The sequence below is a fragment of the Micromonospora sp. NPDC006766 genome, assembly GCF_040636055.1.
GTDB lineage: Bacteria > Actinomycetota > Actinomycetes > Mycobacteriales > Micromonosporaceae > Micromonospora.
In genome coordinates this window covers 107612-164948 of the sequence record NZ_JBEYIX010000005.1, presented here as the reverse complement: position 1 = coordinate 164948, position 57337 = coordinate 107612, and the positions used below count along the sequence as shown (strand labels likewise).

50 protein-coding genes and 2 pseudogenes (2 of these 52 cut by a window edge) are annotated in these 57337 nt (G+C 71.3%); 26 read left to right on the top strand and 26 right to left on the bottom strand.

What is annotated here, in order from left to right:
- The 3 genes from ABZ671_RS09100 to ABZ671_RS09090 form a co-directional block, all read left to right on the top strand.
- Positions 1-57 carry the 3' portion of a DUF433 domain-containing protein gene (locus ABZ671_RS09100; RefSeq protein WP_357853705.1) on the top strand. It extends 606 nt beyond the left edge of the window, so the window shows 57 of its 663 coding nt (coding positions 607-663); its start codon lies beyond the left edge, outside the window; it ends in the stop codon at positions 55-57.
- Positions 54-350, top strand: coding sequence for a hypothetical protein (locus tag ABZ671_RS09095; protein WP_357853702.1), 297 nt, complete (start codon positions 54-56; stop codon positions 348-350). The genes ABZ671_RS09100 and ABZ671_RS09095 overlap by 4 nt, the downstream gene beginning before the upstream one ends.
- A gap of 243 nt (positions 351-593) precedes the next feature.
- On the top strand, positions 594-773 hold the full coding sequence (locus ABZ671_RS09090; protein WP_357853699.1) for a hypothetical protein: 180 nt from the start codon (positions 594-596) through the stop codon (positions 771-773).
- Here ABZ671_RS09090 and ABZ671_RS09085 read toward each other — a convergent pair.
- The 5 genes from ABZ671_RS09085 to ABZ671_RS09065 all read right to left on the bottom strand — a co-directional run bounded on the left by ABZ671_RS09085 (position 742) and on the right by ABZ671_RS09065 (position 7074).
- Complete coding sequence (locus tag ABZ671_RS09085) at positions 742-2226, bottom strand: M48 family metallopeptidase (protein WP_357853696.1); 1485 nt, start codon at positions 2224-2226, stop codon at positions 742-744. The genes ABZ671_RS09090 and ABZ671_RS09085 overlap by 32 nt on opposite strands.
- A 78-nt stretch (positions 2227-2304) precedes the next feature.
- On the bottom strand, positions 2305-4194 hold the full coding sequence (glgB, locus tag ABZ671_RS09080) for a 1,4-alpha-glucan branching protein GlgB (RefSeq protein ID WP_357853693.1): 1890 nt from the start codon (positions 4192-4194) through the stop codon (positions 2305-2307).
- Positions 4182-6203, bottom strand: a complete 2022-nt coding sequence (locus ABZ671_RS09075) for a maltotransferase domain-containing protein (protein ID WP_357853690.1) — start codon at positions 6201-6203, stop codon at positions 4182-4184. The genes glgB and ABZ671_RS09075 overlap by 13 nt, the downstream gene beginning before the upstream one ends.
- Before the next feature lie 9 nt (positions 6204-6212).
- The gene (locus tag ABZ671_RS09070) at positions 6213-6497 is read right to left on the bottom strand and encodes a winged helix-turn-helix domain-containing protein (protein WP_357853687.1); all 285 of its coding nucleotides are present in this window, start codon (positions 6495-6497) and stop codon (positions 6213-6215) included.
- A gap of 364 nt (positions 6498-6861) precedes the next feature.
- Positions 6862-7074 carry a winged helix-turn-helix domain-containing protein gene (locus ABZ671_RS09065; protein WP_357853684.1) on the bottom strand — a complete coding sequence of 71 codons (213 nt, stop codon included), beginning with the start codon at positions 7072-7074 and terminating at the stop codon, positions 6862-6864.
- Between the two features lie 187 nt (positions 7075-7261).
- Here ABZ671_RS09065 and ABZ671_RS09060 point away from each other — a divergent pair, with 187 nt between their 5' ends.
- Positions 7262-7459, top strand: coding sequence for a hypothetical protein (locus ABZ671_RS09060; protein WP_357853681.1), 198 nt, complete (start codon positions 7262-7264; stop codon positions 7457-7459).
- Positions 7460-7475: 16 nt separating this feature from the next.
- Positions 7476-8630 carry a helix-turn-helix domain-containing protein gene (locus ABZ671_RS09055; RefSeq protein ID WP_357853678.1) on the top strand — a complete coding sequence of 385 codons (1155 nt, stop codon included), beginning with the start codon at positions 7476-7478 and terminating at the stop codon, positions 8628-8630.
- A gap of 59 nt (positions 8631-8689) precedes the next feature.
- Here ABZ671_RS09055 and glgA read toward each other — a convergent pair whose 3' ends face one another.
- Entirely contained in the window at positions 8690-9889 is a 1200-nt protein-coding gene (gene glgA, locus ABZ671_RS09050) for a glycogen synthase (protein WP_357853676.1), read from the bottom strand.
- A 71-nt stretch (positions 9890-9960) separates the two neighbouring features.
- On the opposite strand from glgA, the gene glgC reads away from it, so the two are divergent.
- Positions 9961-11193 (top strand): glucose-1-phosphate adenylyltransferase, encoded by a 1233-nt coding sequence (gene glgC, locus ABZ671_RS09045; RefSeq protein ID WP_357853673.1) that lies wholly within the window; start codon positions 9961-9963, stop codon positions 11191-11193.
- Positions 11194-11221: 28 nt separating this feature from the next.
- Positions 11222-12865 carry a phosphoglucomutase (alpha-D-glucose-1,6-bisphosphate-dependent) gene (gene pgm, locus ABZ671_RS09040; RefSeq protein WP_357853670.1) on the top strand — a complete coding sequence of 548 codons (1644 nt, stop codon included), beginning with the start codon at positions 11222-11224 and terminating at the stop codon, positions 12863-12865.
- Positions 12866-12871: 6 nt separating this feature from the next.
- Here the strand turns inward: pgm and ABZ671_RS09035 are convergent.
- Positions 12872-13493, bottom strand: a pseudogene (locus ABZ671_RS09035) (hypothetical protein).
- 571 nt (positions 13494-14064) lie between these two features.
- Here ABZ671_RS09035 and ABZ671_RS09030 point away from each other — a divergent pair.
- From ABZ671_RS09030 to wecB, 11 genes are all read left to right on the top strand, one after another.
- On the top strand, positions 14065-15384 hold the full coding sequence (locus ABZ671_RS09030) for a hypothetical protein (RefSeq protein ID WP_357853667.1): 1320 nt from the start codon (positions 14065-14067) through the stop codon (positions 15382-15384).
- Positions 15385-15542: 158 nt separating this feature from the next.
- Positions 15543-16622 carry a methionine adenosyltransferase gene (gene metK / locus ABZ671_RS09025; protein WP_357853664.1) on the top strand — a complete coding sequence of 360 codons (1080 nt, stop codon included), beginning with the start codon at positions 15543-15545 and terminating at the stop codon, positions 16620-16622.
- Between the two features lie 91 nt (positions 16623-16713).
- The gene (locus tag ABZ671_RS09020; RefSeq protein ID WP_357853661.1) at positions 16714-17841 is read left to right on the top strand and encodes a glycosyltransferase; all 1128 of its coding nucleotides are present in this window, start codon (positions 16714-16716) and stop codon (positions 17839-17841) included.
- A gap of 32 nt (positions 17842-17873) precedes the next feature.
- Positions 17874-19025 carry a glycosyltransferase family 4 protein gene (locus ABZ671_RS09015; protein ID WP_357853658.1) on the top strand — a complete coding sequence of 384 codons (1152 nt, stop codon included), beginning with the start codon at positions 17874-17876 and terminating at the stop codon, positions 19023-19025.
- Positions 19026-19030: 5 nt separating this feature from the next.
- Positions 19031-19741: a class I SAM-dependent methyltransferase gene (locus ABZ671_RS09010; protein WP_357853655.1), complete on the top strand. Its 711-nt coding sequence runs from the start codon at positions 19031-19033 to the stop codon at positions 19739-19741.
- A gap of 29 nt (positions 19742-19770) precedes the next feature.
- A complete protein-coding gene (locus ABZ671_RS09005; RefSeq protein ID WP_357853652.1) occupies positions 19771-20841 on the top strand; it encodes a hypothetical protein in 1071 nt (356 codons plus the stop codon).
- Positions 20838-22118: an oligosaccharide flippase family protein gene (locus ABZ671_RS09000; protein ID WP_357853648.1), complete on the top strand. Its 1281-nt coding sequence runs from the start codon at positions 20838-20840 to the stop codon at positions 22116-22118. Before ABZ671_RS09005 ends, ABZ671_RS09000 begins: the two co-directional genes overlap by 4 nt.
- A gap of 157 nt (positions 22119-22275) precedes the next feature.
- Entirely contained in the window at positions 22276-23316 is a 1041-nt protein-coding gene (locus tag ABZ671_RS08995) for a polysaccharide biosynthesis protein (protein ID WP_357853645.1), read from the top strand.
- Positions 23310-24437, top strand: a complete 1128-nt coding sequence (locus ABZ671_RS08990) for a capsular biosynthesis protein (RefSeq protein ID WP_357853642.1) — start codon at positions 23310-23312, stop codon at positions 24435-24437. The genes ABZ671_RS08995 and ABZ671_RS08990 overlap by 7 nt, the downstream gene beginning before the upstream one ends.
- Positions 24434-25672 carry a glycosyltransferase family 4 protein gene (locus tag ABZ671_RS08985; RefSeq protein ID WP_357853639.1) on the top strand — a complete coding sequence of 413 codons (1239 nt, stop codon included), beginning with the start codon at positions 24434-24436 and terminating at the stop codon, positions 25670-25672. Before ABZ671_RS08990 ends, ABZ671_RS08985 begins: the two co-directional genes overlap by 4 nt.
- Entirely contained in the window at positions 25669-26793 is a 1125-nt protein-coding gene (gene wecB / locus ABZ671_RS08980; RefSeq protein ID WP_357853636.1) for a UDP-N-acetylglucosamine 2-epimerase (non-hydrolyzing), read from the top strand. Before ABZ671_RS08985 ends, wecB begins: the two co-directional genes overlap by 4 nt.
- A gap of 24 nt (positions 26794-26817) precedes the next feature.
- Here the strand turns inward: wecB and ABZ671_RS08975 are convergent, their stop codons facing one another.
- The 3 genes from ABZ671_RS08975 to ABZ671_RS08965 all read right to left on the bottom strand — a co-directional run bounded on the left by ABZ671_RS08975 (position 26818) and on the right by ABZ671_RS08965 (position 30878).
- The gene (locus tag ABZ671_RS08975; RefSeq protein WP_357853633.1) at positions 26818-27966 is read right to left on the bottom strand and encodes an aminotransferase class I/II-fold pyridoxal phosphate-dependent enzyme; all 1149 of its coding nucleotides are present in this window, start codon (positions 27964-27966) and stop codon (positions 26818-26820) included.
- The gene (locus ABZ671_RS08970) at positions 27963-28670 is read right to left on the bottom strand and encodes a sugar transferase (RefSeq protein ID WP_357853833.1); all 708 of its coding nucleotides are present in this window, start codon (positions 28668-28670) and stop codon (positions 27963-27965) included. Before ABZ671_RS08970 ends, ABZ671_RS08975 begins: the two co-directional genes overlap by 4 nt.
- 78 nt (positions 28671-28748) lie before the next feature.
- Positions 28749-30878, bottom strand: coding sequence for an acyltransferase family protein (locus ABZ671_RS08965; RefSeq protein ID WP_357853630.1), 2130 nt, complete (start codon positions 30876-30878; stop codon positions 28749-28751).
- 284 nt (positions 30879-31162) lie between these two features.
- Here ABZ671_RS08965 and ABZ671_RS08960 point away from each other — a divergent pair, with 284 nt between their 5' ends.
- Entirely contained in the window at positions 31163-32425 is a 1263-nt protein-coding gene (locus ABZ671_RS08960) for a nucleotide sugar dehydrogenase (protein ID WP_357853627.1), read from the top strand.
- A gap of 47 nt (positions 32426-32472) precedes the next feature.
- Here the strand turns inward: ABZ671_RS08960 and ABZ671_RS08955 are convergent, their stop codons facing one another.
- Positions 32473-32907, bottom strand: coding sequence for a hypothetical protein (locus tag ABZ671_RS08955; protein WP_357853624.1), 435 nt, complete (start codon positions 32905-32907; stop codon positions 32473-32475).
- 143 nt (positions 32908-33050) lie between these two features.
- Positions 33051-35447 (bottom strand): Tex family protein, encoded by a 2397-nt coding sequence (locus ABZ671_RS08950; protein WP_357853621.1) that lies wholly within the window; start codon positions 35445-35447, stop codon positions 33051-33053.
- 102 nt (positions 35448-35549) lie between these two features.
- Between ABZ671_RS08950 and dgt the strand changes: the two genes are divergently transcribed.
- Positions 35550-37061, top strand: coding sequence for a dGTP triphosphohydrolase (gene dgt, locus ABZ671_RS08945; RefSeq protein WP_357853618.1), 1512 nt, complete (start codon positions 35550-35552; stop codon positions 37059-37061).
- 51 nt (positions 37062-37112) lie between these two features.
- On the opposite strand, the gene ABZ671_RS08940 is transcribed toward dgt, so the two are convergent.
- The 6 genes from ABZ671_RS08940 to ABZ671_RS08915 form a co-directional block, all read right to left on the bottom strand.
- The gene (locus ABZ671_RS08940) at positions 37113-37757 is read right to left on the bottom strand and encodes a NeuD/PglB/VioB family sugar acetyltransferase (protein ID WP_357853616.1); all 645 of its coding nucleotides are present in this window, start codon (positions 37755-37757) and stop codon (positions 37113-37115) included.
- Complete coding sequence (locus tag ABZ671_RS08935; RefSeq protein WP_357853613.1) at positions 37754-38392, bottom strand: sugar transferase; 639 nt, start codon at positions 38390-38392, stop codon at positions 37754-37756. The genes ABZ671_RS08940 and ABZ671_RS08935 overlap by 4 nt, the downstream gene beginning before the upstream one ends.
- A gap of 166 nt (positions 38393-38558) precedes the next feature.
- On the bottom strand, positions 38559-39701 hold the full coding sequence (locus tag ABZ671_RS08930) for an MBL fold metallo-hydrolase (RefSeq protein ID WP_357853610.1): 1143 nt from the start codon (positions 39699-39701) through the stop codon (positions 38559-38561).
- A 563-nt stretch (positions 39702-40264) separates the two neighbouring features.
- The gene (locus tag ABZ671_RS08925; RefSeq protein ID WP_357853607.1) at positions 40265-41026 is read right to left on the bottom strand and encodes a succinate dehydrogenase/fumarate reductase iron-sulfur subunit; all 762 of its coding nucleotides are present in this window, start codon (positions 41024-41026) and stop codon (positions 40265-40267) included.
- The gene (locus ABZ671_RS08920; RefSeq protein WP_357853604.1) at positions 41023-42957 is read right to left on the bottom strand and encodes a fumarate reductase/succinate dehydrogenase flavoprotein subunit; all 1935 of its coding nucleotides are present in this window, start codon (positions 42955-42957) and stop codon (positions 41023-41025) included. The genes ABZ671_RS08925 and ABZ671_RS08920 overlap by 4 nt, the downstream gene beginning before the upstream one ends.
- 1 nt (position 42958) lies before the next feature.
- Positions 42959-43690, bottom strand: a complete 732-nt coding sequence (locus ABZ671_RS08915) for a succinate dehydrogenase cytochrome b subunit (protein WP_357853601.1) — start codon at positions 43688-43690, stop codon at positions 42959-42961.
- A gap of 29 nt (positions 43691-43719) precedes the next feature.
- Between ABZ671_RS08915 and ABZ671_RS08910 the strand changes: the two genes are divergently transcribed.
- Entirely contained in the window at positions 43720-44658 is a 939-nt protein-coding gene (locus ABZ671_RS08910) for a LysR family transcriptional regulator (RefSeq protein ID WP_357853598.1), read from the top strand.
- Here ABZ671_RS08910 and hrpA read toward each other — a convergent pair whose 3' ends face one another.
- Positions 44659-48654, bottom strand: coding sequence for an ATP-dependent RNA helicase HrpA (gene hrpA / locus ABZ671_RS08905; protein ID WP_357853595.1), 3996 nt, complete (start codon positions 48652-48654; stop codon positions 44659-44661).
- Between the two features lie 105 nt (positions 48655-48759).
- Here hrpA and ABZ671_RS08900 point away from each other — a divergent pair, with 105 nt between their 5' ends.
- Complete coding sequence (locus tag ABZ671_RS08900) at positions 48760-49227, top strand: cytidine deaminase (protein ID WP_357853592.1); 468 nt, start codon at positions 48760-48762, stop codon at positions 49225-49227.
- Here the strand turns inward: ABZ671_RS08900 and ABZ671_RS08895 are convergent, their stop codons facing one another.
- Positions 49228-49587 (bottom strand): YciI family protein, encoded by a 360-nt coding sequence (locus tag ABZ671_RS08895; RefSeq protein ID WP_357853589.1) that lies wholly within the window; start codon positions 49585-49587, stop codon positions 49228-49230.
- Between the two features lie 64 nt (positions 49588-49651).
- Positions 49652-49738: pseudogene (locus ABZ671_RS08890) on the bottom strand (MerR family DNA-binding transcriptional regulator); the annotation flags it as partial.
- Between the two features lie 87 nt (positions 49739-49825).
- On the opposite strand from ABZ671_RS08890, the gene ABZ671_RS08885 reads away from it, so the two are divergent.
- The 4 genes from ABZ671_RS08885 to ABZ671_RS08870 are packed head-to-tail and all read left to right on the top strand — an operon-like array spanning position 49826 to position 53773.
- Positions 49826-50872, top strand: coding sequence for an iron ABC transporter permease (locus tag ABZ671_RS08885; RefSeq protein ID WP_357853586.1), 1047 nt, complete (start codon positions 49826-49828; stop codon positions 50870-50872).
- Positions 50869-51915: an iron ABC transporter permease gene (locus ABZ671_RS08880; RefSeq protein ID WP_357853583.1), complete on the top strand. Its 1047-nt coding sequence runs from the start codon at positions 50869-50871 to the stop codon at positions 51913-51915. The genes ABZ671_RS08885 and ABZ671_RS08880 overlap by 4 nt, the downstream gene beginning before the upstream one ends.
- A 5-nt stretch (positions 51916-51920) precedes the next feature.
- Entirely contained in the window at positions 51921-52793 is an 873-nt protein-coding gene (locus tag ABZ671_RS08875; RefSeq protein WP_357853830.1) for an ABC transporter ATP-binding protein, read from the top strand.
- Positions 52794-52828: 35 nt separating this feature from the next.
- Positions 52829-53773 (top strand): iron-siderophore ABC transporter substrate-binding protein, encoded by a 945-nt coding sequence (locus ABZ671_RS08870; protein WP_357853580.1) that lies wholly within the window; start codon positions 52829-52831, stop codon positions 53771-53773.
- A gap of 116 nt (positions 53774-53889) precedes the next feature.
- Here the strand turns inward: ABZ671_RS08870 and ABZ671_RS08865 are convergent, their stop codons facing one another.
- The 5 genes from ABZ671_RS08865 to ABZ671_RS08845 all read right to left on the bottom strand — a co-directional run.
- On the bottom strand, positions 53890-54783 hold the full coding sequence (locus ABZ671_RS08865; RefSeq protein WP_357853577.1) for a hypothetical protein: 894 nt from the start codon (positions 54781-54783) through the stop codon (positions 53890-53892).
- Between the two features lie 178 nt (positions 54784-54961).
- Positions 54962-55615, bottom strand: coding sequence for a hypothetical protein (locus tag ABZ671_RS08860; RefSeq protein ID WP_357853574.1), 654 nt, complete (start codon positions 55613-55615; stop codon positions 54962-54964).
- 119 nt (positions 55616-55734) lie between these two features.
- A complete protein-coding gene (locus ABZ671_RS08855) occupies positions 55735-56085 on the bottom strand; it encodes a hypothetical protein (protein WP_357853571.1) in 351 nt (116 codons plus the stop codon).
- The gene (locus ABZ671_RS08850) at positions 55994-56746 is read right to left on the bottom strand and encodes a CehA/McbA family metallohydrolase (RefSeq protein WP_357853569.1); all 753 of its coding nucleotides are present in this window, start codon (positions 56744-56746) and stop codon (positions 55994-55996) included. Before ABZ671_RS08850 ends, ABZ671_RS08855 begins: the two co-directional genes overlap by 92 nt.
- 44 nt (positions 56747-56790) lie before the next feature.
- On the bottom strand, positions 56791-57337 hold the end of the coding sequence (locus tag ABZ671_RS08845; protein WP_357853565.1) for a DUF3516 domain-containing protein. The gene runs 1958 nt beyond the window's last position; only the last 547 of its 2505 coding nucleotides appear in the window; the start codon falls outside the window, past its right edge — the gene reads right to left on this strand; it ends in the stop codon at positions 56791-56793.

Here is a 57337-nt window from a genome sequence, read left to right as displayed (position 1 = left end):
GTCGATTGGGCACTCGCCTACGAGTTCTCTGTCCGCGCCACCACTCGCGCCGCGTGAGCCGGGTAAAGCCCGCCGATGTCCGGTTCTACTTCGACGCGGACATTCGGGGTCTCGGAATCCTCCTGTCTGGCATCCGACCCGATGTCACCTATCCGGGTGACCCCGGAGGTGAGATCCACAAGCGTTTCCGCCCACCCTGCGTTGTCAAGGATGTCTCCACTCCGGACGATGTTTGGATTCCGCAGGTCACGAAGGAAAGCTGGCTGATCGTCACCCGCGATCGGCACATTCGCTCCCGGCCGCGCGAGCTTGCCCAGTACGCGCCTACGGGGCCCGGATGGTCGCTCTGACGGCGGCTGAGGCCACCAGCACGTTCCATCAGCTCGAGGTAGTGATGTGCCGTTGGCGGGACATACTCCGGTGTCTGGACCAGACGGGCCCGTTCATCTACACCGCGACCCGCTCCACGTTCGAGCGCATTCCAATCTGAGGCCGAGACAGCAGGGTTGTAATGTATGCGGCCCGGAAGAGGCCGCGCTCCTCGCACCACTCCTGGACTGCCTCGATGAACTCGAACATGAAGAAGTTGGGTCATGAACGAAATCCGGCGGTGGCGAAAGTCCGGCCATCTGGAGCGGGCGGTGGAGACGGCTGGCGGCCAGGAGGCCTTCGACGCCGCCGTGGGGAAGATGCTCGACGAGGCGCGGGCCTGGCTCATCCCGCTCGGCGGTCTGCGGATGATCAGGCGGTGGGGGCGGCGGCCTCGGTGGTAGCCGTCCGGATCCCGAGAGCGGCGAGTCGGTCCCGGGCGGCCGGCATGGTCGCGGGATCGGCAGCCAGGTCCACGAGGTCTCCCAGCGGCAGCGGTTCGCCCGCAGTGGTGAGCAGCTCCGGCGATTCGGACCAGGAGTGTCGCCATGCGGCGGCACCCGAGTCGACCGCCGCCACCTCCACCGCGCCCTCGAAAGCTGCCGTCAACACCTGGAGGGCATTCTCGCCGTCGGCGTCGGACGCCAGCGCGTGGGCGAGGTCGGCGTACCGATCGGCGGCGAAGAGGTCCAGCAGCAGGTCGAGATCGGCATCGGATCGTCCGGCTAGCCGCGCCGCCGCCTGGTACAGCGAACAGGCCAACTCCCGGGCGGACTCGTACGCGAGGGCCGGTGTGAGCTGGTCCCAGGGCAACAGCCGGGTGTCGGGCCGCTCGAAGAGGCTCGCCTGAAGTTGCCCACTCGTTGCGTCGAGGTCGGGGACCAGCACCCTGGCAGGGCGGCCGTCCAGGGTGACGGGCACGTCCGGCACGAAGCGGAGCATGAAGATCCGCTCTCCGATCGGCGGGTGGGAACTCCACCAGGCCGGCTCGGCCGAGACCACCTCGACGCTGCGCTCCTGGATCTCCTTCCGGCACTCGGCCAGATACGCGTCGAACCCGCCGAACAGGTCCTCCGGCAGGTGCCCGCGCTCGTACGCCGGGTTGACGTGGTGCACCAGGTACTCGTTCCAGCCGGTAGCGACCATCCGCATCTCGTGCAGCCCGCTGACCATCGCGTCGCGGCCGGCAACGGCCACCGCGTAGCGGTCCGCCTGCTGCTCCATCTGCCAGCTCACGGGCTCTTCGACGGCGACATGGAGCCGGGCAAACCCGGTGAGAAGCCCGCGCAGGAGAAAGATGGGGAGATGGCGGGCGATCTCCACCACCATGTTCCGGCCGTTGTGGGCCAGCAGCACGGTGGTGGTGTGCCAGCGGGAGAAGTGCGCGAACTCGTGGGCGAGGACCGCCCGGAGCTGGTCCACGGTGTACGCCCGCAGCAGCGGCAGCCCGAGGACCACCCGACGCCGGCCGGGGATCAGCCCGAGGAGTCGGCTGCTGTCGGTCACCTCGGCGTGGGCCCCGGCGACCAGCCGGATCTCGTCCGGCTCGTCAGCCGCGGCGCGCCGGGCGAGGTCGCGCACGATTCGCCACAGCTCCGGCGCCTGCTCGGAGGTTAGCCGGATCCCTGCCGGTAGGGGCGGGCGGACCAGGAGCACCCGGCCCGTGATGAAAACGAGCGTGAAGAGCAGGGTGAGGGCAGCACCGGCGATGAACGGCCGGAAGATCGCGGTGCCCGAGCCGTCCCAGTCGGTGCCGTACCCCAACCCGTACGCCCCCAACGCCACGACCAGCCCGAGCGCCAGCACGTAGAACCCGATGAGCATGGCAATGGACAGCACGGCTCGCAGGGACGTCATATTCGATCTTCCTCCCCGTGCATGGCGTGCACGCTATCGACGCTGGAGGGTGCGCGACAAGGCCCGTTCGGGGCGGGTTCAGCCTTGGCGGAGCCAGAGGACGCCGAGTGGGGGCAGCCGCAGCGCGGCTGACGCGGGCATGCCGTGCCAGGGCACGCTCTCGGCGTGCACCTCGCCCAGGTTCCCCACCCCCGACCCGCCGTAGTGGTGGGCGTCGGTGTTGAGGATCTCGGTCCAGGTGCCGCCGGCCGGCAGCCCGATCCGGTAGCCCTCCAGCGGTAGGGCGGAGAAGTTGGCGACGCAGACCAGGGTCTGGCCGTCGGGGGCGATCCGGACGAACGCGACCGTGTTGTGGGCGGCGTCGTCGCCGACGATCCAGCGGAAGCCGGCCGGGTCGGTGTCCTGCGCCCAGAGCGCCGGGGTGGCCCGGTAGATCCGGTTCAGGTCGCCGACGAGGCGTTGCACGCCGGCCCGGGCCGGGTCGTGCAGGAGATACCAGTCGAGGCCGCGTTCCTCGCTCCACTCCCGGTCGTCGGCCAGCTCGCAGCCCATGAACAGCAGCTGCTTGCCGGGGTGCGCCCACATGTACGCCAGCAGCGCCCGCACGTTGGCCAGCCGCTGCCAGGTGTCGCCGGGCATCTTGGCGAGCAGGGAGCCCTTGCCGTGCACCACCTCGTCGTGGCTGATCGGCAGCACGTAGTTCTCGCTCCAGGCGTACGCGAGGGAGAAGGTGAGCTGATGGTGGTGGTGCTGCCGGTAGATCGGGTCCTTCGAGGTGTAGAGCAGGGTGTCGTGCATCCAGCCCATGTTCCACTTGAAGCCGAAGCCGAGCCCGCCCTCGCCGGTGGGGCGGGTGACGCCGGGCCAGGCGGTGGACTCCTCGGCGACCATCACCACCCCCGGGTGGTGCTTGTAGACGGTGGCGTTGACCTCCTGGAGGAACGCGATGGCCTCCAGGTTTTCCCGGCCTCCGTGCACGTTGGGCACCCACTGCCCCTCCGGGCGGGAATAGTCCAGGTAGAGCATCGAAGCGACCGCGTCGACCCGCAGCCCGTCGACGTGGAACTGGTCGCACCAGTAGAGCGCGTTGGCGACCAGGAAGTTGCGTACCTCGGGGCGGCCGAAGTCGAAGACGTACGTGCCCCAGTCGGGGTGCTCGCCCCGGCGTGGGTCGGGGTGCTCGTAGAGCGGGGTGCCGTCGAAGCGGCCGAGCGCCCAGTCGTCCTTGGGGAAGTGCGCGGGCACCCAGTCGAGGATCACCCCGATGCCCGCGGCGTGCAGCCGGTCGACCAGGTGCCGGAACTCGTCCGGGTCGCCGAACCGGGCGGTGGGGGCGTAGTAGCCGGTGACCTGGTAGCCCCAGGAACCGCCGAACGGGTGCTCCATCACCGGCAGGAACTCCACGTGGGTGAAGCCCAGCTCGGTCACGTACGCGGTGAGCTGTTCGGCTAGCTCCCGGTAGCCGAGGCCGGGCCGCCACGAGCCGAGGTGCACCTCGTACACGCTCATCGGGTCCTGGTGGGGCCGGCTGCGCGCCCGCCGCGCCAGCCAGGCCGCGTCGCCCCACTCGTACGTCGAACGGTGCACCACCGAGGCGGTGGCCGGCGGCAGCTCGGTACGGGCGGCGAGCGGGTCGGCCTTGTCCCGCCAGTGCCCGTCGGCGCCGAGGATCCGGTATTTGTAGCGGCTGCCGACCGGCATGCCCGGCACGAACGTCTCCCACACGCCGCTGGCGCCGAGCGAGCGCATCGGCCAGCCGTCGTCCGGCCCCCAGCCGGTGAAGTCGCCGACCACCCGCACCTCGCGGGCGTTGGGCGCCCAGACGGCGAACGCCACCCCGTCGTCGCGCACCCGGGCGCCGAGCGCCTCCCAGAGCCGCTCGTGCCGCCCCTCGCCGATGAGGTGAAGGTCCAACTCGCCGAGGGTGGGCGGCTGGCGGTCCGGGTCGTCGGAGGTCAACTGCTCCACGGTGCCTCCTCCTCCACGGCCGCGAGCGAGGGTACGCCCGGCGGGGTGGGCCGCCGCACGTTGAACACGTGCGCGGGTTGCAGGTACGGGTCGAGCCGGACCGCGCTGCGCTGCCCCCAGTCGTAGCTGACCCCGGTCAGCTCGTCGTGCACGGTGAACCGCTCGTGCCAGTCGAGGCCGAGCGCCGGCATGTCGAGGGTGGTGTTGCCCCACTGCACCGACTGCGAGTCGAACGAGCAGACCACGATCACCGTGTTGCCGGTGTCCGGGTCGTGTTTGGACCAGCAGAGCAGCGCCGGGTTGTCGATGTCGTGGAAGCGCAGGTTGCGCAGTCGGTGCAGGGCGGGGTTGGCGCGGCGTACCCGGTTGAGGGTGGCGATGAACGGGGCGAGCGAGCGGCCCTGCGCCTCGGCCTCGGCCCAGTCCCGGGGGCGCAGCTCGTACTTCTCGCTGTCCAGGTGTTCGTCGACGCCGGGGCGGGCGACGTGCTCGAACAGTTCGTAGCCGGCGTACATGCCCCAGGAGGGGGAGAGCAGCGCGGCCAGCACCGCCCGGATCTTGAACATCGCCGGGCCGCCGTGCTGCAGCGACTCGGGCAGGATGTCGGGGGTGGTGGGCCAGAAGTTGGGCCGCATGTAGTCGGCCGCCGCGAGCAGCTCCTCGCAGTACGCCCGCATCTCGGCCGCCGTCGTGCGCCAGGTGAAATAGGTGTACGACTGGGTGAAGCCGATCTTGCCGAGGCCGTGCATCATCGCCGGGCGGCTGAACGCCTCGGCGAGGAAGAGCACGTCCGGCTCGACCTTCTTGACCTCCCAGATCAACCAGTGCCAGAAGTCGACCGGCTTGGTGTGCGGGTTGTCCACCCGGAAGATCCGGATGCCCTCGCCGACCCAGTGCAGCACCACCCGCAGGATCTCCGCCCGGATGCCGTCCGGGTCGTTGTCGAAGTTGAGCGGGTAGATGTCCTGGTATTTCTTCGGCGGGTTCTCCGCGTACGCGATGCTGCCGTCGGCCCGGGTGGTGAACCATTCCGGGTGCGCGGTCACCCACGGGTGGTCCGGGGCGCACTGCAACGCCAGGTCCATCGCCACCTCGATCCCGGCGTCGGCGGCGGCGGCGAGGAACGCGCGGAAGTCCTCCGGCGTACCCAGGTCGGGGTGGATGGTGTCGTGGCCGCCCTCGGCGGCGCCGATCGCCCACGGCGAGCCCACGTCGTCCGGCCCCGCGATGAGCGAGTTGTTGCGGCCCTTGCGGTTGAGCCGGCCGATCGGGTGGATCGGCGGCAGGTAGAGCACGTCGAAGCCCATCGCCGCCACGTCGGGCAGGCGTTCCCTCGCGGTGACGAAGGTGCCGGAGCGGGCCGGCGCGTCGCCGGTGGCCGGGATCGCGCCCTCCGAGCGGGGGAAGAACTCGTACCAGGCGGAGAAAAGCGCCCGTGGGCGGTCCACCCAGAGCCGATACTCGTCGCCGGTGGTGACCAGCTCCCGGAGCGGGTGGTCCCAGAGCAGGCCGGCCAGATCGAGGGCCGGGGCGACCCGCCGGGGCAGCTCCCGGTTGTCGTCGCGCAGCGCGACCACCGCCGCCCGGACCCGCGCCCGGTCGGCGTCCGGCACCAGCTCCAGGGCCGCCTCCAGGATCCGGGCACCTTCGGCCAGGTCGTTGGTCAGCTCGGCCGGGCCCTGACCGGCGGCGAGCTTCTTGGTGACCGCGTTCTGCCAGGTCAGGTACGGATCCTGGAACGCCTCCACGGTGAACCGCCACTCGCCCACCGCGTCCGGGCGGATGGTGGCGTGCCAGCGGTCCTGGCCGGGCTCGCCGGGGCGCATCCGGGTGAACGGGCGGGCCACGCCGTCCGGGCCCAGCCAGACGACGTTGCAGCCCAGGGCGTCGTGCCCCTCCCGGTACGCGCGGGCCGACACGGGCACCAGCTCGCCCACCACCGCCTTGGCGGGGTAGCGACCGCAGGAGACGACGGGGGAGACGTCTTCGATCGGAAACCGTCCGGTCACCGCTTCAACCTACTGTGCGAGATCGCTTCGCGCTCGGTCTGTGTCAGCTCGCGGGCGCGCTGGACCTCGGCCCGGCGGCGCCGGTGCCACGAACGATCCCTTACCTTGCCGAGTAACGATCCAGCCCCGCTCCTCTAAGATCCGGAGGGCGTAGCGAACTGGCCACGCGCTCGACTGGTACTGCTCACGCATCTCCGCGATAGACGGCAGCTTGTCGCCGGGCTGCAGCGCGCCTGCGCGGATTGAGGCCATGACATCAGCAATGATCTGCTCGTATAGCGGTGCTTGCGGCATGCTGGCCCACCCTCTCGTCAGCGATCCGATCTTCGCACCATCCCCGGCCGAGCTGTGTGCTCGGCACAACCTGCACGAGGGTGACGAGGTCGACGTGATTGAGGAAGGCGACGCACTGCCCATCGCACGCGTCGGTGACGCCGAGGCCCGTGGGGGGGCGGCTGGTCCGGCAGATGCGCGGACGAGGGAGTGCCCGAGAGGTGGAGAACATGTCGACGGACAACCTGATGGAGCTGCTCCGCGGCGAGCAAACGGACGAATGGTTCCTTGAGAGCGATATGCCTCTGAGTCATAAATATGCCTCAGAGGCATATCGCTTACCAGTCTTGTGCCCGCCCATTGGCTGGCCTGCTCGGGATCGGAGCTAGGCGGGCGGTTTCGGTGCCACGAACGAGCCCTTGCCCTGATGCACCTCGATCCAGCCCCGTTCATCGAGAATCCAGAGGGCTCGTTTGATCGGGTTGTCGGATGAGCCGTACTGCTTGGCGAGTTCGGCGATCGTCGGCAGCTTGTCGCCAGGCTTGAGCGTGCCGCTTCGGATCGACGTGGTGACGTCATCGACGACCTGCTCGTACACGGGCTTGCGGGGCATGGTGAACCACCTCTCGTCAGCCTGACCAGAGTCTCACCAAGCGCGACACGGTGTGGACCCTGTGTTGACTCAGGAGCCTGAGGGTTCTAAGTTGCGGTGGTAGGGGTCCTCTCGTCAGCAGCGGAGTTCCCCGATCGCCCCGCCCCACGCCATCAGGCAGAAGGAGGCACATATGCACGAGCGCCCGCATGACGGGCCGCTGCCGGCGGCGTACCCGGTTCCGGGTGCCCGGCCTCTGCACCCCGACGGAGATCGGGTGCCCTGCCCACCTCGCCCGGAGCGCGCGCCGCTCACCCGGCGGCAGTACGTCTACGGACTCGTGGTCGCGCTGCTCGTACTCGTCCTGCTCGTGGTCGGGATCCTCCGGTGAGCGGGACGGGCCGGCGATGAACGAGCTACCGGTGGGCCGCCGGGTCGCCCAGTGGCGGGTGCGGCGGAACATGACGCAGCAGCAGCTTGCCGACCGCCTCGGCAAGTCGAAGAGCTGGGTGGACAAGGTCGAGCGCGGGGTGCGCCGGCTGGAGCGGGTGTCCAGCCTGCGGGAGGTCGCCGACACGCTCCGGATCGATCTGGAGGTTCTGCTGGCGGACCGGTCCGGGCACCCGGACCCCGCCGCCGTAGGCGTGGAGGGGGTCCGGACCGCCCTGGCGCGCTACCACGTCCCGGCCTTGGCCCGGCCGCCCGATGTCGCGGAGTTGCGGGCCCGGCTGGACCACGCGGACCAGACCTATCGGCACGCCCGGTACCCGGCACTGCTCACCCTGCTGCCCGGCCTGCTCGACGCGACCCGCGAGGCGCAGGCCACCCGCCCCGGTCGGGCGACCGACGGTCTGCTGGCATCCGTGTACGGACTCGTGGCCCTGGTGCTGGTGAAGGTCGACCAGGGGGAGCTGGCCTGGCTGGCCGCCGACCGGGGGATGGCCGCAGCCCTGGCCACAAACGACCCGCAGGTGGCCGCCGTCGCCACCGTGCCGCTCAGCCAGGCCCTGCGCTCCAGCGGCCGGCCACGGTCCGCGCTGGAGGCCGCCGTCGCCGCCGCCCGTCGGATCACCCCTGCTCGGCCCGGTCCTCCAGCCGATCCGTCCCTGCTCGGGACGCTGCTGCTCCAGGCCGCCCTAGCCGCCGCCGGCCAGGGTGAAGAAGGTGGCGTCCAGGGGTTACTCGATCGGGCCATGGAGGTCGTCGGGGCCGATGGCAATGGCGTCGGCCGGGCCGCCGTCGAGGCCGCTCGGGTGGTGGCCGAGGTCGCTCTTGGGGAGGTGACGGCGGCGACGGTACGGCACGAGCGGCTGATCGCCGGTGACGAGTGGCGGTGGCTGCCGACCGAGCACCGGGCCGCGTACCTGCTCGACGCGGCCCGTGCGTACGCGCTGGCCGGCGACATGGTTCGGGCGGGCCGGGCGCTGCTGGAGGCGGAGCGTACCGCCCGCAGCGAGGTGCACGACCGGCCGGCGGTACGGGATCTGGTCGCCGCCGTGGCGCGTTCCGCCGCCGCCCCGGCCGGCCTGGCCCGGCTCGCCGCCACCCTCCACGTCACCTGATCATGGGGTGGTGAGAAGGGAACCCTTCTCTACCGGAGGCGTTAATAGGGGGCCCCTCCTTACCGCAGGGAGCGGTAGAGGTCCACGGTGCGCGCCGCGATCGCGTCCCAGGAGAAGTGCGCGACGGCCCGCCGCCGCCCGGCCCGCCCGAACTCGGCCGTCCGCGCCGGGTCGGCCAGCAGCTCGTTGAGGCGCCCCGCCAGGTCGGCCACGAACCGCCCCGGATCCAGCGGGGTGCCGGAGCCGTCGCCGGCCTGCTCGATCGGCACCAGCAGCCCGGTCTCGCCGTCGGCGACCACCTCGGGGATGCCGCCGGTGGCGGTCGCCACCACGGCCGTCTCGCAGGCCATCGCCTCCAGGTTGACGATGCCCATCGGCTCGTACACCGACGGGCAGACGAAGATCGTGGCGTGGGTGAGCACCTGGATCACCTCGTGCTTGGGCAGCATCTCGGCCACCCAGACCACGCCGGAGCGGTTGGCCCGCAGCTCGACCACCAGCCGCTCCACCTCGGTCGCGATCTCCAGCGTGTCCGGCGCGCCGGCGAGCAGCACCAGTTGCGTGTCCGCGGGCAGCTCCCGCGCCGCCCGCAGCAGGTACGGCAGCCCCTTCTGCCGGGTGATCCGCCCGACGTACACCACGCTGGGGCGGGACGGGTCGATGCCGAGCCGGTCCAGCACATCGGTGCCGTGGTCCGGGGCGTACTGGGTGGTGTCGATGCCGTTGTGGAGCACCCGCACCCGGTCCGGGTTCACCGCCGGGTAGGCCGTCAGCACGTCCCGCCGCATTCCTTCGCTGACCGCGATCACCGCGTCGGCGGCCTCCACGGCGGTGCGCTCGCACCACGAGGAGAGCGCGTAGCCGCCGCCGAGCTGCTCGGCCTTCCACGGCCGCAGCGGCTCCAGGCTGTGCGCGGTGATCACGTGCGGCACCCCGTGCAGCAGCTTCGCGGTGTGCCCGGCCAGGTTGGCGTACCAGGTGTGGCTGTGCACCACGTCGGCGCCGGCGCAGCCGGCGGCCATCGCCAGGTCGACACCCATGGTCCGCAGCGCCGGGTTCGCGTCGGCCAGCTCGGCCGGCTCGGCGTACGCGGTCACCCCCGGCTCGTCGCGCGGCACGCCGAAGCAGTGCACCCGTACGTCGGCGAGGCGGCGCAGCTCGCGGGCCAGGTACTCGACGTGCACCCCGGCCCCGCCGTACACCTCCGGCGGATACTCCCGGGTGAGCAGGTCGACGCGCAGGCGTGCGGTATCGCTCATGACCGGCACCCTAATGCAGAAGTCCCTCCGTACGAGTGGTGAAGTCGGGGCGGGATCGATAGCGTCTGAGCATGGCTGCCAAGGTGCTCGCGATCGTCCTGGCCGGTGGGGAGGGCAAGCGCCTGATGCCGCTCACCGCCGACCGGGCGAAGCCGGCCGTCCCCTTCGGGGGGATGTACCGCATGGTCGACTTCGTCCTCTCCAACCTGGCGAACGCCGGCTATCTCAAGATGGTCGTGCTGACCCAGTACAAGTCGCACTCGCTGGACCGCCACATCACCACGACGTGGCGGATGTCGACCATGCTCGGCAACTACGTCACTCCGGTGCCGGCGCAGCAGCGCCGTGGCCCGTGGTGGTTCGCCGGCTCGGCCGACGCGATCTACCAGAGCTTCAACCTGATCAATGACGAGCAGCCTGACCACGTGATCGTCTTCGGCGCCGACCACATCTACCGGATGGACCCGCGGCAGATGGTGGAAGAGCACATCGCCTCGGGCGCCGCGGTCACCGTGGCGGGCATCCGCCAGCCGCTGTCGACGGCGGACCAGTTCGGCGTGATCGAGGTCGGCGCGGACGGCCGGCGGATCCGCGCGTTCCGCGAGAAGCCCACCGACGCGGTGGGGCTGCCCGACGCGCCCGACCAGATCTACGCCTCGATGGGCAACTACGTCTTCACCACGAAGGCGCTCTGCGAGGCCGTGGAGCGCGACGCCGACGACAAGAGCAGCAAGCACGACATGGGCGGCAGCATCATCCCGATGCTGGTCGAGCGGGGCGAGGCCAACGTCTACGACTTCAAGGACAACGAGGTCCCGGGCAGCACCGACCGGGATCGCGGCTACTGGCGGGACGTGGGAACGCTCGACTCGTTTTACGACGCGCACATGGATCTGATCAACGTGCACCCGGTGTTCAACCTCTACAACTTCGACTGGCCGATCTACAGCAACCAGCCGTCGTACCCGCCGGCCAAGTTCGTGCACGACTGGGGCGAGCGGGTCGGCCGGGCGGTCGGTTCGATGATCTCGCCCGGGTCGGTGATCTCCGGCTCGCTGGTGGAGAACTCGATCGTCGCGCCGAAGGTGAAGGTCCACTCCTGGGCGCACGTGGACGGCGCGGTGCTCATGGAAGGTGTCGAGATCGGCCGGCACGCGGTGGTCCGGAGGGCCATCCTGGACAAGAACGTCTACGTCCCGGAGGGCGCCGAGATCGGCGTCGATCTGGAGAAGGACCGCCAGCGCTACACCGTTTCCGACAACGGCGTCGTCGTCATCGGCAAGGGTCAGCGCGTCGAACCCTGACCGCCAGCACCTCGAGGAGGAACCGCCCGTGGCCCACCCCCGTGCCGGCCAGCCCGCCGAGCCCGCCGACCTGGTCGACGTGCCCCGGCTGGTCACCGCCTACTACGCCGAGCACCCGGATCCGAGCGACCCGGCGCAGCAGGTCTCCTTCGGCACCTCCGGGCATCGCGGGTCCAGCCTGCGCAACGCCTTCAACTCCGACCATATTCTCGCCGTCACCCAGGCGCTCTGCGACTACCGCCAAGAGCAGGGCCTGGACGGGCCGCTCTTCCTCGCCCGGGACACCCACGCGCTCTCCGCTCCGGCGGCGGTCGACGCGTTGGAGGTGCTCGCCGCCAACGATGTGACCGTGCTGCTGGACAGCCGCGACGGCTACACCCCCACCCCGGCGCTGTCGCACGCGATCCTCACCCACAACCGGGGGCGGGCCGGCGGCCTCGCCGACGGCATCGTGATCACCCCGTCGCACAACCCGCCCGACGACGGCGGCTTCAAGTACAACCCCACCCACGGCGGCCCGGCCGACACCGACGTCACGAAGTGGATCCAGGACCGCGCGAACGCCATCCTCGCCGCCGGGCTCAAGGAGGTGAGACGCGTCCCGTACGCGCGGGCCCGCGCCGCCGACACCACCGGGGTGTACGACTTCCTCGCCCGGTACGTCGACGACCTGCCGACGGTGCTGGACATCGCCGCGATACGAGGCGCCGGGGTACGCGTCGGCGCCGACCCGATGGGCGGGGCGAGCGTGGCGTACTGGGGGGAGATCGCCGAGCGGCACCGGCTCGACCTCACGGTGATCAACCCGACCGTCGACCCGACCTGGCGATTCATGACCCTCGACGGTGACGGCAAGATCCGGATGGACTGCTCCTCGCCGAACGCGATGGCCTCGCTGATCGCCGCCCGCGACAAATATCAGGTCTCCACCGGCAACGACGCCGACGCCGACCGGCACGGCATCGTCACCCCCGACGGCGGCCTGATGAACCCCAACCACTACCTCGCTGTGGCGATCGGCCACCTGTTCCGTACCCGGGAAGGGTGGGGGCCGTTGGCGGCGGTCGGCAAGACCCTCGTCTCCTCGTCCATGATCGACCGGGTCGCCGCCGACCTGGGCCAGCCGCTGCTGGAAGTCCCGGTCGGCTTCAAGTGGTTCGTGCCCGGGCTGCTCGACGGCACGGTCGGCTTCGGCGGTGAGGAAAGCGCCGGCGCCTCCTTCCTGCGCCGGGACGGGGGCACCTGGACCACCGACAAGGACGGCATCCTGCTCTGCCTGCTCGCCGCCGAGATCATCGCGGTGACCGGGCGGACCCCGAGCGAGCACTTCGCCGAGCTGGCCGCACGGTTCGGCGCGCCCGCGTACGCCCGGCTCGACGCCCCGGCCAGCCGGGAGGAGAAGGCCGTCCTCGCGAAGCTGTCACCCGAGCAGGTGACGGCGACCGAGCTGGCCGGCGAGCCGATCACCGCCACGCTCACCACCGCGCCCGGCAACGGCGCGCCGATCGGTGGGCTCAAGGTGGTCACCGAGTCGGGCTGGTTCGCCGCCCGGCCCTCCGGCACCGAGGACGTCTACAAGATCTACGCCGAGTCGTTCCAGGGCCCGGAGCACCTGACCCGGATTCAGGAGGAGGCCAAGGCCCTGGTCGACGCGGTGCTGTCGAAGGCTTGACAGCGGTCAGCGGGGCGGGGACAGCTCGCGCCGGTTGAGCTGTTCGCGTAGCTCATCGGGGAGCAACTCCCGGAGCTGGTCGGGCAGCAGCGGCAGGTCGAGCAGGCTGAGCTTGATCTGGTTGCGCTCCTGGTAGCGGTGGGGATCGAGCCGGACCACCAGGCCCGGACCTTGACCGTGCCCTTTGTGGCGGCGTCGCGGATCACCAGGCCGTCCATCTCGACGGCCACCGGCGCCGAACTGGGCCGGAGGTCGAGCCGGATGGTCTCGTCGGGGGAGAACACCACCGACCGGGAGATGCCCGACATGGGCGCGGAGGGGGTCACCACCACGGCCTGGGTCGCGGGTGACACCAGCGGGCCGCCGGCGGCGTAGCTGTACGCCGTCGAGCCGGTCGGCGTGCTCACCACGAGGGCGTGCCGTCCCCGCCGATGCTGATCAGCGCGTCCACCCGGCTGGTCAGCTCCGCCGCCGGGACCGGCCGCACCGAGGGCGGGACCCGGTGCCGGTCCTCAGCGCGGGCGGCCAGTGTCCTGCCGTGCCGGGCCGCCCACCGGTCGATGATGCTGACCACCTCGGAGACGTCCCGGGTGGGATGCAGCACCGGCCCGAATGCGTACCCCGCCACCGGTACAGCTCACCACACGGCTGGGGTGTCGGGAGCCCCGTACCGGAAGGTGCCGTCGCCGGTGTGATCACCGCCGACGCAATTCGCCGTGACCGACTGAAAAGATGATAGGTCAGGAATATCCGCTTTAGGCTGGTGTCGCGACTCGTCGCCGGTCGCTCGTCCCCCGGGTGGCGACATTCTGCACTCCGAGGCGGACAACCAGCTTCTGCGTCAATTGTTTCCGCAGGTGGCTGCCGTACCGCTCGCCGAAGGGTTGGCCGCTACCGTGGCGTGGCATCAGGCGCACGTCCCGCTGCGGGCCCAGTGGCCACCCGGTCCCAGCGCCGAGTCGCGCCGGTCGTCGCTTGAGACCACCGCTCCGAGCCCCACGGATGGGTGAAAACGGCAGATGTCTCGGCGGTCGGGGCAGAGCCGCGGTAGCTTCGGGCGTGGGATAACGTGAATCCCACGTCGGGCGGTAGCTGTTCGGATACGCTCCGCTGCTATGGCGACAATCCACGCCCCAGCTGCCCCTCGGGCGCGGCATGCCCACTCGCGTGCGGACAGGGCGTCCCGGTTTTTACGCAGCGTGGTCGCCGGCCTCGCATGGCTGGTCGCCGGCGCCGGGTGCTTCACCCTCGATTCGGCCCCGCCAGGCGACTGGAACGACAAGGCCGTCGTCGCCCTGAGCATCCTCGCCATCCTCTTCGGCACGTGGGTGTTCTGGCAGCACGGGGGGAGCCGGATCACCGCGGTCGGTAGCTACAACATCGCCTTCGCGGTCTTCGTCGGCTTCGGTGGCCTGTACCACGGCCTGAACAGCGCGACGACGGACCCCGGCATCCCGCTGCTCACCACCGTCGCCGTCTGTTTCTTTAGTCATGTGCTCACCTGGATGCTGTTCTGGGGATCGGGCGCACCCGCCGCGTTCCGGCCGGACGCGGCCCGGGCGAATGCGAGCACGGCGGGGTGGGCGGTCACCTTCGGTCTGGCCCTGCTCGCCGTCGCCGTCATCGCCTCGCTGGCCGTCCCGCAGAGCGTGTTCATGGTCAGACCGGTGGGTTTCGTTGGCGTCGTGCTGCTGGCGACGGGGCTGCTGCGCGGCCCGCTCGGGCGGTGGACGCTGCTGTGCGGTTCGGTCTGCGCCGTCGCCTTCGCCGTTTATTTCTCTTATCTGTTCGACGGGTTCGGGCGCATCGTCATCGGGACCCTGGCCCTAGCGTTGCTGGTCATCCTCGCCCACGGTGACCGGAGGCGCTACACCAAAGCTCTTGTGATTCTAGGTGCGATGCCGGTCCTGCTGTTTCTCGCCGCGCTCCGCGCCGGAGGGTCGACGGTGGACAGCGACGGGTTCGGGTCGGCGGTCAGCCCGATGTCCTCGTTCGCCGAACTCTGGCAGATGAACGCCGTCGGCGCCCTGCCTCATGGGTCGGGCGAGACGTTCTTCGCTACCCTGGGCGCCCTGGTTCCGCGCGCGCTGTGGCCGGAGAAGCCGCCCGGATTCGGTTACGAACTGGTGCCGTACCTCGCGCCCCAACTGGCCAACACCGGCCACTCGGTGGCGGCGCTCTGGCAGGGTGAGTGGTTGTTCAACTTCGGCGTCGCCGGCATGGCGGCGATGATTCCAGTGACCGGTCTCGCTGTTGCCGGTATCGACCGGATTCTCGCCCGCACCTCGTCGCGGCCGTTGACCACGCCCAGGGCACTCGGCGGCTACGTCGCGGGGATTCTTGCCGCCGTCGGCCTGTTCGACCTTGTCTGGGTCGGCAGCTTCACCTACATGACCCGTACCGGGCCTCGGCTGTTGGTACTGGCTCTGCTGATCGTGACGACGGCGTGGCTCACCCGCCGGCCAACCGCGCTGGAGGCCGGCCCGTGGCCCGCGGCACCCGACCGGGTGATTGAGTAACTGATCGCTCGCTAGATCGTTCTGCTATTGCGGCCTGGCTTCACCATTCGCCTGTTTTCCCGGTGCGCGGTCATTCCGCCGGTCTCGATCCAGGCAGCAGCCGCCATCACCGGGCCGGCCATTCGCCGGTTGAAAATGTATCTGCCACGGGAGTAATCATGCCAGGCCGCCTGTTCACGTCCGAGTCAGTCACCGAGGGGCACCCGGACAAGATCGCTGACCAGGTCAACGATGGAATTCTCGACGCGTTGCTCACCGCCGACCCGCACAGCCGGGTCGCCGTCGAAACCCTCGTCACCACAGGTCAGGTGCACGAGGCCGGCGAGGTGGCGACGGAGGCGCAGGTGGATATTCCGGAGATCGTCCGGCAGCTCATTCTCGACATCGGATACGACTCGTCGGCCAAGGGGTTCGACGGCGCCTCGTGTGGCGTGAGTGTGTCGATCGGTCGGCAGTCACCGGACATCGCCCAGGGCGTGAACCACGCGCTCGAGATGCGGTCCGGCTCGTCCAGCGCGTTGGATATGCAGGGCGCTGGTGACCAGGGCATGATGTTCGGCTTCGCCTGCTCGGAGACGCCGGAGTTGATGCCCCTGCCGATCGCGCTCGCGCACCGGCTGGCACGTCGACTCGCCGCCGTCCGCAGGAACGGCGTCATTCCCTGTCTCCGTCCCGACGGCAAGACGCAGGTCACGATCGAGTACGAGGGACGGCGTCCGGTCCGTCTGCACACGGTGGTCGTCTCCGCCCAGCACGCCCCGAACGTCTCCCTGGAGTCGCTGCTCGCGCCGGAGATCCGGGAGCAGGTCATCGCGTCGGAGCTGGACGGCCTGGACCTGGACACGGAGGGCTACCGGCTGCTGGTCAACCCGACGGGTCGATTCGAGATCGGTGGGCCGATGGGGGATGCGGGCCTGACCGGACGCAAGATCGTCGTGGACACGTACGGCGGTTACGCCCCGCACGGCGGCGGCGCGTTCCCGGGCAAGGATCCATCCAAGGTGGACCGCTCCGCGGCGTACGCCATGCGGTGGGTGGCCAAGAACGTGGTGGCCGCGGGTCTCGCCGAGCGCTGCGAGGTCTTCGACCTGCGCCCGGCCGCCATCGTTCGAGATCTCGACCTGCTCCGCCCGATCTATCGACAGACCGCGGCCTACGGGCACTTCGGTCGGGAGATGACGGATTTCACCTGGGAGAGCACCGGCCGTGCGATCGCCCTCAAGTCCAATGCCGGCTGACCCGGCGGGCCATCCGGCCCGTCCCTACCGGGTGCTGGCCGCTTCGGCGTTCTTCGAGCCCGGGTTCCGTGCCGGCGGGCCGGTGCGATCCATGACGTGCATGGTGGACAGCGTGCCGGCGAACGTGAACCTGACACTGGTCACCAGCGATCGTGATCTCGGTTGCCGCACCCCCTATCCCGGGCTGTCCGGACGGTGGATGACCCGGTCCCGGTCCAAGGTCTTCTACCTGAACCTCCGTAGCCCGGCCCAGTGGCTCCGGATCTGGCGGCATCAGCGGTCGGCGGGCCCGTTCGACCTGCTGTACGTCAACAGCGTCTGGCAGCCGGGCTTCTCCCTGCTGCCGGTGTTGGCGACCGTCCTGAGGCTGGTTGCCGCGCGACGGATCCTCATCGCGCCGCGAGGGGAGTTCTCGCCGGGGGCGCTGGGCATCCGGTCGCGGAAGAAGCGGCTGTTCCTGGCCTTCTGGCGTCGCGTCCTCGACCGGCGGGACGTCGTCTGGCACGCGACGAACGATCGCGAGGCGGCGCAGATCCGCGCGCTCGTCGCCGGCGCGCGGATCGTCGTGTGCGAGAACGAGACGCTGCTGCCGGTGGAACCCTCGCCGCCGAGGGAACACGGCGATGCGAGTCTGCGACTCGTCTTCATCAGCCGGATCACGCCGATGAAGAACCTCGATCTGGTGCTGCGCGCGCTGCAGTCGGTCAGCCGACCGTTGACCTTCGACATCTACGGACCGGTGGACGACCCGTCGTACTGGCGGGAGTGCCAACGGCTCTGCGACGAGCTGCCCGCCACCGTGACGGTCCGGTACCGCGGTCCATTGCCGCCGGCGGAGGTCCGCGCCACCTTCGCGCGCTACGACGCCTTCGTCCTGCCCACCCGGGGGGAGAACTTCGGTCACGTCATCGCCGAGAGCCTCTCGGTGTCCTGCCCGGTGGTCTGCTCCGCGGAGACACCGTGGACCGAGGTCTTGAATGGTGGCGGCGGTGTCGTCCTGTCCGCGATGTCGGCAGCGCAGCTGAGCCGGGTCATCGAGGGTATGGCGGCCGACAGCCCCGCCGAGCGTTACGAAAGGCGGGTCAGGGCCGGTGGGGCGTACCGGAGCTGGCGGGCGAGGAAGACCATGCCGAGCGTGCTTGATCTCGTGCGTACGGACACGTTCGCCGGTCCGACTGGCACGCCATCGCAGCGGCGCGCGGTCCGCGTGCCCGAGTAGCACGAGCGCCGGCGGGAGAGGAGGGAGGCGCAGTGGCTGAGGTGCTCTTCATCGTGGAGGTACCAACCCCGTACCGGAATCCCGTACTGGATCACTTGCATCTCGCGGGTATGGACGTGCTCGCGCTCTACCACCGGAGCGACGGGGGACGCGGGTGGGGTTCCGCCACGCCCGCCCATCCCCACCTGGTGGTCGATGGCGGGCGGCTGAGGAGAATCGCCGCTCTGGTGCGCGCCGCGCTCCGCCCCGAACTGCGAGTCGTCTGCTGTTTCGGCTACGGCCGGCTCGCGAACGTGTTTTCCGTACTCGTCGCCCGGCTGCGCGGTGCCCGAGTGGTGATCCGGTCCGACAGCAACTGGCTCGACGAGCGGCGACGTCCCCGACACCGGCGCTGGGTCAAGCGGCTGCTGCTACCCGCGATCTTCGGACGGAAGGCCCGGGTGTGGACCGTGGGGGCGCAGAACGACAGATACTGGGCGGAGTACGGGTTCACCAACCGGCACGTGATCCCTTTCGGCCTGCCTCGTCCGCCGGTCGCGAGCCTGGACCAGGCCGCGGCGCTGCGGACCCGGCATGCCCTCGGCGACGGGCTCGTCATCCTGTTCGTCGGGCGGCTCGCGCACGCCAAGGGACTGGACACCCTGCTGGCCGCCTTCGCCGCGTTCGACGATCGCGCCGCGCGGCTGGTCATCGTGGGACAGGGCCCGCAACGATCCCTGGTCGACCGCGCCGCCACCGCGGATCCGCGCCTGCGTGTCCTGGGCGCGCTGCCGCAGGACCAGCTCGGTTCCGTGTACGCCGCGGCCGACCTCTTCGTCCTGCCGTCCCGGTACGAGCCGTGGGGTCTGGTCGTCGCCGAGGCCCAGGCCAACGGGTTGCGGGTCGCCGTCAGTGACGTCGTCGGGTGCCATGCCGACCGGGTCACCACGGACAACGGCTGGGTGTTCCCGGCGGGCGATGCCGACCGCCTCGCGGAGGTGTTCGTCGGCGCGCGTGAGCTGAAGAACTCCGGCCGGATCCGGGTGCCGGCGACCCCGGCGTTCAATGCCGGCGCCGCCATGGCGGCCGATCTTGTGGCGCAGGGGGCGCGGATGGGATCCGCGAGGGTGCGTCCGGTGCCGGACGTCGACGTGGACGGGCGGTCGTCGCCGGTAGGGGCGACCTACGACAACGAGAGGTGCTGAGTGCGATGGGACGTCCATCTGTGCTGGAGAGGGTTCGTGTGCGTGTCCCCGGCGTGCCGCGCAGCGGGCGGGAGGTTCTCACCTCGCTGCAGGTGTTGTCCACCCTGCGCGCGAAGGGCTGGCACCGGTCGGTGTCGGGCGGTGCGCCGAGCGGCCCGGACGGTGGCCCTCGCCCGTGGTTGACCTACGCGGCGATGAACTGGCTCGCCACCTATGTCGGGGCCGAACACCGTGTGTTCGAGTACGGCGCGGGCTCATCGACCAGGTGGTTCGCCGATGCCCTGCGGGTGCGGGAGATCGTGGCCGTCGAACACGACGCCGAGTGGTTCCGCCGGCTCCCGCAACCGCGCCACGGTCGGGTGCTGCACGTGCCCTGTGACGGGACCTGGTGGGAGGCGGACGAGGCCGCGCCCTACGTCCAAACCATCCAGGCGGGCGCGCCCTGGGATGTGATCGTCATCGACGGGATGGCGCGCACCACCTGCTCCCGCCTGGCGGACCGGTACCTCGCCCCGTCCGGGCTGGTGGTGCTCGACGACACCGATCGCCCGACGACGCGTCCGGCGGAAGAGGCCCTGACAGCTCAGGGGTTCGGCCGTCTCGACTTCTGGGGTTTCAAGCCTGGGTTGGGTGTCGACGCCTGCACGACCATTTTCAGCCGCGACTTCAACTCGTGGATGGTGCCCGTAGCGCCGGCGACCGACGAAGCCCACTAGTGCTTCTTTGGTGAAAGGAGGCTCCGGACATGGACGAGCGTGTGCTGATCGTCTCCCAGGACCACGAGGGGCACCGGCTGATGTATGTCCGGCTCCTGGCCGGCGCTGCCCTGGACCGGGGGGCCGAGGTGGTGCTTGCCCTCACGCCGGCCGGTTTCCGGTCCGAGGAGTTCCGGCTGCACCTCGCCGTGGTGGCCCACCGCTGCCGGCAGGTGACGCTCGGGGGTCCGCCGCTGGCCGTCACCGCCCTGCACCGGCAGGCGGTGCGGTACGGCTGCGACCGCGTCCTGGTCCCGGACGGTGACCGGTTCGCCGTCCGGCTCGGCGTGCGCGGTTGGCCGCGGGACGTGTCGATCGCCGTACTGGTCACCCAGGATCCCCGCTGGAACAGCGACCGCCGACCGTCGGTGCGGGCCCGGCTGCGGCTGAAGGATCTCCTCCTGCAGCGCACCGAGCGGCTGCGCGGGGTCCGGCTGCTGTATCTGTCGGACCATTCCGAAGCGGGACGGTTGGCCCGCCCGACCGTGGCGCCCGACCCGGTCTTCTTCGACGCGGCGGAGCTGGATCCCATCGCGCTGCGGCGGGAACTCGGCCTGCCCGAGGACCGGTTCATTTACCTGGTCGCGGGGAAGGTGTCGGCCCGCAAGAACCTGTTCCTGGTGCTCCACTGCCTGTTGAGTCTGGCGGACCAGGCGGTGGCCCTGTTCGTGTGCGGGCAGGTGGATCCGTCGGTGCGCGCGGAGGTGGAACCGCTTCTAAGCCGGGCCCGAGCCGCTGGGCTGCCGGTGATCCTGAGCGACCGGGTGCAGACCGACCACGAGGTCAACCGTGCCGTGCAGGCCAGCGACTGTGTGGTGGTGGCGTACTCCAGCGACCAGCCCAACTCGATGATGGCCAAGGGCGTCCGAGCGGGACGCCGGGTCGTCGTCGCGGGTTCCGACCGGTTGGTCACTTGGGCGCGGCATCTCGGGGTGAGCCTGTGCGGGCCGCTGACCGAGGAGTCGTTGACCGGGCTGCTGGAGAAGGCGACCGCCGCGCCCCCGCCCGCACCCCGGACCGAGTTGGGCAGCAGCGCGTTCGTCGACGCGTTCCTGTGGTGATCGGACGCCGCGGCCTCGCGGCGCAGACCGTGGTCCTGGTCGTCGCGGGAGCTGGTTCACAGACGCTGTACGCCATCGTCGTTGCCCTGGTGGCGAGCCGGGCGGGACCGGCGGCGTTCGGTTCGGCGGCGGGAGCGATGGGGGTCGGCGGCATGCTGGTCGGGGTCGTGGACTTCGGCTTCAACGCCTTCTCGGTGCGGGAGCTTGCCGCCGGGCGGATCACCGAGGAGAGCTACTGGAACCGGCTGCGGGTGCTGTTCGCCGTGGCCGTCGCCGGTGCGCTCGGCATAACTCTTGCGGGCGTGTCGACCTCGCGGCCGGAGTTCGGCCTGGTGGCCGCGCTGGTGCTGCTCAGCCGGACGGCGATCAACGGCGTGGTGGTTCCGCTACGCGCCGCGCGCCGGGTGGTGAAGGTCGCCGCGGTTCTCCTGCTGGAACGTCTGGTGACGCTCGTCCTGGCGATCCTGCTCCTGGCGACCACCGCTGCCGGCGCGCTGGTGGTGCTGTGGTGGTCGCTCGCCGTCGGCGCGCTCGCCGCCGTCACGGCTGGGGTGCTGCTCGGCGACCCGCCCCGACCTCGCTGGGTGCCCACCGGCCTGACCGAACCGTGGCGGGCGACCGCAGGGTACGGCAGGTTCTCGCTGGCGGTCAGTGCCACCTCGCTGGACGTCACACTGCTCGCCGCGACTGGCGGGAGCACGCAGGCGGGCATCTACAGCGCGGTGTCCCGGTGGACCCAGCCCGTGCAGTTCTTCGCGCAGGCATACTCCTCCGCCGCGGCGCCGGCCATCGCGCAGGCGTCCTCCTCCCGGGCCGCGTTGCACGCGGTGCGTAGGTCTCTCTGGTTGCTCTGCGGAGCCGTCGTCACCTGCGGAGCCCTTGTCGCGCTCGCGCCCACCGCGGTCTCCCTGGTGCTCGGCGACACCTACCGGCAGTCCGCCGGCGTGTTGATGGTGCTCGCGATCGGGGCCGCGGTGGTGGTGGTGAACCAACCGCTCGCGACGTTCCTGCAGTCCCGGGGGCACGAGAAGATGGTGGGGAACTGCACGGTCGGCACGGTGACGCTGCAACTCGTCGGGGTCTGCCTGACCGCCGGGCCGATCGGCGCGCGGGGTGCCGCGTGGGCCTACGGGGCGGCCCAGCTCGCGCTGACCGTGCTGCTTGCCGCGTACGCGTTGCTCCTGGTGCGGCGGCAGCGGCGAAGTGGCGGCGATCGGCCCCGCCCGGGTGTGCGGGTACCGGCGCTGGCCGCCGATGCCCGGGGCGCTGGTGGCTGAGTCACCGCCAGTTATGTCAATATTAGTCCCTTTGATGACGTTTCAAAGTCCCTCTTCGTTCGTTGGGCCGAGTGCGGCGATCGACACCGCCGACAGGCGATCGACACCGCCGATAGCGGCCGGCTCGGCGTGAGCCACAGCAACGAACGGAGCGGCAGTGACTTTCTTGACCACTGGACGGCGGGTCCTGATCACCGGCGGGACGGGCTCGTTCGGCCGGACCATGATCCGTCGACTTCTCGACCGGGACGTCGCTGAGATCCGGGTGTTCAGCCGGGACGAGGCCAAGCAGGACGACCTGCGCCGACTCCTCGGTGACGAGCGGGTCCGCTACCACGTCGGGGACGTGCGTGACTACGACTCGGTGCTGCGGGCCAGCCGCGGCATCGACTACATCTTCCACGCGGCGGCCCTCAAGCAGGTGCCGTCGTGCGAGTTCTTCCCGCTTGAGGCGGTGCGAACGAACATTCTCGGCAGCGCGAACGTCGTCGAGGCGGCCGAGCGGAACGGCGTCGGCTCGGTGGTGGTGCTGAGCACGGACAAGGCCGTCTACCCGGTCAACGCGATGGGCATGAGCAAGGCACTGATGGAGAAGGTCGCCCAAGCGCACGCCCGCAGTAACCCGCACAGCGCCACCACCATCTCCTGCGTCCGGTACGGCAACGTCATGTACTCCCGCGGCTCCGTGATCCCGCTGTTCATCGAGCAGATCAAGGCCGGACGGGCGCCGACCGTGACCGACCCGACCATGACCCGCTTCCTGATGTCGCTCGACGAGTCGGTGGAGCTGGTGGAGCACGCCTTCCAGCACGCCCGACCGGGCGACATCTTCATCCGCAAGGCGGCCGCCTGCACGATCGGTGACCTGGCCGAAGCGGTCTGCCAGCTTTTCGACGTACCGCCGAAGCTGGACGTCATCGGCGTCCGGCACGGCGAGAAACGCGATGAGACGCTGGCCAGCCGCGAGGAGCTGACACAGGCGGAGGACTTCGGCGAATTCCTCCGGGTGCCGCTGGACGCCCGCGACCTTAACTACTCGCTCTACGTCTCTGAGGGCGAACTCAACAACGGGCCCATCGAGGACTTCAACTCGTCCAACGCGCCGCGGCTGGGCGTACCGGAGATTGTGGGACTGCTGCGGCAGTTGCCGGAGGTCCGCGCGGAGCTGGCCCTACGGGATCCGGTGCTGGCGTGCTGAGACTCGCGCTGACCGGCGCCGAGGGTTTCCTCGGCTGGCACGTGCGGGTGCTGCTGCGTGCGCTCGGCTGGCCGGAGCCGACTATCATCACGCGCGCCGACCTGGCCGACCCGCGAGTGGTCGGCACCAAGGTCTCCGGCGTCGACCGCGTGCTGCATCTGGCCGGCGTCAACCGCGGCGACCCGGCGCAGGTTGCGGCGGGCAACCTCCGCGTCGCCACGCAGCTCGCCGCGGGCCTGCGCGCCGCTGCGGCTCCGCCGGCTCGCGTCGTGTACGCGAACTCGGTGCAGGCCGGCAACGGCACGCCGTACGGCGACGCAAAGGCGGGTGCCGCGCGGATCCTCGCCGACACCCGCCTGCCGCTGGAGGACGTGCTCCTGCCCAACCTCTACGGCGAGCACGGCCGCCCCTACTACAACTCCGCGGTGGCGACCTTCTGCCGGGTGCTCGCCGAGGGTGGACAGCCGGAGGTCCACGCCGATCGTGAGCTCGCCCTGGTGCACGTGACCGACGCCGCGGCCCGGCTCGCCGGCGTGCCAGAGGGCGGGTGCTGGGATCCGGCGATGCCGGCGCTGCGGGTGGGGGTCCGTGAGCTCGCCGACCGGCTGGCCACGGTGGCCGCCACCTACCGCCACGGCGACATCCCGGCCCTGACCGACCGGCACGCCGTGCGCTTGTTCAACACCTACCGATCGCACTGCTTTCCGACGCACTACCCGTTTGCCCTGCCTCGGCGGGCCGACGCCCGCGGCGAGCTGGTGGAGACGGTGAAGGTGCACGGCGGCACCGGCCAGACCTTCAGCTCCACCAGCCACCCGGGCGTGACCCGGGGCGAACACTTCCACCTGGCAAAGGTGGAGCGGTTCGTGGTGCTGCGCGGCACCGCAGAGATCAGCCTGCGCCGGGTCGGCGACACCGACGTGGTGCGCTTCCCGGTCTCCGGCGCTGAACCGGTGGTCGTGGACATGCCCACCATGTGGGCACACAAGCTGGTCAACACCGGCGACGGCGAACTGCTCACCCTCTTCTGGACCAACGACCTGTTCGACCCGGCGTGCCCGGACACCTGGTCGGAACCGGTGGAGGCGACGATTCCGAAGCCCGCGGCGGTCGTTGCGTGAGGGTCGGCCTGGTCAGCCAGTGGTATCCGCCCGAGGGCGTGTTCATCCCGGGCAACCTGGCACAGCAACTGGCCGCCCGCGGCCACGACGTGCGGGTGCTCACCACCTACCCGAGCTATCCGCATGGGCGGGTCTACCCGGGCTGGCGGCAACGCTGGCGGCATGTCGAGACGCACGGACCCGTCGCGGTGCGGCGGGTTCCCGCCTACCCGAGCCACGACACGTCGGCGCTGCGCCGGGCGGCCAGTCACCTGTCGTTCGGCGTCAGCAGCGCGCTCGCCGGGCCGAGGTGGCTGGGCGGGGTCGACGTCATGTACGTTTACCACCCGCCGCCTACCGCGATCGCCGCGGCCGCGCTCGTCCGAGCCGCCCGCCGAACGCCGATCGTCCTGCACGTGCAGGACATGTGGCCGGAATCCGTGCTGCAGTCGGGGATGTCCCCGACCGGCCTCGCCGGCCGGGTCCTGGCCGGTGGCCTGCGCGCCCTCATGCGGACGACGTACCAGCTGGCCTCCGCCGTCGTCGTGATCTCACCCGGGATGGCGGACCTCGTGGTGGAGCGGGGTGCCGATCCGGCCCGGGTGCGGGTGGTGTGGAACTGGACCGACGACACCCTGTTCCGGCCCGTGCCAGCAACCGACGCGGCCCGGGTGACGCTCGGCCGGCGGGACCGGTGCACGGTGATGTTCACCGGCAACCTCGGTCTGCTTCAGGGCGTGGACACGGCGATCCGCGCGGCGGCCGCCGTTCGGGACCGGATGGACCTGGTCCTGGTCGGGTCGGGAGCCTACGAGGACGAGGCCCGCCGGCTCGCCGCCGAGCTGGACGTCGACAACGTCCGGTTCGTCGGGCGCCGCGCGCCGGGGGAGATGGCCGACCTGTACGCGGCGGCCGACTGGCAGTTGGTCTGCTTGCGGGATCTGCCTGCGCTGCGCGGCACCGTCCCCTCGAAGCTGCAGGCGGCGCTCGCGTGCGGCGCTCCGGTGATCGCCGCGCTGGCGGGGGACGCCGCCGCCCTGGTCGCCTCGACCGGTGCCGGCCTGGTGTGCCGACCGGGGAACTGGGCGGCGCTCGCGGAGCGATTCCGGCAGGCGGCCGAGACGCCCGCGGCCGACCGCGCCGCCATGGGAGAGCGGGCCCGCCGGGCGTACCAGGAGCGGATGTGCGTACGGGTCGGCGTAGACCAGTTCGAGGACATCCTGACGAAGGCGGCAGCACGGAAAGGACGGCCATGACTCGTGTGATGACAGTGGTGGGTACCCGACCGGAGATCATTCGGCTCTCCCGGGTGATCGCGAGGCTCGACGACGCGGTGGACCACGTCCTGGTCCACACCGGCCAGAACTGGGACAGCTCGCTGTCCGAGGTCTTCTTCAAGGAGCTGTGCATCCGTGAACCCGATCGGTTCCTGCGCGTGGACACGTCCTCACTCGGCCGGGTGCTGGGTGGCGTGCTGACCGGCGTGGAGGACGTCATCGCCGAGCTGCGGCCGGACGCGCTGCTGGTGCTCGGCGACACCAACAGCTGCATCGCCGCGCTGATGGCGCGGCGGATGCGGGTGCCCGTCTACCACATGGAGGCGGGCAACCGCTGTTTCGACCTCAACGTCCCGGAAGAGACCAATCGGCGTCTGGTGGACCACGTCGCCGACTTCAACCTCGTCTACACCGAGCACGCCCGGCGGAACCTGCTGGCCGAGGGTCTGCACCCGCGCCGGATCCTGCACACCGGCTCGCCCATGCGGGAGGTGCTCGAGCACTACCGAACGGAGATCGCCGCCTCGACGATCCTCCGTGATCTGGAGTTGACGCCGGGCCGGTACTTCCTGGTCAGTGCGCACCGGGAGGAGAACGTCGACCGTCCGGACCGGCTGGCCCGGTTACTGGAATGCCTGCGCGCGGTCCGCGACCGCTGGCAGTTCCCGGTCCTGGTGTCCACCCATCCGCGGACCCGCAAGCGGCTGGAATCGCTGGCGCCGGACGCGACGGCGCTGGAGGGGATCGCCTTCCACGAGCCATTCGGTCTGCTCGACTATGTGCATCTGCAGACGAAGGCGTACTGCACGCTGTCGGACAGCGGCACGATCAGTGAGGAGGCGGCGATCCTCAACTTCGCCTCGGTGACGCTGCGCGAGTCGATCGAACGGCCGGAGGCGTTGGACGTCGGCGGCATCATCATGACCGGCCTCGACCCGGAGGGTGTGGTGGAGGCGGTCCGGCTGACCGTTGACCAGGTCCAGGCCGACGGTGTCCCCTGCCCGGTCGACTACCAGGTTCGGGACACCTCCCGCCGGGTGGTCGACTTCATCCTGTCCACGGTCCGCCGGCACCACGACTGGGCGGGCATCCGCCGCTGACCCGCCCCGCCACGACCAACGGCGTCACGCGGACGTCGTGCCGGCCCGGGCGGCCAGAAACTCGTCGATCGCGCCGAGCACGGCGACGATCTGCCGCTCGGTGAGGGCGCTGCCGCTGGGCAGGGTGAGTCCCTCGGCGAACAGGTCGTCCGCCGCCCCGGTGAGCAGGCTCTCGGCGTCGGCGAACGCGGGTTGCCGGTGCATCGGCTTCCACACCGGTCGCGTCTCGATGTCGTGGGCGGCGAGGTGGGCGGCCAGGTCGGCGGCCCGCCAACCACAGCGGTCCGGCCGCACCCGGATGACGGTCAGCCAGCAGTTGGATTCGACATCCTCGGCGCCCACCAGGTCCACTCCGGGAACCGGGGCGAGAAGCTTCGCGTACCGGTCCCGAAGCTGCCGGCGTCGGCCGATCATCTCGTCGAGCCGTACCAGTTGGGCCCGGCCGAGTGCGGCCAGCAGGTTGCTGAGGCGGTAGTTGTAGCCGGTCTCCCGGTGTTCGTAGTGCACTGCCGGCTCCCGGGCCTGGGTGGCGAGGTGGCGGGCGCGGGCCAGCAGCGGCAGGTCGTCGGAGACGAGCATGCCGCCGCCCGACGTGGTCATGATCTTGTTGCCGTTGAACGACAGGGCACCGACGCGGCCGAACGAGCCGGCCGCCCGGCCGTGGTGTGCCGCCCCGAGCGCCTCCGCCGAGTCCTCGACCACCGGCACACCCGCGTCCCGGCAGGCCGGTAGCAGCGCCGTGTAGTCGACGCAACTGCCGAACATGTCGACCGGCACGACCGCGCCGACCCGCTCGCCGCTGGCGCGCAGCCGGTGCAGCAGTTCCGTCAGGAGCGGCACATCGACGTTGCCGGTGCGCGCGTCGCAGTCGACGAAGACCGGCCGGGCGCCGGTGTAGCGGACCGCGTTCGCGGTGGCCACGAAAGTCAGCGTGGGGACGACAACGGCGTCACCAGGCTTGACGCCGACCCCGAGCAAAGCCAGGTGGAGCGCCGCCGTGCCCGAGTTGACCGCCACCGCGCCGCGGGTGCCGACCCGCGCGGCGATTTCATTCTCGAAGGCCTCCAGGTCGGGGCCGACGGGCGCGATCCAGCCGGAGCGCAGGGCCGCGACGAGGTACGACTCCTCCAGCGGCCCGACGTCGGGCGGGGAGAGATGTACGGTGTCCGTCATCGGAGCCCGCCCTGCTGTGGCGTCACCACAGTGCGGTGCCCGGGCAGGACGGTGTCCGGCGATGCCGTGGCGCCGACCGGGCTGCCGAGGAACTCGGGTGCGGTGGCCACGCCGGCCGCCGAGATCCCCTCCCGGCGCAGCACGGTGCGGACCGTCCCGGCGAGGATCGACAGGTCCAGTTTGAGACAACGGGTGTCGACGTACGCTACGTCGAGGTCGAACTTCGTCTCCCAGCTCAGCCCGTTGCGGCCGCGTACCTGGGCCAGGCCGGTGACGCCCGGACGCACCTCGTGGCGGCGAGCCTGGCGGGGCGAGTAGCGCGGCAGGTACGCCGGCAGCAGCGGGCGGGGGCCGACCAGGCTCATGTCGCCCCGCAGCACGTTCCAGAGCGTAGGAAGCTCGTCGAGACTGGTGGAGCGCAGCCAGTTTGCGAGTGGCGTGAGCCGATCGGCGTCGTCGACCAGGCCATGGCGGGGGTCGGGCGGGCGCATCGTGCGGAACTTGACCAGCTCGAACGGCGCGCCGTGGCGACCGATGCGGCATTGGCGGAACAGCACGGGGCGGCCCAGCCCGACGGCGACCAGCAGCGCCACCGTGGCGATCACCGGCGCGAGCAGCGCTAGCAAGACGGCTGCCGCGACGACGTCTATCACCCGCTTGGCGCAATCGGATTGGACCGACCGCCGCGGGCCCTCGATTGTCATCACGTCAGGAACCAGCACTTTCCTACCTCCGGCTCGGACAAAATCATTTGGTGTTGATCAGTCCTGGACATCCGTCCGTCAACTGCCGCGGGTGCGCACGGCAGCGAGCGCGCTGTCGAGCCGCGGGGCCAGCGTGCGAGCGTAGGTGGCGGTGAGGTGGTTGTTGTCCCGGTAGACCAGGACGCCGCCGATGACCGCCGCGCAGCGGTCGGTGGGGCAGATCGCGTCGTTGAGGTCGACGAGGTGTACGCCCGGCTGTCCCTTTGCCGCCCGCTCCTGGGCGACGCCGCCGCCGGCCGCCAGCACCTCGTCGCGGGACGAGGCGCAGCGGGTGAGCCGGCCCGGGTTGGCGGAGACGCACTCGACCAGGTCGCGACGGTGGTATGGCGTGTCGCGGAGCACCACCACCGGAATCCCGACCTTGGTCATTTCCCGCCAGGTCTCGCGGAGGCCGTCCCCCAGCGTCTCGTTGACCCTCTCCGTCACCGGCTTGCCGTCGCGTACGGCGAGGTAGAGGGAGTTGCTGACCAACAACAGGTCGGGCGGATTCGCCCGTAGCTGGGCGTGGACGCGCCGGTTCCACTCGGTGCAGGTGCGGTACGGCCGTCCGGCCAACGCCACCTCCATCGTCAGGAATGGGCACGAGGACTTGGTATGTGTCACCACCCGCCACTTCCGCTTGGACGCGACTTCCTGCAGCGCGGGCAGCCACTGCGCGGCATGGGAGTCGCCGGCGAGCACGACGGTGTAGGCGGCATCCGCGACGCCGTACACACAGTTCAGCGGCTCACTGCTGTTCTGCTGGACGTGACAACCGGTCAGGGCAGTAATCGGTTGGTCCTTCGCCGCGACCAGCGGGTCCGGGGTGATGGAGGCGACCCGGTCGACGGGCCTGCCGGCGGGATCGTCGCGGGGCGACGCGCGCAGGACCGCGGCCCCGAGTGGCCCGAGCGGGGTGCTGCTCGCCGGTGCGCCGGCCCCGATCACGGGCGGCAGCGCCGAGGCCGGCGGGGGCGGTTGGGCTGCCGGCCAGACGGTGAGTTGGAAGAGGAGACCGGCGATCACCGCCGTGCCCGTGCAGAGGGCCCCGACCCGCAGCGCCTGTGCCGGCTCCCACTGCAGTGTCTGTGACCGGCGGATGGGGTTCTCCACGAAGCGGTAGGTGAGGATCGCCGGCACGGCCGAGGCCGCGACCACCGCCAGGCGCGCGGACGCACTCAACTCGCCGAACCGATAGTCGGCGACGACCAGCAGCGGCCAGTGCCACAGGTAGAGCGAATACGACAGCGCGCCGACCGTGCGCATCGGCGGCAGGCCGAGCAACCCCGCCGGACCGGCGCGACGGGCCACGCCCGCGAACGCGATGATCGCCGCCGTGCCGCCGGTGGGCAGCAGCGCGACGTACCCGGGAAAGGCCGACGCTGAGCTCAGCAGGAACGCCGAGGCGACCACGGCGGCGAGGCCGGACCAGGCAAGCAGGACGGCTAGCATGCGTGGGGTTCGGTGCACCAGGCCGCCGGCGATGGCCACCGCGCCGCCGAGCGCGAGTTCCCAGAGCCGGGTCGTGGTCACGAAGTACGCCGGCGCGGGGTCGGCCGACGTCAGGTGGATCGACCAGGCGAAGGACGGCAGGGCCACCACGGCGAAGCCGGCCATCAGCACGTCACGGCGCACCCGTCGCCGGCCGCCGAGCACGGCCAGTCCGAGCAGCAGCGGCCAGATCAGGTAGAACTGCTCCTCGACGCTGAGTGACCAGTAGTGTTGCAGGACGCTCGGCGCCTGGTCGACGAACATGTAGTCCACGGACTGCTCGGCGAGCCGCCAGTTCATCACGTACAGGGCGCTGGTCACCACATCCCAGGCGGTGTTGGCAAAGCGGACTTTCGGCAGGAACAGGTACGTGAGCAACAAGGTCGCCAGGAGCACCAAGCCGGCGGCGGGCAGTAGCCGCTTCGCGCGTCGCGCGTAGAAGCCGACCAGCGAGATTCGCCCGGTGCGATCGAGCTCGCTGACGAGCAGGCCGGTGATCAGGAAGCCGGAGATCACGAAGAAGACGTCCACGCCGACGAAGCCGCCGGGAACGAACCGGCTTCCGGCGTGGCCGAGCAGCACCAGAATGACCGCGACGGCGCGGAGCCCTTCGATGTCGCCCCGGAAGGACGCTGTTGGCGGTGGGGCCGCCTTCGGCCGGCTCAGTGTCTGCGTCATCGTCCCACCCGGAATGAGAGCGCCGTTTCATCTTTGCGGCGGACCAGTGTTTGGTTCTGGCTTCGCTGCGGATCAACGAGGCGGAGCTCCGGAGGGTTCGCTCGACTTCCCCGGCCCGGGAGCGTCGTCGCCTTCGGCCGTCTCGTCCGTTGAAGCAGGAGGGTGGCCAGCTGAGATGCCACCGCTGGGTGCCGCAATAACAGGTCAAATCGCCTGACAGGCACTAAAGCCCCTTATAATTTCCTCAGCGTTGATCCTTTGCATCGCCGACCCGGGAGCCCTTGTTGAGCAGTGAGAAGGTTGTCGTCATCGGCCAGGGGTACGTCGGCCTGCCGCTGGCGATGCGCGCCGTCGAGGCGGGCATGGAAGTCGTGGGCCTGGACACCGACACCGACCGGGTGAAGCGGCTCGCCGCAGGTGAGTCGTTCGTGGAGGACATCCCCGCGGACCGGCTCGGCCGAGCGCTCGGCAGCGGCCGGTACCGGCCGACCGGGGAGTACCGCGTCGCCGAGGGGTTCGACATCTGTGTGATCACGGTGCCGACACCGCTTCGGGACGGCGCCCCAGACCTGAGCTACGTCGAACGCGCCGGTGTGGGCATCGGGCCGTACCTGCGGCCGGGCTGCACGGTGGTGTTGGAGTCGACGACGTACCCGGGCACCACGGAGGAACTGCTGCGTCCGTTGCTGGAGTCGGCGAGCGGCCTCCGCAGTCCCGGCGACTTCCACCTCGGCTACAGCCCCGAACGCATCGACCCGGGCAATCCCGCCTGGCGGCTGGAGAACACCCCGAAGGTGGTCTCCGGCGTGGACGCGGCATCGCGCGCCCGGGTCGACGAGTTCTACCGGCGCATCGTCGACCGGACGGTCGTCGTGGACTCGACCCGAGTGGCCGAGCTGACAAAGCTCATCGAGAACACTTTCCGGCAGGTGAACATAGCCCTGATCAACGAGTTGGCGATGCTTTCACACGAGCTGGGCATCGATGTTTGGCAGGCCATCCGAGCGGCGGAGACGAAGCCGTTCGGGTTCATGCCGTTCCGGCCGGGCCCCGGTGTCGGTGGGCACTGCCTCCCGATCGATCCCTGCTACCTCTCCTGGCAGGTCAAGCGCCGCCTCGGCCGGCAGTTCCGCTTCATCGAACTCGCCAACGACATCAACCACGAGATGCCCGAGCACGTAACCCGGCGGGTGATGGCCGGGCTCAACCGCGCCGGGCACGCGGTCAACGGCTCGCGGCTGCTGCTGCTCGGGCTGGCGTACAAGAAGAACACCGGTGATATGCGGGACTCACCCGCCGTCGACGTGGCGCGTCGGCTGTGCGAGCTCGGTGCCGATGTGCGGGCGGTCGAGCCGTACGCCGAGGCGCACCAGATTCCGGCCGGGGTGCTCGTCGTACCGCTGAGCGAGCGTGAACTGCGGGCGGCGGACGCGGTGGTCGTGGTCACCGATCACGACGTGTTCGACTACGAGCTGGTGACCAGACACGCAAGGTACGTCTTCGACACCCGTAACCGGTGCGCCGGCCCCATGGTCGAGCGCCTCTGACCGGGTGACCACCGCCGCTGTCGCGACTGGCCCGCGCCCGGCGCTGGTCAGCGCCAGTCGTCGCCCGCCTCGAGCCGCTGGCTGAGCAGCCGCGCCAGGGGCATCGACTCGCCGTCCCGACCGCCGTACCCCACGACCAGCGGCGGAGCGCTGGGCAGGGGGTCGGCCCCGAGCAGCCGCGCCCGCAGACTCGGCGGCACGGTGAGCAGGTAGAAACGCCCGTCGGTGTCCACCGCCCGGCTGCGCGCCTGGTCCACGTACCAGCCGGCGATCCGGGTGCGGTAGCGGCCGCGGCCGTCGTAGCCGGTCGCGGTCAGTCGGTCGGTACGCAGCCCACGCCGCAGCGCCTCGGCGGCGAACCGAGCCACCAGCTCCGCAGCCTCCGCCTGTTCCGCGGAGCGTTTCCGGGCGTCGGCCGCGGCGTGCGCCCGCACCGCGCGGCGTTGCCGCTCCCGCCACTCCGAACGGTCTTCCCTACCCACGACCGCGAGGGTACGCGCGTCGCCGCCGGCCGCCCGCGTGGCTGTCCCCGGCGGTCCACTCCGCGCGGCGCTGTCGAGCTGAGTCGTCCGTGGACTCGGCTCGACAGCGCCGTGACTACACCGGGCAGGTCGGCGACCTGGCGTCAGGCCAGGCCGGCGCGGCGCAGCGCCTCCGCCATGGCGTCGTTGACCGGCGCCGGGGCCCCGCCCCCGCGTCCCTGTCGCTGCTGCGGGCCACCACGCGAGCCACCCCGGTCACCGCGCTGGCCGCCGCCCTGCCCCCCGGGCTGACCGCCGCCGCGCTGACCGCCCTGGTCCCGTCGGCCGCCGGCCTGGCGTCCGCCGCCGGCCGGCGTCTCGTCGTCCAGGCGCAGCGTCAGCGAGATGCGCTTGCGGGGCACGTCGACGTCGAGCACCTTGACCCGGACCACGTCGCCGGACTTCACCACGTCGCGCGGGTCCTTGACGAAGGTGTGCGACATGGCCGACACGTGCACCAGGCCGTCCTGGTGCACCCCGACGTCGACGAACGCCCCGAACGCGGCCACGTTGGTGACCACGCCCTCCAGCACCATGCCCGGGGTCAGGTCGCTGATCTTCTCCACGCCCTCCACGAACGTCGCGGTCCGGAACTCGGGGCGCGGGTCACGGCCGGGCTTCTCCAGCTCGGCCAGGATGTCGGTGACGGTGGGCAGGCCGAATTTCTCGTCGACGAAGTCGGTGGCCCGCAGCCCACGCAGGATGGTCGACTTCCCGATCAGCGCGCGGAGGTCCTGCCCGGTGGAGGCGAGGATCCGCCGCACCACCGGGTACGCCTCGGGGTGCACGCTGGAGGAGTCGAGCGGGTCGTCGCCGCCGGGAATGCGCAGGAAGCCGGCGCACTGTTCGAACGCCTTCGGGCCCAGCCGAGGCACCTTGCGCAGGTCAGCCCGGGTGCGGAACGGCCCGTTGGCGTCCCGGTGCAGGACGATGTTCTCCGCCAGCCCGGCGCCGATGCCGGAGACCCGGGTCAGCAGGGGAGCGGAGGCGGTGTTGACGTCGACGCCGACCCCGTTGACGCAGTCCTCGACCACGGCGTCCAGCGAGCGGGACAGCTTCACCTCGGACAGGTCGTGCTGGTACTGCCCGACGCCGATCGAACGCGGGTCGATCTTCACCAGCTCGGCGAGCGGGTCCTGGAGGCGGCGGGCGATGGAGACCGCGCCGCGCAGCGACACGTCCAGCCCGGGCAGCTCCTGTGAGGCGTACGCGGAGGCGGAGTAGACCGACGCGCCGGCCTCGGAGACCACCACCTTGGTCAGCTTCAGCTCCGGGTGCCGCTTGATCAGGTCGCCGGCGAGCTTGTCGGTCTCCCGGCTGGCGGTGCCGTTGCCGATCGCGATCAGCTCGACGCCGTGCGCCGCGGCCAGCGTCGCCAGCGTGTGCAGGGACGCGTCCCACTGCCGGCGCGGCTCGTGCGGGTAGATCGTGTCGGTGGCGACCACCTTGCCGGTGGCGTCCACCACGGCCACCTTCACGCCGGTGCGCAGACCCGGGTCCAGGCCCATGGTCGCCCGGGTGCCGGCGGGCGCGGCGAGCAGCAGGTCGCGCAGGTTGGTGGCGAAGACCCGGACGGCCTCCTCCTCGGCCGCCTGCCAGAGCCGCATCCGCAGGTCGGCGCCGAGGTGGATGAGGATCCGGGTACGCCAGGCCCAGCGCACCGTGTCGGTCAGCCACCGGTCGGCCGGGCGCCCCTGGTCGCTGACGCCGAACCGGCCGGCGATGGCCGCCTCGTACCGGGTCGGGCCGGTGACCACGGCGTCGGAGTCGCCCTCGGCCTCCGGATCCATGGTCAGGTCGAGGATGCCCTCCTTCTCGCCCCGGAACATGGCGAGGATCCGGTGCGAGGGGAGCTTCGGGTACGGCTCGGCGAAGTCGAAGTAGTCGGCGAACTTGGCGCCGGCGGCCTCCTGGCCGTCGCGTACCCGGGAGACCAGCCGGCCCCGCGACCACATCTGCTCCCGGAGCGTGCCGATCAGGTCGGCGTCTTCGGCGAAGCGTTCGATGAGGATGGCCCGGGCGCCGTCGAGGGCGGCGGCCGTGTCCGCCACGCCCTTGTCCGCGTCGACGAAGCCGGCGGCCGTCTCGCGCGGGTCCCGCGTCGGGTCGCCGAGCAGGGTGTCGGCCAGGGGCTCCAGCCCGGCCTCGCGGGCGATCTGCGCCTTGGTCCGCCGCTTCGGCTTGTACGGCAGGTAGATGTCCTCCAGCCGGGACTTCGAGTCGGCGGCCATGATCTGCGCCTCGAGGGCCTCGTCGAGCTTGCCCTGGGACCGGATCGACTCCAGGATCGCGGCGCGCCGCTCGTCCAGCTCGCGCAGGTAGCGCAGCCGCTCCTCCAGGGTGCGCAGTTGCGCGTCGTCGAGGGAGCCGGTGGCCTCCTTGCGGTAACGGGCGATGAACGGCACGGTGGCGCCGCCGTCGAGCAGCTCCACGGCCGCCCGCACCTGACGTTCGGCGACGCTGAGCTCGTCGGCGATCCGCTGATGAACAGACTGGGTCACGATCTGATCCGCCTTCTCGGGTGGGTTCCGCCCTGCATTGTGCCGCCCCCCTACGACGCGATGTGGGCGCACCCGCCGTCCGCTGCGCTACCGTGGGCGATCATGGAACGATCTGCGGATCCGCGGGCCCGCCGGCTCTTCGGTGGCAGCGCCCGGGCGCTCGGCGACCTGGCCGCCAGCCCGTTCCGGGCCGACCGGGACCGGATCGTCGCGTCGCCGTTCTTCGCCCGGCTGGCCGGGGTGACCCAGGTGATCAGCCCGGGCGGGTCCGGGCTGCTGGTGCACAACCGGCTCACCCACAGCCTCAAGGTCGCCCAGGTGGCGCGGGCGATCGCCGAGCGGCTGACCGCCGACCCGGCCCACCGGGATCTGCTGGAGAAGCTGGGTGGCTGCGACCCGGACGTGGTGGAGGCGGCGGCGCTGGCCCATGACCTCGGCCATCCGCCCTTCGGGCACCTGGGGGAGCGGGTCCTCGACCGGCTCGCGCGTCAGCGGCTCGGGCTGCCGGACGGCTTCGAGGGCAACGCTCAGTCGTACCGGATCGTCACCAGCACCGAGATCCGCGGCGCGGCGACCACCGGGCTGGACCTGACCGCCGCGGCCCGGGCGGCCATGCTGAAGTACCCGTGGACCCGGCTGGACCACCCGGACCCGCACCCACGGCACCTCGACCCGGCGCCGCGCGGCGCGGCCGTCCCGCTCGACGACCCGGAGAGCGGGTCGGCGAAGTTCGGCGCGTACCGGACCGAGGTGGACGACCTGCGGCAGGCCCGGGAGCCGTTCGCCGGGCGGATACCGGACTGGCAGCAGACCCCGGAGGCGTCCATCATGGACACCGCCGACGACATCGCGTACGCCATCCACGACGTGGAGGACTTCTATCGGGTCGGGGTGCTCCAGCAGGGCGCGGTGGCCGCCGAGCTGATGGCCTGGCAGCGCGAGTGCGGGCACTTTCGCGCGATCACCGAGCCCGCGCTGGCCGCCGCCGGTCGCCGGCCCGGCGCCGCCATCGAACGGCTGCGCCGCCAGTTGCAGCGCAAGGACGCCTGGATCGCCGACGACGAGGCGTTCGCCGCCGCCGTCGAACACGTCCGCGAGGAACTGGTGGAGGGGCTGCTGGCGCTGCCCTTCGACGGCTCGATCGAGGCCGAGCAGTACGTGGCCCGCTTCTCCGCCCGCTGGTCCACCCGGTTCGTCGAGGCGATCACGGTCGCCCCGGAGCCAGGCTTTCGCTCCGGGCACGTGCTGCTGGCCAAGGCGCAGTGGCACGAGGTGCAGGTGCTCAAGTTCGTCCACCACCGGTTCGTGCTGGCCCGCCCCGACCTGGCGCTGCACCAGCGGGGCCAGGCGCGGCTGCTCGGCACCCTGGTGGAGGCGCTCTGGGAGTGGCTGCTCGACCCGGAGGAGGAGTCCCGCCTGCCCCGCCGCCTGCACGATCTGGTCGAGCTGGCTGAGGCGGAGCTGCATCCGCGTACGCCGGACCGGATCGGCCGGGCCCGGGGTCGGGCGATCGTGGATTTCGTCGCCCAGCTCACCGACGGGCAGGCGGTGGCGATGCTGGACGCCCTGTCGGGCCGCTCCGGCGCGCTCTGGACCGACGCCTTCGTGCTCTGATCCGGTCGGGCGTCGGCACGCTCTGATCCGGGCGGGCCGCAGCAGGCCGGGTCAGCGGGCCGGGACGCCCTTCACGACCGAGTCGGGCGGCACGTCCCGTACGACGCAAGCGCCCGCACCCACGGTGGCCCCGGCCCCGACCCGCAGCCCGGGCAGCACCACCGCGCCCGCTCCCACCAGCGCCCCCGTCCCGAGCTGCACGTCGCCGGAGACGGCGGCGAGGGGGTGCAGCGACACGAAGTCACCGACGACGCAGTCGTGCGCGAGGGTGGCGTTCTGGTTGACGTGGAGGTGCCGGCCGGCGGTCACGTTCGTGGTGATCCGAGCCCCGGCGAAGACGACCAGGCCCTCACCGGCGACCATGTCGCCCCCTACGGTGGCGGCCGGGTGCACCAGGCTCGCGGCGGGGAGTCCGAGGGCGTCGACGCGTCGCCCGACCGCCCGCCGGACCCGGGGATCGCCCAGGCCGAGGACCAGGTGGGCCTGTGGTCGCAGGCCGGCCAGGGCGGACAGCGGCCCGAGGTACGTCATGCCGCCCGCTTCCACCCGCTTGCGGTTCTGCTCGGAGGGATGGTCGTCGACGAAGCCGAGGAACCGCCACGGCGGCCAAGCGGCGGCCGCGTTGACCGCGCCGACCAGTTGGGCGATCTCCCGCCCGTGCCCGCCGCAGCCGACGATGACAAGGTCGAGGCTCACCTTTCGCTCGTCCCCCTGCCGGCCGCCGCGCCGACCGGCACCCTCCCTTGACCGGCGGAGGCGCCCAGGAACTCGTGCGCGGTGGCGCTGCCCGGCGCACTGATCCCTTCCCGGCGCAGCACCGTCGCCGCGGTCCGGGCGATGATGCGCAGGTCGAGCAGGGTGCTGCGGTGGTCGACGTACCAGACGTCGTAGCCGAACTTTTTCTCCCAGCTCAGTTCGTTGCGCCCGTTGACCTGCGCGAGGCCGGTGAGCCCCGGGTGAACCTCGTGCCGGCGGAACTGCTCCTGCGTGTAGCGGAAGCGGTAGCTGGTGGGCAGCGGGCGCGGTCCGACCAGGCTCATCTCTCCCCGGACGATGTTCCAGAAGCTGGGCAATTCGTCCAGGCTGGTGTTGCGCAGCCAGCGCCCAAGCGGGGTGAGTCGGGCCGCGTCGTCGGCGCCGCCGGCTGAGCCAGCCGTCATGGACCTGAACTTCAGGATCATGAAAATGCGGCCGTGCCGCCCCACCCGGGCCTGCCGGAACAGTACCGGCCGGCCCATCGTCAGCAACACGGCCAGCGCGACCGCGGTGAGCACCGGGGCCGCGACGAGCAGCGCGAGCAGCGCGACGCAAACGTCGATGGCCCGCTTCACCGCCAGGCTCAGGGCCCGGCGAGCCGATCTTCCTTGCCGCAGGCCCCAGCGGGGTTCATGTAGGGAATTCGTATGCTGTGACCTCAATGTCCCATCCCACATGAGCGGGAAGCCTAGCCAAATATCGGCCGCAAGAGGCCTTGTCCAGCTTTTTCGGGTACGCGTGTCAGGCCACCGCCTGCCACCAGCCGTCCACGGGCGGCGGATCGTCCACCACGACCCGCTCCCCGGGGCGCGGCACCGCCAGCCGGACGTCCCGGGCCTTCGCCTCAGCCCATAGCCGGTCCACCGGCTCGGACCAGTCGTGCAGGGCCAGGTTGAAGGTGGCCCAGTGCACCGGGATGAACAGATCGCCGCGCAGGTCGAGGTGGGCGGCGACCGCCTCCTCCGGGAACATGTGGATGCTTGGCCAGGCCCGGTCGTACGCCCCGATCTGCATGAGCGTGACGTCGAACGGGCCGTGCGCGGCGCCGATCTCGGCGTAGCCGTCGAAGTAGCCGGAGTCGCCGGTGTAGAAGACCTTCCGGTGTGCCCCGGCCACCACCCAGGAGCTCCACAGGGTGCCGTCGCGGCGCAGCCCGCGGCCGGAGAAGTGCTGGGCGGCGGTGGCGGTGACGGTCACGCCGCCCACCCGATGGCTCTCCGACCAGTCCAGCTCGACGATCCGCTCCGCCGGCACGCCCCAGCGGTCCAGGTGGGCGCCCACCCCGAGCGGGACGACGAACGGCGCGGACTGGTGGGCGAGCAGCCCGCGTACGGTCGCCAGGTCCAGGTGGTCGTAGTGGTCGTGCGAGATGACGATCGCGTCGACGCGGGGCAGCTCGTCGAGGCGTACCGGTGGCTCGTGGATGCGGCGCGGGCCGATCAGGGCTGACGGGGAGCAGCGGTCGCTCCACACCGGGTCGACCAGCACCCGGCGTCCCTCGACCTCGATCAGGAGCGAGGCGTGGCCGTACCAGACGATGCCCAGCTCGCGGGCGCGGTCCGCCGGGGCCGGATCGGCCGGGCGCAGCAGCGGGACGGCGCTGCGGGGCCGCCGCTTCTGCTTGCCGAAAATCAGCTCCTTGAGCAGGTTGCGCCCGGGGTCGGCGACCATGGTGCGGGTGCCCGTCGGGTTGTGGAAGGTGCCGTCCCGAAACCGGGGAGAGCGGGCGGCGCGTTCCGCCCGGGCGCCGGTGAGCCGGCCGCCGAGTTGCAGGGGCACGTCGCGGCCCACCCAGGCCAGCCCGGCCAGCGCCGCGACCCCGGCCGTCCGCCACAGCCGCCGGCCCAGTGCCCGCTCGACCGCCTGTTCCTCCGCTGCGCCCATCCCCGTCCTTCCGTCGTGTCCCACGGGCTCCCACCGCGCCCGCCCGGCCGCCGCCGCGTACACGGTAGCCACCCCGACGCCGCGTCTTCGGTGTCAGGGCAATGCCTTCATGCCGCAATATCCCCTTTCCGGGCCATCCATCGGGTGCTACCCCGGAGAAGACGACTTGAACCCGGCCCCGTCCCGCCGTGGTCCTGTCTTTCGTGGCTCGGCCCGCGACCACTTCGGCTTCCCGGCGGCCGGCATCAGGTGCTTCGGTTCCTTTGGAGCTGACATCGCAAACGATTCACGCTCCGGATCCCGCCGGCCTGTGGCCCTGCCCCGGCAGCCGGGCGAGAACCCGTGTCGTGAGGTGAACTCACAGGGGATTCAGCTCGAAAGGCGCGGGATGAGACCTCTGTCGTGGGGTGACAGCACAGCCGACTCAGCTCCAAAGGCGGTCGCTGACCATCTCGCCGGTCGGCCACGGCGCGACGTATCCCGGAAAAGGGGCGACCGCCGCACCCCGGACGTGGGGTGCGGCGGTCGGTGGGGTCGGACGGCGGGTGGTCCCGCCGTGGGGCTCAGGAGCCCGGGGTGCCGGCGCGCTTCGACGTCGCCGTGAGGTAGTCCCGGTTGAGCCGGCCGATGGTGTTCAGCGGGATGCCCTTCGGGCAGGCCGCCGCGCATTCGCCGATGTTGGTGCAGCCGCCGAAGCCGGCCTCGTCGTGCGCGTCCACCATGCCGATCACCCGGGTGTACCGCTCGGGCTGGCCCTGCGGCAGCAGCGAGAGCTGGGTGATCTTGGCGGCGGTGAACAGCATGCCGGAGCCGTTCGGGCAGGCCGCCACGCAGGCGCCGCAGCCGATGCAGGCGGCCGACTCGAAGGCGGCGTCCGCGTCGGCCTTGGCCACCGGGGTGGAGTGCGCCTCCGGGGCACTGCCGGTCGGCGCGGTGACGTACCCGCCGGCGGCGATGATCTGGTCGAAGGCGTTCCGGTTGACCACCAGGTCCTTCACCACAGGGAAGGCACGGGCCCGCCATGGCTCGATGTCGATCGTGTCGCCGTCGGAGAACTGCCGCATGTGCAGCTGGCAGGCGGTGGTGCCGCGCTGCGGACCGTGGGCCTCGCCGTTGATCATGAGGCTGCACATGCCGCAGATGCCCTCGCGGCAGTCATGGTCGAACGCAATCGGCTCCTCACCGGAGAGGATGAGCCGCTCGTTGAGCACGTCGAGCATCTCCAGGAACGACATGTCCGGGGACACGTCCTCGACCTGGTAGGTCACCATCCGACCCTTGTCCTCGGGGCCGGGCTGGCGCCAGATGCGCAGGGTCAGGTTCACTTGTAGCTCCGCTGCGTGGGGTGAACGTATTCGAACTGCAGGTCTTCCTTGTGCAGCACCGGCTGGTCGCCGGCGTACTCCCAGGCCGCCACGTAGGCGAACCGGTCGTCGTCGCGCTGCGCCTCACCGTCGGGGGTCTGGTGCTCGGCCCGGAAGTGGCCGCCGCAGGACTCCTCGCGGTGCAGGGCGTCGATGCACATGAGCTCGGCCAGCTCGAAGAAGTCGGCCACCCGGCCGGCCTTCTCCAGCGACTGGTTGAGCCCCTCGCCGTCGCCCGGGACGCGGACCCGCTGCCAGAACTGCTCGCGCAGCTCGCGAATCTCGTCGATCGCCTTGCGCAGCCCGGCGTCGCTGCGCTCCATGCCGCAGTGCTCCCACATGATCTGGCCCAGCTCCCGGTGGAACGAGTCCACCGTCCGGTCGCCGTTGATCGAGAGCAGCTTCTGGATCCGCTCCTCGACCGCGGTGCGCGTCGCCACCACCTCGGGGTGGCTGGCGTCGACCTTCCCGAACGACCCGGCGCCGGCCAGGTAGTTGGCCAGGGTGTTCGGCAGCACGAAGTAGCCGTCGGCCAGGCCCTGCATCAGCGCCGAGGCGCCGAGCCGGTTCGCGCCGTGGTCGGAGAAGTTCGCCTCACCGATCACGAACAGGCCCGGGATGGTCGACTGGAGGTCGTAGTCGACCCAGAGGCCACCCATCGTGTAGTGCACGGCGGGATAGATCCGCATCGGGACCTCGTACGGGTCCTCGCCGGTGATCCGCTCGTACATCTCGAAGAGGTTGCCGTACTTCGCCTCGATGGCCTTGCGGCCGAGCCGGTTGATCGCGTCGGCGAAGTCCAGGTAGACGCCGAGTCCGCTCGGGCCGACGCCGCGGCCGGAGTCGCAGACGTTCTTCGCGGCGCGGGAGGCGATGTCCCGGGGGACCAGGTTGCCGAAGGAGGGGTAGATCCGCTCCAGGTAGTAGTCCCGCTCGTCCTCGGGGATGTCCTTCGCGGGGCGGCTGTCGCCCTTGGCCTTCGGCACCCAGACCCGGCCGTCGTTGCGCAGCGACTCGCTCATCAGGGTCAGCTTCGACTGGTGGTCGCCGGAGACCGGGATGCAGGTCGGGTGGATCTGCGTGTAGCAGGGGTTGGCGAAGTACGCGCCCTTGCGGTGCGCCCGCCAGGAGGCGGTGACGTTGCAGCCCTTGGCGTTGGTGGAGAGGTAGAAGACGTTGCCGTAGCCGCCGGAGGCGAGCACGACCGCGTCGGCCATCTCGGTGGTGATCTCACCGGTGACCAGGTCCCGCACCACGATGCCGCGCGCCCGGCCGTCGACGACGACCAGCTCCAGCATCTCGTGGCGGGCGTTCATCTCCACGTTGCCCAGGCCGATCTGCCGCTCCAGGGCCTGGTACGCGCCGAGCAGCAGCTGCTGGCCCGTCTGGCCCCGGGCGTAGAAGGTGCGCTGCACCTGCGCGCCGCCGAAGGAGCGGGTGTCCAGCAGGCCGCCGTACTCGCGGGCGAACGGGACGCCCTGGGCGACGCACTGGTCGATGATGTTGACCGAGACCTCGGCCAGCCGGTGCACGTTCGACTCACGGGAGCGGAAGTCGCCGCCCTTGACCGTGTCGTAGAAGAGCCGGTGCACCGAGTCGCCGTCGTTGCGGTAGTTCTTGGCGGCGTTGATGCCACCCTGGGCGGCGATCGAGTGGGCCCGGCGCGGGCTGTCCTGGTAGCAGTAGGACTTGACGTGGTAGCCCTGCTCGGCCAGGGTCGCCGCGGCGGAGCCGCCGGCCAGGCCGGTGCCCACCACGATCACGGTCAGCTTCCGGCGGTTGGCCGGGTTGACCAGCTTCGCCTCGAAGCGGCGGCGGTCCCACCGGGTCTCGATGGGGCCGTCCGGGGCCCTGGTGTCGGCGATCGGGTCGCCTTCGGTGTAGAGATCCATGTCAGGACACCAATCCGGTGAGTACGGCGAACGGAACCACCAGGTAGCCGCCGACCAGCACGACGGCGAAGACCAGCGCGGCGGCCCGGGCCCGGCGCTCGCCCTTCGGGGTCTGCTGGCCGAGGCTGCGGAACGCGCTGAACGCGCCGTGCCGCAGGTGGAAGCCGAGCATGACGAGGGCCAGGACGTAGAAGAGGGTGACGTACCAGCGCTCCGGGGCGAAGTCGGCGACGACGTTGCCGTACGGGTTGCTCGGGTCGCCCTTCGGGTTCAGGTGACCGGTGGTCAGGTCCAGGATGTGGTAGATCACGAAGAGCAGGATGATCACCCCACCCCAGCGCATCGTGCGGGCCGCGTAGTTCACGTGGATCTTGCGGCGGTGCGCGTACGGCACCGGGCGGGCGGCGCGGGCGCGCATCGCCAGGGCGGTGGCGGCCCCGATGTGACCCAGCACGGCTGCGGTCAGCACCGTCCGCTGGATCCACAGGAACCAGGTCGACGGCAGCAGCGGCTTACCGAGGTCGCGCAGCCAGGCCGCGTAGTGGTCGAACGAGGTCTCCCCCGTGAACACCTTCAGGTTGCCGAGCATGTGCAGGACGAGGAACAGCACAAGGAGAATGCCCGTCACCGCCATGACGGCCTTGAGACCGACGTTCGAGCGAATGGGCGACCGAGTTTTCGTGATTACCACGCGACCGACGCTAGGAGCAGTTCGATCAGTCGTCCAATGCATCGACCTCGCAGTCTTGATAGCCATAAGCTATGCACATGCAGCTCCACCAGCTCCGCTACTTCGTTGCGGTCGCAGAAGTACGACATTTCACCCAAGCCGCCGACCTGGTGGGCATCACCCAGCCCTCGTTGAGTAAGCAAATTCACGCCCTGGAGACCGACCTCGGGGCCCCGTTGTTCGAGCGGGTAAGGGGCAACATCGCTCTGACCTCGGCGGGTGAGGTGCTGCTGCCGCTGGCGAAGCGGATCCTCGCCGACGTCGACACCGCCATCAGAGAGGTGCAGGAGCTGGTCGGGCTGCGCCGCGGCCGGGTACGGCTCGGCGCCACGCCCAGCCTGGCCACCTCCCTCGCGCCCCCGGTGCTGCGCCGGTTCCGCGACGCGCACCCCACCGTCGACCTGCGGGTGGAGGAGGGCGGCTCCCAGGTGCTGGTCCGCGACCTGCTCCGCGGCGACCTCGACCTGGCTCTGATCATCATGCCGGCGGGCGGCACCGACCCGGGGCTGCGCGCCGACCCGATCCTGCGGGAGAGCCTGGTGGTCGCCTCGCTCGACCCGCTGCCCGTCGCCGCCGACGGCGGCGAGATACGCATCACCGACCTGCGGGACCAGCCCCTCGTCATGTTCCGCGAGGGCTACGACCTGCGCGACGCCACCCTCCAGGCGTGCCGGGACGCCGGCTTCGAGCCTCGGCTGTCGGTGGACGGCGGGGAGATGGACGCCGTGCTCAGCTTCGTCGAGGCGGGGCTCGGCGTCGCGCTGGTGCCCGGCATCGCGGTGGCCCGCCGGGCCGGCATCCGGGTCACCCGGCTCGCCCGGCCCGGCGTACGGCGCACCATCGCGGTGGCCCGCCGCCGCGACGTGGTGCCCACCCACGCCGGCCGCGAGCTGCGCCGCATCCTGCTGGAGTACGTCCACGACGCCACCTTCAGCAACGAACTCCCGCCCGGCGTCGAACCCCTGCCGTGACTAACGCCCCTCGGCCTCGTCCATCGCCCGGTAGATGCGCTGCTCCGAGACCGGATACGGGGTGCCGAGCGCCTGGGCGAAGATGTTCACCCGCAGCTCCTCGATCATCCAGCGGAGCTGCCGGACCGCGACCGACTGCCGCTTCGCGGGCGGCAGGGCGTTCAGCAGGTCCTGGTACTCCCGCTGCACCACCGCGATCCGGTCCTGCTGCTGTTTGTCCCGTTGCGGGTTCCCGGGCAGCCGGTCCAGCCGGCGCTCGATCGCGGTGAGGTAGCGCAGCAGGTCGGGCAGGCGGGCGTACCCGGCCTCGGTGATGAAGCCCTTGTGCACCAGGCCGCCGAGCTGGCTGCGGATGTCGGCCAGCGCGGCCACCACGGCCAGGTTCTTCGTCGCGCCGAGCCGCTGCTCCACCGCGTACGCGGCGGCGAGCACCTGCCGGACCCGGCCCATCACCTCGACCACGGTGTCGACCAGGTCGGCGCGGACCTTGTCGCGCAGCGCGGCGAATCCGTCGGCGTCCCAGGCCGGGCCGCCCGCGTCGGCCACCAGCCGGTCGATCGCCGCGCCGGTGGCGTCCTCGATCAACGCCGGCACCCCGCCGTGCGGGTTGCGCGACAGCGCCAGCTTGGCCTCGTTGCTCAGGCGCCCCTGCAGGAACTTCGCCGGGGACGGCAGGGTCAGCCGGAGCAGTCGCCGGGTGCCGGCCCAGTGCGCGGCCTCCTGCTCGGCCGGGGAGTCGAACACCTTCACCCCGACCGTGGCGCCCTCGTCGACCAGCGCCGGGTACGCGGTCACCGCGTATCCGGCGCGGACCTGCTCGATGGTGCGAGGAAGATCGCCGATGCTCCACTCGCGAAGGCCCGTCCGGGCGACGTCGGGCGCGGCGGCGGCGACGACCTGGCGTACCTCCTGGCGGAGTTGGCGTTGCAGGGCCGGCAGGTCCTTGCCCTCGGCGACCGGCTTGTCGTCCTCGCCGAGCACCCGGAAGGTGACCCGCAGGTGCGGCGGGAGCTTGGCCAGGTCCCAGGCGTCCGGCGGCACGGTCGTCCCGGTCATCCGGCGCAGCTGCCGGGTGAGCGCGTCCAGCAGTGGCTCCTCGCCGGGAGTGATCGCCGCGAGGGCGGCCCGGGCGTAGTCGGGCACCGGGACGAAGTTGCGCCGGATCGCCTTGGGCAGCGACCGGATCAGCCCGATCACCAGCTCCTCGCGCAGCCCGGGCACCTGCCAGTCGAAGCTTTCCGCCGGCACCTGGTTGAGCAGCGGCAGCGGGATGTCCACCGTGACGCCGTCGGTCGGGGTGCCCGGGTCGAACGTGTACGTCAGCGGCAGGGTGACCCCGTCGGTGCGCCACTCGTCCGGGTAGTCGGCCTCGTCCACCCCGCCGCGGCCGGAGTTGACCAGCAGGTCACGGGTGAAGGTGAGCAGGTCCGGCTGTTCCCGGCGGGTCTTCTTCCACCAGCTGTCGAAGTGCCGGCCGGAGACCACGTCGGCGGGGATCCGCTGGTCGTAGAACTCGAAGATCGTCTCGTCGTCGACCAGGATGTCCCGCCGCCGGGCCCGGTTCTCCAGCTCCTCGATCTCGGCGAGCAGCCGCTGGTTGTCCGGCCAGAACTGGTGGTGGGTCTGCCAGTCGCCCTCGACCAGGGCGTGCCGGATGAACAGCTCGCGGGAGAGCGCCGGGTCGATCCGCCCAAAGTTGACCTTGCGGGAGGTGACGATCGGGATGCCGTACAGGGTGACCTTCTCGTACGCCATCACCGCCGCCTGCTTCTTCTCCCAGTGCGGCTCGCTGTAGCTGCGCTTGACCAGGTGCTGGGCGAGCGGCTCGACCCACTCGGGCTCGACCCGGCCGGCGACCCGGCCCCAGAGCCGGGAGGTCTCCACGAGCTCGGCGGCCATCACCCAGCGTGGCGGCTTCTTGAACAGCGCCGAGCCGGGGAAAACAGCGAATTTCGCTCCCCGCGCGCCCAGGTACTCGTGCTTCTGCGCGTCCTTGAGCCCGAGGTGGGAGAGCAGGCCGGGCAGCAGCGACTGGTGCACCTTCGGGGTGTCGATCTCCTCCGGCAGGTCCGCCCCGGCCCCGCGCCGGCCGTCACCCTTCTCCGAGGTACGCAGCACCTGGCGCAGCTGGCTGACGATGTCCTGCCACTCGCGTACCCGCAGGTAGTTGAGGTATTCCGCCTTGCACATCCGGCGGAACGCGCTGGAGGACAGGGCGCGCTGCTGCTCGCGCAGATACCGCCACAGGTTCAGGTACGCGACGAAGTCCGACTCCTTGTCGGCGAACCGGGCGTGTGCCTGGTCGGCCTGGGCCTGCTTGTCGGCGGGGCGCTCGCGCGGGTCCTGGATGGAGAGCGCGGCGGCGATCACGATCACCTCGGTGGCGCAGCCGTTGCGCTCGCCCTCGAGGACCATCCGGGCCAGCCGGGGATCGACCGGGAGCTGGGCCAGCCGCCGGCCCAACGGGGTGAGCCGCTTCGCCGGGTCGGTCTCGGCCGGGTCGAGCGCGCCCAGCTCGTGCAGCAGGTTGAGCCCGTCGGTGACGTTGCGCCGGTCCGGCGGGTCGATGAACGGGAACGCGGCGATGTCGCCGAGCCCGATCGCGGTCATCTGCAGGATGACCGAGGCGAGGTTGGTGCGCAGGATCTCCGGGTCGGTGAACTCGGGGCGGGCCGCGAAGTCCTGCTCGTCGTAGAGGCGGATGCAGATGCCGTCCGAGGTACGCCCGCAGCGCCCCTTGCGCTGGTTGGCGCTCGCCTGGGAGACCGGCTCGATCGGCAGCCGCTGCACCTTGAGCCGGCTGGAGTAGCGGGAGATCCTGGCCGTGCCCGGGTCCACCACGTACTTGATGCCGGGGACGGTCAGCGAGGTCTCCGCGACGTTGGTGGCGAGCACCACCCGGCGCCCGGCGTGCGGGGCGAACACCCGGTGCTGCTCGGCGGTCGACAGCCGCGCGTACAGCGGCAGGATCTCGGTGCCCAGCAGCGAGCGTTTCTTCTGCACCAGCTTGCCGAGGGCGTCGGCGGTGTCTCGGATCTCCCGTTCGCCGCTGAGGAAGACCAGCACGTCGCCCGGCCCCTCGGCGGCCAGCTCCTCGACGGCGTCGCCGATGGCCTGGATCTGGTCGCGGACGTTCTCCTCGTCGGCCTCGTCCGCCTCCTCGGCCTCGGTGACCTCGACCAGCGGCCGGTAACGTACCTCGACCGGATAGGTCCGGCCGGACACCTCGACGATCGGCGCGGGGTTGCCCTCCGCGTCCGCGAAGTGCTTGGCGAACCGGTCGGTCTCGATGGTCGCCGAGGTGATGATCACCTTGAGGTCGGGCCGGCGGGGCAGGAGCTGCCGGACGTAGCCGAGGATGAAGTCGATGTTGAGGCTGCGCTCGTGCGCCTCGTCGATGATGAGCGTGTCGTACTGGCGCAGCATCCGGTCGTTCTGCAACTCGGCCAGCAGGATGCCGTCGGTCATCAACTTGACCAGGCTGTGCTCGCTGACCTGGTCGGTGAAGCGCACCTTGTAGCCGACCACGCCGCCCAGCTCGGTGCCGAGCTCCTCGGCGATCCGATCCGCCACCGTACGCGCGGCGAGCCGGCGGGGCTGGGTGTGGCCGATCAGCCCGGTGATCCCGCGGCCCAGCTCCAGGCAGATCTTGGGCAGCTGGGTGGTCTTGCCGGAGCCGGTCTCGCCGGCCACGATCACCACCTGATGGTCGCGGATGGCGGTGGCGATGTCGTCCTTGCGCTCGCTCACCGGCAGCTGCGCCGGGTAGCTGATCGTCGGCACGGCGGCCCGCCGGCTCGCCAGCCGCGCCTCCGCCCGGGTCACCTCGGCCGCGATCTCGGCGAGCGTCGACTCGCGCCGCTGCGGGTCGCGCAGCTTCCGGACCCCGTCGAGGCGTCGCTGGAGGCGCCGCTGGTCGCGGAACATCAACGGGGAGAGACGGCGGTGCAGGTCGCGGGCGGTCTCGGGTGCGGCGGGTACGGCTGGAGTCTGCATGTCGTCGCCAAGGATAGGCAGCCGCGCGTCGGAGCGCTCCGGGGTTACCGCCGGTCCGCGTCCGGCTAGAGTGGCCGCCGAGGTCGACAACGGGACGTGATGATCATGCGGGACACCGATCGGGCGCTGGTGCAGGCCGCCACGGCCGTGGCCAAGCTGCGCTGCCGCAGCGACAACCACACCGTCGCCGCCGCCGCGCGGACCACCGACGGCCGGGTGTTCACCGGCGTGAACGTCTACCACTTCACCGGTGGCCCGTGCGCCGAGGTGGTGGCGATCGGGGCCGCCGCCACCCAGGGCGCCGGCGACCTGGAGACCATCGTCGCGGTGGGGGACCGGGGCCGGGGCGTCCTCCCACCGTGCGGTCGCTGCCGGCAGGTGCTCCTCGACTACTTCCCGTCGATCAAAGTGATCGTCGGCCCGATGGACGCGCTGCGCGCGGTTCCGGTGGCCGACCTGCTGCCCGAGACGTACGTCTGGTCGGACCACCAGGTGGAGGCGCCGGCCGCGCCGCGCACCGGGGTGGGGTCGACGCCGGTGGTGCCGGGCAGCCGCGAGGCCGCGGAAGAGTAGTCAGTCCCCGGACGCCAGCTCCAGCATGGACGTGGGCACCGGAACCGACTCGAACCGGAGCACGCCCTCCGGCATCTGCCAGCTCATCACCCGGGCGACCAGCTGTCCGGAGCTCACGGCCGGGTCGTTGGCGTAGAGCTCGCGGGCCATCTGCGGGTCCACCGAGAGCACCGCGAAGCCGCGGATCCGCGCGTCGTCGCCGCCGAGGAACGGCCCGGCGGCCAGCACGGCGCCCTGCTTCACCAGCCCGGCCTGGTGGGCCAGGTGCGTGTCCCGCAACCGGTCGGCCGCGTCCCGGGGAAGTTCCGGCGGGTCGTCGGGACGCACCAGGAGGACGACGGTGTGCTGGTCGAATCGCATGCCCCCAGCGTAGGGCGCAAACCGGGTGAAAAGGGGTTACCTCGGAGTCCGGGCCCGCAGGGCCGCGGTCGGTCGGCGGCACGATCCCGTGGTCGGCGTAGAACCGAATGGTCTTGACCGTCAGCCCGGTACGCCGGGTCAGGTCGCCGATCGAGTAGCGCGTCTCGACCCCAAGTTAGGCTCACCTAACCCGTCTGGCTAAGGTAAGGCGAACCTAACCTAGAAGGGCGGGAGTTTCGTGACCACCGTCGCCGTGCGGCCCGCCCGGGTCGGCGCCCCCAGCCGTCGAGGCGTCCGGCGCCGCCTCGCGGTCACCCTGGCGGCGGCGCTCCTGCTCACCGTCGCGCTGCTGGCCAGCCTGGCGCTGGGTAGCCGCCCGCTCCCCGTCGACGCGGTGTGGGGCGCGCTCACCGCCCCGGACGGCGGCGACGCCAGCACGATCGTCCGCGAGTTGCGGCTGCCGCGTACCGCCCTGGGGCTGGTGGTCGGGCTCGCCCTGGCCGTCGCCGGTGTGCTCTTCCAGGCCGTCACCCGCAACCCCCTCGCCGAGCCGCGCATCCTCGGCGTCAGCGCCGGCGCGTCCGTCGGCGTGGTGCTGGCCATCGCCGTCTTCGGCGTCGGCACCCTCACCGGATACGTCTGGTTCGGTGTTGCCGGCGCGCTCCTGGCCGGCCTGCTGGTCTTCGCCGTCGCCAACCGCACCCGGGAGGGCGCCAGCCCGGTCACCCTCGCGCTGGTCGGCGCGGCCCTCGACGCCAGTCTCGGAGCCATCGTGTACGCGCTGCTCAGCATCGACGCGCGCACCTTCGAGGAGTACCGGTTCTGGGTGGTCGGCGGCCTCACCGGCCGGGGCGTCGGCGTCGCCGGGCAGGTGCTTCCCTTCGTCCTTGCCGGGGTGGCCCTGGCCGCCCTGGTCGCCCGGGGCCTCGACGCGCTCACCCTCGGCGACGACGTCGCCCGCGGCCTCGGGCACCGGATCGCCCTGGTACGCCTCGGCGCCGGCATCGCCGGCGTGCTGCTCACCGGCGCCGCCGTCGCCGCCGCCGGACCGATCGCCTTCGTCGGCCTGGCCGTGCCGCACCTGGCCCGGTCCCTGGTCGGCGCCGACCATCGGTGGACCCTGCTGGTCGCCGGGCTGCTCGGCCCAGCCCTGCTGCTCACCGCCGACATCATCGGCCGGCTGATCGCCCCACCCGGCGAGGTCCCCGCCGGCATCATCACCGCCCTGCTCGGCGCCCCCCTACTAGCCATCCTGGTCCGCCGCACCCGGGTGGTGACCGCGTGACCGCCCCCACCGTCGGCCTGCCGGGGCGGTCGCTGTTGCGGGTCGGGTCGGTGACCGTGCAGGTCCGCCGCCGCCCGGTGCTCGTCGCCGCCACGCTGTTCCTGCTGCTTGCCGGTGCCGTCGTGCTCAGTCTGTCGCTCGGCACCCCGTACGTCGCCCTCGGCGACGTGCTGCGTTCGCTCGCTGGCGCCGGCACCCCGTACGACCTGGTGGTGCTGCACCTGCGACTGCCCCGCGCGGTGCTCGCGGCGCTGGCCGGGGCCGCCTTCGGTGTGGCCGGCACGCTGATCCAGAGCGTGGCCCGCAACCCCCTCGCGAGCCCCGACGTCATCGGCGTCACCCAGGGCGCCGGGCTGGCCGCGACGCTGGCCCTCACCAGCGGTGCCGCCGCGATCCTGGTCGCGCCGGCCGCGCTGCTCGGTGGCCTGGTCGCGGCGGCCCTGGTGTTCGCCCTGGGGGCCCGGCACGGGCTGGCGGCGCAACGCTTCGTCCTCGCCGGAGTGGCGGTGGCGTTCGCGTTCCGCGCGCTCATCGAGGTGGTGATGCTGGCCGCCGACCCGATCGACGGGCTGCGCGCTCAGCTCTGGCTGATCGGCACCCTGGCCGGCAAGGGCTGGACCGAGGCCGCCTGGATCGGCGCCACCCTCGTCGTGCTGCTGCCCGTGCTCGGCTGGGCGGGCTGGGCGCTGCGCAGCACCGCACTCGACGACGACACCGCCCGGGGGATCGGGCTGCGCCCCGTCGCCCGGCGGATCGGGCTGGCCGGCACCGGCGTGTTGGTCGCTGCCATGGTCACCGCCCAGGTCGGCGCGGTGGACTTCGTCGCCCTGGTCGCCCCGCAGGTGGCGCGCCGGCTGGTCCGGGCGGAACGGCCGCCGATGCTGTGCGCCGCGCTGCTCGGGGCGCTGCTGCTGGTGCTGGCCGACCTCGCCGGCCGCCGCCTGCTCGCCCCCGTCCAGCTCCCGGCCGGGGTCCTCACCGCCGCGATCGGCGGGCCGTACCTGATGTTCCTGCTGCTACGCACCGGAGGGAGGCGGTCGTGACCGCGATGCTGTCCACCCGTGACCTGGTCGTCGGCTACGACGGTCGGACGGTCCTGGACGGGCTGGACCTCGACCTGCCCGCCAACGCGTTCAACGTCATCGTCGGCCCGAACGCCTGCGGCAAGTCCACGCTGCTGCGCACCATGGCCCGACTGCTCACCCCGCGTCGCGGCAGCGTGCTGCTCGACGGCGCGGTGATCCGGGAACTACCCACCCGCGAGGTGGCCCGCCGCCTCGGCGTACTGCCGCAGAGCCCGCTCGTGCCCGAGGGAATCACCGTCGCGGATCTGGTCGGCCGGGGCCGGCAGCCGTACCAGCGCTGGTGGCGGCAGTGGTCGACGGAGGACGGCCGGGCCGTCGAGGAGGCCATGGCGCTCGCCGACGTCGCCGGGCTCGCCGACCGGCCGGTGGACACCCTCTCCGGCGGGCAGCGGCAGCGGGTCTGGATCGCGATGACCCTGGCCCAGGACACCGAGGCGTTGCTGCTGGACGAGCCGACCACCTTCCTCGACCTCGCCCACCAGGTGGAGGTGCTGGAGCTGCTGCACCGGCTGCGCGCCGAGCGGGGCCGGACCGTGGTCGCCGTGCTGCACGACCTCAACCAGGCCGCCCGGTACGCCGACCACCTGATCGCCATGCGCGCCGGCGCGGTGGTCGCGGCCGGCCCGCCGCGCGAGATCCTCACCGCCGACCTGGTCCGGGACGTTTTCGGGCTCGCCTGCGTGGTCGTGCCCTGCCCGGTCACCGGCGCACCCCTCGTCGTGCCGGCCCTCACCCAGCCTACGACCGCCCCGGCTGCCGTTTCGGCCGCCGATCCAGCGGGCGATCCGGCTGCCGTCCCGCCGGCTCCGGCCGGCTCCTTCGTCGGCGACGCCTGAGCGCTCGCCGACCCGTACCAAACGAAAGGACCCTGATGCGTCGTCTCGCCGCCGTTCTCACTGCGGCCCTCGCCCTCGGCGTCGGCCTCACCGCCTGTGGAAAGAGCGACCCCGCCCCCGGCACGGCCCCCGGCCAGACCCGGGAGATCACCCATGCGATGGGCACCACCAGCGTGCCCGCCGAGCCGAAGCGCGTGGTGGTGCTCGACACCGACAAGATCGACACTGCGCTCTCGCTCGGCGTCACGCCGATCGGCGCGGCGACCGCCGGTGAGGCGAGGAGCTGGCCCACCTACTTCGGGGCGGAGAAGCTCGCCGGGATCAAGGAAGTCGGGGTGCTCACCGAGCCCGACCTGGAGACCATCAACGCCCTCCAGCCCGACCTGATCCTTGGCAGCAAGTTCCGCCAGGAGAAGTTCTACGACGAGTTGTCCGCCATCGCGCCGACGGTCTTCACCGAGAAGGTGGGCGTCACCTGGAAGGAAAACTTCCTCCTCGACGGCCAGGCCCTGGGCCGGGAGCAGCAGGCGCGCGACCTGCTCGCCAGCTACGAGAAGCGGGCCAAGGACCTCGGCGCTTCGCTCGGCGACGCGGCCGGCCGGGAGATCTCCATCGTGCGCTTCATGCCCGGCAACATCCGGGTGTACGGCCCGGAGTCGTTCTCCGGCATCGTCGTCGGCGACACCGGGCTGGGCCGCCCCGTCCGGCAGCGCCTCGACGGCAAGAAGGAGCGGCGTTTCGAGCAGGTCAGCCCGGAGCGGGTCAACGAGGTGGACGGCGACATCATCTTCGTGACCGCGTACGGCGAGACGGCCGCCGCCGAGCAGGCGAAGGTCACTGCCGGCAGCCTCTGGCAGGGCCTGTCCGCCGTCAAGGCCGGCAAGGCCCACGTGGTGTCGGACGAGACCTGGATGACCGGCATCGGCGTCACCGCCGCCAACAAGATCCTCGACGACCTGGAGAAGTACGTCTCCGCCTGAGGGCCGCCCCGACTCTGCCCAAGATCCGCACAACTTCAGGGAAAGTGCTGCCTCGATCGACGGGGAGGCAGCAGTTGCCCGGAAGTTGTGCGGATCTCGAGGGGCATTCCCGGCGGTCATCGAGCGCGGGTGCGGATGGCTCGGCGGACCTCCGCGAGAAAGGCAGGGAAGTCTTCCTTGAAGCGTTTCGCGGTCAGGTGGAGGACGATCCAGTCCTCGCCGATCAGCCGGTTAAGGCGCTGGCGGTCGCGGTGGAACTGGTCCGGGTCGTGATGCCAGAGGCCGTCGTACTCGACGGCAATCTTCCATTCGGGCCAGGCGAGGTCGAGCCGGGCGATGAATCGGCCATCGCGTTCCACCACGTACTGAGTGACAGGTGTCGGAAGGCCGGCCAACACAAGCCGGACCCGTAGCCGGGACTCCTGCGGCGACTCTGCTCCGCCGTCGGCCAAGCCGGCTACGCGTAGCAGGCGTTTCCACCCTCGCAACCCGAGCCGCGCGTGCGCGAGGCTTCGGAGTTCGTCGGCGCTGATGAGGCGTTGTCGCAGGAGTCCGTCGACCACTGCGACCGCTTCCTCCACCGGGAGCCACTGTGCCAGGTCCCAACTCGTGCGCAGCGGCGTGGTGACCGAGTAGCCTGCCCGCGTCAGCACGTCCTCCTCGGTCATCTCCCCGGTGTGCACGGTGAGACCGATGACCGGCCCGAAGCGCTGTGCGGCCGGGACCAGGACGTCGATGGGTTCGTCGGTGCCGACCGCTCCGGCACCGAAGAGTGCTGCCGCGCTCCGGCCGGCAATCGCCGCCTCAGAGGGCAGCAGCCACCGGGCAGCTGCGGCGCACCGGGTCTGGTGCGAGATCGTCAGTCGGGCATCCGCGTAGACATCCTTGAAAAGGGGGCGCCACGCGCTGCTGCGCAGTTCGGTGCGGGTCAGCACGCCCCGAGCCACGACGTGTGAACCCTGGAAGACACGCCCCTGCAACTGGGCCGGTCGTCGAGGAGGAACAGGCATCCACTCACCCTCACCGACCGTCGCCTTCCCCACCACCCCCTGTGGATAACCCTGCCCCGCCCTGGGATTGGACAAGATCCGTGCAACTTCAGTGCAGGTGCTGCCTCATCCCGGGTCGAGGCAGCATGTTCACCGAAGTTGCACGGATCTTGAGCGGGCGTCGGGGTGGGGTGGGGTGCTAGGCGGCGGCGGTGGTGGACCAGATGGCGCGGAAGGCGGCGGCCTCGCCCGCCAGCCACTGCTCGACCTGCTCGGGGCGGGCCGTGGCGGGCATGCGGTGGGACTGGCCACGCCGGACGTCGACCAGGACCGGCTCGGCGTGCGGCAGAACCGCGTCCATGTGCCGGGCCATCAGGTGCAGGGTGGCCAGGGTGACTTCCTCGCTGGGCGGGGCCTCGTCGAAGTGCAGGCGGATCGCCTCGGCGTGGCCGTCGGCGTACCGGACGCCGAACTGCGGATTGATCTTGACGGGCAGGTCGCCCAGCATGGCCAGCGCGTCGCGGGTCTGCGCCAGGTCGACGCCGGCCGGCTCGCCGAGGGAGTGCAGCCAGGCCGTCGCGCCGGGCACGAGCGCCTCGTAGAGCGGGCGCCAGCGGGGCCTGACCAGGTCGGCGACCTGAGCCAGGTGGGTGCCGCCGGTGTGGAAGGCGACGTCGGCCTTGAGTGCCTTGACGAACTGACCGTGCGGGTTGAAGCCGTGCCGGCTCGCCCGCTGCTTGCGCAGGCCGCCGACGAAGGTGGCCTTGGTGGGCCCGGTGCGGTCCACGTACCGGGTGAAGCCGAGCAGGGTGGCGTAGGGGGTGACAGGGGCGGTGGAGGTGGGCGCGGTCACGAGCATCCTCCCAGGTCAGCAACTCGATTAGTACATACATTCTAATCGACGGGACTGACATCGCCCAGGGCGCGAAAGGGGCCGCCCGGACATCCCGGACGGCCCCTTTGAAGAAATCCTCAGGCGAGGATCACCGGGTTGGTGAGGGCCGCCATGCGCCCGCCGGGGTGGCGTACCTCGACCCGGACGAACAGCGCCTCCGCCGCGCTGGTGCGCCAGGTCACGGCCGCCGGCCCGGCGCCGGTCAGGGACTCGCGATGCGTGGTGCCCCGGTCGGTGTGGAAGCTGACGGTGCCGCCGGGGACACCCCGTACGCCGACCCGGACCACGGCCGGCTCGCCCTGCGTCGCCAGCCGCTCACCGATCCCGGCGCTGCGGTCACCGGCGGAGACGGTCAGCGAAAGCCCGATCTCGACCGATCCGGCGATCCAGCTCCGGCCGGCACGGATGCCGGCGAGAACCGCGTCCACGCTCAGCGCCTCGGCGCGCACGACGGTGTGCGGTACGCCGAGCTGGCCCGCGAGGTGCAATGTCGCTGTTGCCCATCGCCGGACGCCACCGCCCCCGGTGGATGTCGAAGGCGAGGGTGCGGCCCCATTCGGCCAGCGCCGCCTCGTTGTCGGCGTTCCACGGCAGGTCCGAGCGCCACTGCCCGTTCCACACCTCCCCGACGTCGAAGCCCTGGTACGGGTACATGAAGACGCCGGACGGGTAGGGCGCCTGGGGGTGGGCCGCCACGCACAGCCCGCCGGCGCGATGGACCTGGTCCAGGTGCCGCCCGATCAGGTCGTCGCGGACGCCGTACCGCCACTCGACCACCTGCCCGGCGGGGATGCCGAGCGCCAGCCAGTGCCCGGTGCGGGTGGTGACCTCCTGGCCGAGGATCACGAGCAGGTCGTCGCCGGCCGGTCGAGCCCAGTCGGCGTGGGTGTCGCAGGTGTTGTGCTCGGTGACCGCGAGGAAGTCCAGCCCGGCCGCGCGGGCGGCCGCCGTGAGCTGCGCCGGCGTCAGCTCCCCGGCGACCGAACGCGACGAGTGCACGTGGCAGTCGCCGCGGTACCAGCCGGGCCCTCGACCGGCCACCCGCCTCGGTGGGAACTCCGGCGAAGGGGCAGCGTCGTCCGTGACCATCCCGGCACGCTACCGAGACGACCATGAGCGGCGCTGCCCCGCTGCTACAGCTGCCCCACGTCGGTGATCCGGATGACCGCCGCGCCGACCTCGTCGGAGGCCGCGAGGTCGACCTCGGCGCTGATGCCCCAGTCGTGGTCGCCGTCCGGGTCGTCGAGAATCTGGCGTACGGTCCACTTCTCCCGGCCCTGCTCGATCATGAGCAGCGCCGGCCCGCGCGCGTCCGGCCCGACCCCAATCGAGTCGTACGCCTCGAAGTACGGCTCCAGCGCGTCCGCCCACTCGTCCGCGTTCCAGCCGTGCTCCGCGTCCAGCTCCCCGAGGAGATCCCAGCGGCGCAGGGCGGCCAGCTCGACCCGGCGGAACAGCGCGTTGCGGACCAGGACCCGGAAGGCTCGGGCGTTGCGGGTGACCGCCGGCGGCCGGTCGTCCAGCGACGCGGCGACCTCCGCGACGTCGGACGGGTTACGCAGCCGCTCCCACTCGTCGATCAGGCTGGAGTCGACCTGGCGGACCAGCTCGCCCAGCCATTCGATGAGGTCGACCAGCTCTTCGGTCTTGGCGTCCTCGGGGACGGTCTGCCGCAGCGTC

Coding starts and splice junctions, on each gene's coding strand:
- ABZ671_RS08865 (WP_357853577.1), bottom strand. CDS start 54,783: ATGCCTGTTCCTCCTCGACGACCGGCCCAGTTGCAGGGGCGTGTCTTC.
- ABZ671_RS09085 (WP_357853696.1), bottom strand. CDS start 2,226: ATGACGTCCCTGCGAGCCGTGCTGTCCATTGCCATGCTCATCGGGTTC.
- ABZ671_RS08965 (WP_357853630.1), bottom strand. CDS start 30,878: ATGACGCAGACACTGAGCCGGCCGAAGGCGGCCCCACCGCCAACAGCG.
- ABZ671_RS09070 (WP_357853687.1), bottom strand. CDS start 6,497: ATGCCGCAAGCACCGCTATACGAGCAGATCATTGCTGATGTCATGGCC.
- ABZ671_RS08895 (WP_357853589.1), bottom strand. CDS start 49,587: ATGCGATTCGACCAGCACACCGTCGTCCTCCTGGTGCGTCCCGACGAC.
- hrpA (WP_357853595.1), bottom strand. CDS start 48,654: ATGCAGACTCCAGCCGTACCCGCCGCACCCGAGACCGCCCGCGACCTG.
- ABZ671_RS08920 (WP_357853604.1), bottom strand. CDS start 42,957: ATGGATCTCTACACCGAAGGCGACCCGATCGCCGACACCAGGGCCCCG.
- ABZ671_RS08900 (WP_357853592.1), top strand. CDS start 48,760: ATGCGGGACACCGATCGGGCGCTGGTGCAGGCCGCCACGGCCGTGGCC.
- glgA (WP_357853676.1), bottom strand. CDS start 9,889: ATGAGCGATACCGCACGCCTGCGCGTCGACCTGCTCACCCGGGAGTAT.
- wecB (WP_357853636.1), top strand. CDS start 25,669: ATGACTCGTGTGATGACAGTGGTGGGTACCCGACCGGAGATCATTCGG.
- metK (WP_357853664.1), top strand. CDS start 15,543: ATGCCAGGCCGCCTGTTCACGTCCGAGTCAGTCACCGAGGGGCACCCG.
- ABZ671_RS08975 (WP_357853633.1), bottom strand. CDS start 27,966: ATGACGGACACCGTACATCTCTCCCCGCCCGACGTCGGGCCGCTGGAG.
- glgC (WP_357853673.1), top strand. CDS start 9,961: ATGGCTGCCAAGGTGCTCGCGATCGTCCTGGCCGGTGGGGAGGGCAAG.
- ABZ671_RS08910 (WP_357853598.1), top strand. CDS start 43,720: ATGCACATGCAGCTCCACCAGCTCCGCTACTTCGTTGCGGTCGCAGAA.
- ABZ671_RS08850 (WP_357853569.1), bottom strand. CDS start 56,746: ATGGTCACGGACGACGCTGCCCCTTCGCCGGAGTTCCCACCGAGGCGG.
- ABZ671_RS09005 (WP_357853652.1), top strand. CDS start 19,771: ATGGACGAGCGTGTGCTGATCGTCTCCCAGGACCACGAGGGGCACCGG.
- ABZ671_RS08930 (WP_357853610.1), bottom strand. CDS start 39,701: ATGGGCGCAGCGGAGGAACAGGCGGTCGAGCGGGCACTGGGCCGGCGG.
- ABZ671_RS08875 (WP_357853830.1), top strand. CDS start 51,921: ATGCTGTCCACCCGTGACCTGGTCGTCGGCTACGACGGTCGGACGGTC.
- ABZ671_RS09060 (WP_357853681.1), top strand. CDS start 7,262: ATGCACGAGCGCCCGCATGACGGGCCGCTGCCGGCGGCGTACCCGGTT.
- ABZ671_RS09010 (WP_357853655.1), top strand. CDS start 19,031: ATGGGACGTCCATCTGTGCTGGAGAGGGTTCGTGTGCGTGTCCCCGGC.
- dgt (WP_357853618.1), top strand. CDS start 35,550: ATGGAACGATCTGCGGATCCGCGGGCCCGCCGGCTCTTCGGTGGCAGC.
- ABZ671_RS09020 (WP_357853661.1), top strand. CDS start 16,714: ATGACGTGCATGGTGGACAGCGTGCCGGCGAACGTGAACCTGACACTG.
- ABZ671_RS09055 (WP_357853678.1), top strand. CDS start 7,476: ATGAACGAGCTACCGGTGGGCCGCCGGGTCGCCCAGTGGCGGGTGCGG.
- ABZ671_RS09090 (WP_357853699.1), top strand. CDS start 594: ATGAACGAAATCCGGCGGTGGCGAAAGTCCGGCCATCTGGAGCGGGCG.
- ABZ671_RS08870 (WP_357853580.1), top strand. CDS start 52,829: ATGCGTCGTCTCGCCGCCGTTCTCACTGCGGCCCTCGCCCTCGGCGTC.
- ABZ671_RS08970 (WP_357853833.1), bottom strand. CDS start 28,670: ATGACAATCGAGGGCCCGCGGCGGTCGGTCCAATCCGATTGCGCCAAG.
- ABZ671_RS08915 (WP_357853601.1), bottom strand. CDS start 43,690: ATGCATTGGACGACTGATCGAACTGCTCCTAGCGTCGGTCGCGTGGTA.